This window comes from Paenibacillus sp. UNC451MF, assembly GCF_000686845.1.
Lineage (GTDB): Bacteria > Bacillota > Bacilli > Paenibacillales > NBRC-103111 > Paenibacillus_S.
The window spans coordinates 257,947-315,617 of record NZ_KK366024.1 but is presented as its reverse complement, the minus strand read 5'-3'; the positions used below and the strand labels follow the sequence as shown (position 1 = coordinate 315,617).

The 57,671-nt window shown below is 43.4% G+C and carries 48 protein-coding genes and 3 pseudogenes (2 of these 51 only partly in view); 13 read left to right on the top strand and 38 right to left on the bottom strand.

Annotated features, from left to right (window positions below; all coding sequences use genetic code 11):
- Together BP97_RS0132440 and BP97_RS0132435 are read left to right on the top strand one after the other, a co-directional pair.
- Positions 1 to 120 carry the end of an SDR family NAD(P)-dependent oxidoreductase gene (locus BP97_RS0132440; RefSeq protein WP_028552793.1) on the top strand. 648 nt of this gene lie to the left of the window's left edge, so only the last 120 of its 768 coding nucleotides appear in the window; its start codon lies beyond the left edge, outside the window; its stop codon occupies positions 118 to 120.
- Positions 121 to 142: 22 nt separating this feature from the next.
- Positions 143 to 895, top strand: coding sequence for an SDR family NAD(P)-dependent oxidoreductase (locus BP97_RS0132435; RefSeq protein WP_028552792.1), 753 nt, complete (start codon positions 143 to 145; stop codon positions 893 to 895).
- A gap of 107 nt (positions 896 to 1,002) precedes the next feature.
- Here BP97_RS0132435 and BP97_RS0132430 read toward each other — a convergent pair whose 3' ends face one another.
- The 4 genes from BP97_RS0132430 to BP97_RS0132415 all read right to left on the bottom strand — a co-directional run bounded on the left by BP97_RS0132430 (position 1,003) and on the right by BP97_RS0132415 (position 6,340).
- On the bottom strand, positions 1,003 to 1,788 hold the full coding sequence (locus BP97_RS0132430; protein ID WP_028552791.1) for a class I SAM-dependent methyltransferase: 786 nt from the start codon (positions 1,786 to 1,788) through the stop codon (positions 1,003 to 1,005).
- Positions 1,789 to 1,965: 177 nt separating this feature from the next.
- A complete protein-coding gene (locus BP97_RS0132425; RefSeq protein WP_028552790.1) occupies positions 1,966 to 3,294 on the bottom strand; it encodes an ABC transporter substrate-binding protein in 1,329 nt (442 codons plus the stop codon).
- 260 nt (positions 3,295 to 3,554) lie between these two features.
- Positions 3,555 to 4,958 (bottom strand): M23 family metallopeptidase, encoded by a 1,404-nt coding sequence (locus BP97_RS0132420; protein ID WP_051621115.1) that lies wholly within the window; start codon positions 4,956 to 4,958, stop codon positions 3,555 to 3,557.
- 266 nt (positions 4,959 to 5,224) lie between these two features.
- The gene (locus BP97_RS0132415) at positions 5,225 to 6,340 is read right to left on the bottom strand and encodes a GerAB/ArcD/ProY family transporter (RefSeq protein WP_269321939.1); all 1,116 of its coding nucleotides are present in this window, start codon (positions 6,338 to 6,340) and stop codon (positions 5,225 to 5,227) included.
- A gap of 240 nt (positions 6,341 to 6,580) precedes the next feature.
- On the opposite strand from BP97_RS0132415, the gene BP97_RS0132410 reads away from it, so the two are divergent.
- Entirely contained in the window at positions 6,581 to 7,327 is a 747-nt protein-coding gene (locus BP97_RS0132410) for a YheC/YheD family protein (RefSeq protein WP_051621113.1), read from the top strand.
- 132 nt (positions 7,328 to 7,459) lie between these two features.
- Entirely contained in the window at positions 7,460 to 8,719 is a 1,260-nt protein-coding gene (locus tag BP97_RS0132405; protein WP_028552786.1) for a glycoside hydrolase family 18 protein, read from the top strand.
- 62 nt (positions 8,720 to 8,781) lie between these two features.
- On the opposite strand, the gene BP97_RS39285 is transcribed toward BP97_RS0132405, so the two are convergent.
- The 7 genes from BP97_RS39285 to BP97_RS0132365 all read right to left on the bottom strand — a co-directional run bounded on the left by BP97_RS39285 (position 8,782) and on the right by BP97_RS0132365 (position 14,907).
- On the bottom strand, positions 8,782 to 9,981 hold the full coding sequence (locus BP97_RS39285; RefSeq protein ID WP_051621111.1) for a hypothetical protein: 1,200 nt from the start codon (positions 9,979 to 9,981) through the stop codon (positions 8,782 to 8,784).
- Between the two features lie 255 nt (positions 9,982 to 10,236).
- On the bottom strand, positions 10,237 to 11,031 hold the full coding sequence (locus BP97_RS0132395) for a divergent polysaccharide deacetylase family protein (RefSeq protein ID WP_028552785.1): 795 nt from the start codon (positions 11,029 to 11,031) through the stop codon (positions 10,237 to 10,239).
- A gap of 81 nt (positions 11,032 to 11,112) precedes the next feature.
- Complete coding sequence (locus BP97_RS0132390) at positions 11,113 to 11,862, bottom strand: spermidine synthase (protein ID WP_028552784.1); 750 nt, start codon at positions 11,860 to 11,862, stop codon at positions 11,113 to 11,115.
- A 319-nt stretch (positions 11,863 to 12,181) separates the two neighbouring features.
- Positions 12,182 to 12,457, bottom strand: coding sequence for a DUF2277 domain-containing protein (locus BP97_RS0132380; protein WP_028552782.1), 276 nt, complete (start codon positions 12,455 to 12,457; stop codon positions 12,182 to 12,184).
- Positions 12,458 to 12,503: 46 nt separating this feature from the next.
- A complete protein-coding gene (locus tag BP97_RS0132375) occupies positions 12,504 to 12,917 on the bottom strand; it encodes a VOC family protein (protein ID WP_028552781.1) in 414 nt (137 codons plus the stop codon).
- Between the two features lie 201 nt (positions 12,918 to 13,118).
- Positions 13,119 to 13,904 (bottom strand): helix-turn-helix transcriptional regulator, encoded by a 786-nt coding sequence (locus BP97_RS0132370; RefSeq protein WP_028552780.1) that lies wholly within the window; start codon positions 13,902 to 13,904, stop codon positions 13,119 to 13,121.
- Between the two features lie 121 nt (positions 13,905 to 14,025).
- Positions 14,026 to 14,907, bottom strand: coding sequence for a LysR family transcriptional regulator (locus BP97_RS0132365; RefSeq protein ID WP_028552779.1), 882 nt, complete (start codon positions 14,905 to 14,907; stop codon positions 14,026 to 14,028).
- A gap of 123 nt (positions 14,908 to 15,030) precedes the next feature.
- On the opposite strand from BP97_RS0132365, the gene BP97_RS0132360 reads away from it, so the two are divergent.
- A complete protein-coding gene (locus tag BP97_RS0132360) occupies positions 15,031 to 15,771 on the top strand; it encodes an SDR family NAD(P)-dependent oxidoreductase (protein WP_028552778.1) in 741 nt (246 codons plus the stop codon).
- Positions 15,772 to 15,834: 63 nt separating this feature from the next.
- Here BP97_RS0132360 and BP97_RS0132355 read toward each other — a convergent pair whose 3' ends face one another.
- Together BP97_RS0132355 and BP97_RS40510 are read right to left on the bottom strand one after the other, a co-directional pair.
- The gene (locus BP97_RS0132355) at positions 15,835 to 17,223 is read right to left on the bottom strand and encodes a protoporphyrinogen oxidase (protein WP_028552777.1); all 1,389 of its coding nucleotides are present in this window, start codon (positions 17,221 to 17,223) and stop codon (positions 15,835 to 15,837) included.
- A 206-nt stretch (positions 17,224 to 17,429) separates the two neighbouring features.
- Entirely contained in the window at positions 17,430 to 17,570 is a 141-nt protein-coding gene (locus tag BP97_RS40510) for a hypothetical protein (protein WP_156043467.1), read from the bottom strand.
- Positions 17,571 to 17,780: 210 nt separating this feature from the next.
- Between BP97_RS40510 and BP97_RS0132345 the strand changes: the two genes are divergently transcribed.
- A complete protein-coding gene (locus tag BP97_RS0132345; protein ID WP_028552776.1) occupies positions 17,781 to 19,337 on the top strand; it encodes an ABC-F family ATP-binding cassette domain-containing protein in 1,557 nt (518 codons plus the stop codon).
- Positions 19,338 to 19,479: 142 nt separating this feature from the next.
- Here BP97_RS0132345 and BP97_RS0132340 read toward each other — a convergent pair whose 3' ends face one another.
- Positions 19,480 to 25,017 carry an SdrD B-like domain-containing protein gene (locus BP97_RS0132340; protein ID WP_028552775.1) on the bottom strand — a complete coding sequence of 1,846 codons (5,538 nt, stop codon included), beginning with the start codon at positions 25,015 to 25,017 and terminating at the stop codon, positions 19,480 to 19,482.
- A 15-nt stretch (positions 25,018 to 25,032) separates the two neighbouring features.
- The gene (locus BP97_RS0132335) at positions 25,033 to 25,626 is read right to left on the bottom strand and encodes a class D sortase (RefSeq protein WP_051621109.1); all 594 of its coding nucleotides are present in this window, start codon (positions 25,624 to 25,626) and stop codon (positions 25,033 to 25,035) included.
- Positions 25,627 to 26,025: 399 nt separating this feature from the next.
- Between BP97_RS0132335 and BP97_RS0132330 the strand changes: the two genes are divergently transcribed.
- Positions 26,026 to 27,246: an MFS transporter gene (locus tag BP97_RS0132330; RefSeq protein ID WP_028552773.1), complete on the top strand. Its 1,221-nt coding sequence runs from the start codon at positions 26,026 to 26,028 to the stop codon at positions 27,244 to 27,246.
- A 151-nt stretch (positions 27,247 to 27,397) separates the two neighbouring features.
- On the opposite strand, the gene BP97_RS0132325 is transcribed toward BP97_RS0132330, so the two are convergent.
- The 3 genes and pseudogenes from BP97_RS0132325 to BP97_RS38255 all read right to left on the bottom strand — a co-directional run bounded on the left by BP97_RS0132325 (position 27,398) and on the right by BP97_RS38255 (position 28,760).
- Positions 27,398 to 27,991 carry a GNAT family N-acetyltransferase gene (locus BP97_RS0132325; RefSeq protein WP_028552772.1) on the bottom strand — a complete coding sequence of 198 codons (594 nt, stop codon included), beginning with the start codon at positions 27,989 to 27,991 and terminating at the stop codon, positions 27,398 to 27,400.
- Positions 27,992 to 28,054: 63 nt separating this feature from the next.
- A pseudogene (locus tag BP97_RS41815) lies at positions 28,055 to 28,189 on the bottom strand (NUDIX domain-containing protein); the annotation flags it as partial.
- A gap of 6 nt (positions 28,190 to 28,195) precedes the next feature.
- Positions 28,196 to 28,760, bottom strand: a pseudogene (locus tag BP97_RS38255) (shikimate kinase).
- 228 nt (positions 28,761 to 28,988) lie between these two features.
- Between BP97_RS38255 and BP97_RS0132315 the strand changes: the two are divergent.
- Positions 28,989 to 29,249, top strand: coding sequence for a DUF2164 domain-containing protein (locus tag BP97_RS0132315; protein ID WP_028552771.1), 261 nt, complete (start codon positions 28,989 to 28,991; stop codon positions 29,247 to 29,249).
- Between the two features lie 114 nt (positions 29,250 to 29,363).
- Here the strand turns inward: BP97_RS0132315 and BP97_RS0132310 are convergent, their stop codons facing one another.
- From BP97_RS0132310 to BP97_RS38245, 7 genes are all read right to left on the bottom strand, one after another.
- Positions 29,364 to 31,688: a hypothetical protein gene (locus BP97_RS0132310; RefSeq protein WP_028552770.1), complete on the bottom strand. Its 2,325-nt coding sequence runs from the start codon at positions 31,686 to 31,688 to the stop codon at positions 29,364 to 29,366.
- 131 nt (positions 31,689 to 31,819) lie between these two features.
- Complete coding sequence (murQ, locus tag BP97_RS38250) at positions 31,820 to 32,731, bottom strand: N-acetylmuramic acid 6-phosphate etherase (RefSeq protein ID WP_036746925.1); 912 nt, start codon at positions 32,729 to 32,731, stop codon at positions 31,820 to 31,822.
- 22 nt (positions 32,732 to 32,753) lie between these two features.
- A complete protein-coding gene (locus BP97_RS0132295; protein ID WP_028552769.1) occupies positions 32,754 to 33,524 on the bottom strand; it encodes an HAD family hydrolase in 771 nt (256 codons plus the stop codon).
- Positions 33,521 to 34,342 carry a carbohydrate ABC transporter permease gene (locus BP97_RS0132290; protein ID WP_028552768.1) on the bottom strand — a complete coding sequence of 274 codons (822 nt, stop codon included), beginning with the start codon at positions 34,340 to 34,342 and terminating at the stop codon, positions 33,521 to 33,523. The genes BP97_RS0132295 and BP97_RS0132290 overlap by 4 nt, the downstream gene beginning before the upstream one ends.
- Positions 34,343 to 34,421: 79 nt before the next feature.
- Positions 34,422 to 35,387 (bottom strand): carbohydrate ABC transporter permease, encoded by a 966-nt coding sequence (locus tag BP97_RS0132285; protein WP_081824474.1) that lies wholly within the window; start codon positions 35,385 to 35,387, stop codon positions 34,422 to 34,424.
- Between the two features lie 93 nt (positions 35,388 to 35,480).
- Positions 35,481 to 36,788, bottom strand: a complete 1,308-nt coding sequence (locus BP97_RS0132280) for an ABC transporter substrate-binding protein (RefSeq protein WP_028552766.1) — start codon at positions 36,786 to 36,788, stop codon at positions 35,481 to 35,483.
- 294 nt (positions 36,789 to 37,082) lie between these two features.
- Positions 37,083 to 37,340, bottom strand: coding sequence for an HIT family protein (locus BP97_RS38245; RefSeq protein WP_051621107.1), 258 nt, complete (start codon positions 37,338 to 37,340; stop codon positions 37,083 to 37,085).
- 373 nt (positions 37,341 to 37,713) lie between these two features.
- Between BP97_RS38245 and BP97_RS0132270 the strand changes: the two genes are divergently transcribed.
- Positions 37,714 to 38,517: a helix-turn-helix domain-containing protein gene (locus BP97_RS0132270; protein ID WP_028552765.1), complete on the top strand. Its 804-nt coding sequence runs from the start codon at positions 37,714 to 37,716 to the stop codon at positions 38,515 to 38,517.
- Between the two features lie 8 nt (positions 38,518 to 38,525).
- Here the strand turns inward: BP97_RS0132270 and BP97_RS0132265 are convergent, their stop codons facing one another.
- The 3 genes from BP97_RS0132265 to BP97_RS0132255 all read right to left on the bottom strand — a co-directional run bounded on the left by BP97_RS0132265 (position 38,526) and on the right by BP97_RS0132255 (position 39,975).
- Positions 38,526 to 38,915 carry a VOC family protein gene (locus BP97_RS0132265; RefSeq protein WP_028552764.1) on the bottom strand — a complete coding sequence of 130 codons (390 nt, stop codon included), beginning with the start codon at positions 38,913 to 38,915 and terminating at the stop codon, positions 38,526 to 38,528.
- A 161-nt stretch (positions 38,916 to 39,076) separates the two neighbouring features.
- Positions 39,077 to 39,229 carry a hypothetical protein gene (locus BP97_RS40505; RefSeq protein ID WP_156043465.1) on the bottom strand — a complete coding sequence of 51 codons (153 nt, stop codon included), beginning with the start codon at positions 39,227 to 39,229 and terminating at the stop codon, positions 39,077 to 39,079.
- Positions 39,230 to 39,381: 152 nt separating this feature from the next.
- Positions 39,382 to 39,975, bottom strand: coding sequence for a TetR/AcrR family transcriptional regulator (locus tag BP97_RS0132255; RefSeq protein ID WP_028552763.1), 594 nt, complete (start codon positions 39,973 to 39,975; stop codon positions 39,382 to 39,384).
- A 216-nt stretch (positions 39,976 to 40,191) separates the two neighbouring features.
- Here BP97_RS0132255 and BP97_RS38240 point away from each other — a divergent pair.
- From BP97_RS38240 to BP97_RS40500, 3 genes and pseudogenes are all read left to right on the top strand, one after another.
- Positions 40,192 to 41,652 (top strand): annotated as a pseudogene (locus BP97_RS38240) (DHA2 family efflux MFS transporter permease subunit); the annotation flags it as partial.
- 361 nt (positions 41,653 to 42,013) lie between these two features.
- Complete coding sequence (locus BP97_RS0132245; protein ID WP_028552762.1) at positions 42,014 to 42,583, top strand: NAD(P)H-dependent oxidoreductase; 570 nt, start codon at positions 42,014 to 42,016, stop codon at positions 42,581 to 42,583.
- 573 nt (positions 42,584 to 43,156) lie between these two features.
- Positions 43,157 to 43,312: a hypothetical protein gene (locus tag BP97_RS40500; protein WP_156043464.1), complete on the top strand. Its 156-nt coding sequence runs from the start codon at positions 43,157 to 43,159 to the stop codon at positions 43,310 to 43,312.
- Positions 43,313 to 43,451: 139 nt separating this feature from the next.
- Here BP97_RS40500 and BP97_RS0132230 read toward each other — a convergent pair whose 3' ends face one another.
- From BP97_RS0132230 to BP97_RS0132210, 4 genes are all read right to left on the bottom strand, one after another.
- Positions 43,452 to 43,844, bottom strand: a complete 393-nt coding sequence (locus BP97_RS0132230) for a VOC family protein (protein WP_028552761.1) — start codon at positions 43,842 to 43,844, stop codon at positions 43,452 to 43,454.
- A 65-nt stretch (positions 43,845 to 43,909) separates the two neighbouring features.
- On the bottom strand, positions 43,910 to 45,271 hold the full coding sequence (locus BP97_RS0132225) for a sodium-dependent transporter (protein ID WP_028552760.1): 1,362 nt from the start codon (positions 45,269 to 45,271) through the stop codon (positions 43,910 to 43,912).
- A 222-nt stretch (positions 45,272 to 45,493) separates the two neighbouring features.
- Positions 45,494 to 46,666, bottom strand: a complete 1,173-nt coding sequence (locus tag BP97_RS0132215) for a MalY/PatB family protein (RefSeq protein WP_028552758.1) — start codon at positions 46,664 to 46,666, stop codon at positions 45,494 to 45,496.
- A 139-nt stretch (positions 46,667 to 46,805) separates the two neighbouring features.
- Positions 46,806 to 49,292 (bottom strand): trypsin-like peptidase domain-containing protein, encoded by a 2,487-nt coding sequence (locus BP97_RS0132210; RefSeq protein ID WP_028552757.1) that lies wholly within the window; start codon positions 49,290 to 49,292, stop codon positions 46,806 to 46,808.
- Between the two features lie 263 nt (positions 49,293 to 49,555).
- Here BP97_RS0132210 and BP97_RS0132205 point away from each other — a divergent pair, with 263 nt between their 5' ends.
- Positions 49,556 to 50,032 carry a hypothetical protein gene (locus BP97_RS0132205; RefSeq protein ID WP_028552756.1) on the top strand — a complete coding sequence of 159 codons (477 nt, stop codon included), beginning with the start codon at positions 49,556 to 49,558 and terminating at the stop codon, positions 50,030 to 50,032.
- A 497-nt stretch (positions 50,033 to 50,529) separates the two neighbouring features.
- Here BP97_RS0132205 and BP97_RS0132200 read toward each other — a convergent pair whose 3' ends face one another.
- From BP97_RS0132200 to BP97_RS0132175, 6 genes are all read right to left on the bottom strand, one after another.
- Positions 50,530 to 52,101 (bottom strand): ankyrin repeat domain-containing protein, encoded by a 1,572-nt coding sequence (locus BP97_RS0132200; protein ID WP_051621105.1) that lies wholly within the window; start codon positions 52,099 to 52,101, stop codon positions 50,530 to 50,532.
- Between the two features lie 83 nt (positions 52,102 to 52,184).
- A complete protein-coding gene (locus BP97_RS0132195; protein ID WP_028552754.1) occupies positions 52,185 to 53,948 on the bottom strand; it encodes a methyl-accepting chemotaxis protein in 1,764 nt (587 codons plus the stop codon).
- A 212-nt stretch (positions 53,949 to 54,160) separates the two neighbouring features.
- Positions 54,161 to 54,337: a hypothetical protein gene (locus BP97_RS40855; RefSeq protein WP_197035579.1), complete on the bottom strand. Its 177-nt coding sequence runs from the start codon at positions 54,335 to 54,337 to the stop codon at positions 54,161 to 54,163.
- Positions 54,338 to 54,468: 131 nt separating this feature from the next.
- Positions 54,469 to 54,960: a hypothetical protein gene (locus BP97_RS0132185; protein ID WP_028552753.1), complete on the bottom strand. Its 492-nt coding sequence runs from the start codon at positions 54,958 to 54,960 to the stop codon at positions 54,469 to 54,471.
- Between the two features lie 152 nt (positions 54,961 to 55,112).
- On the bottom strand, positions 55,113 to 56,570 hold the full coding sequence (gene katA, locus BP97_RS0132180) for a catalase KatA (RefSeq protein ID WP_028552752.1): 1,458 nt from the start codon (positions 56,568 to 56,570) through the stop codon (positions 55,113 to 55,115).
- Positions 56,571 to 56,764: 194 nt separating this feature from the next.
- Positions 56,765 to 57,671: the 3' portion of a D-2-hydroxyacid dehydrogenase gene (locus BP97_RS0132175; protein WP_028552751.1), read on the bottom strand. Its footprint extends 44 nt past the window's final position; 907 of the gene's 951 nt are visible here — the last part of the coding sequence; its start codon lies beyond the right edge, outside the window; the stop codon is at positions 56,765 to 56,767.

The following is a 57,671-nucleotide window of genomic DNA, read 5'->3' as shown; positions in this document are numbered from 1 at the left end:
TTGGGACGCTATGGCGAACCCCAAGAAGTAGCTGCCGTCATGAATTTCCTGTTATCGGAAGAAGCGTCTTTCGTTACCGCCTCTCTATATACGGTGGATGGCGGCATGATGGGTCAATAATACTAATAAGGAGTGAATCGGGATGAAACTAGAAAATAAAGTCATCATTGTCACGGGTGCCGGCAGCGGTATCGGTCGAGCCACTTCTCTTAAATTGGCTTCTGAAGGCGCGATCGTCGTATCCTCCGACTATAATGAAGTAACGGCAAAAGAAACAGCTGAAATGATTCAAAAAGCTGGCGGACAAGCCTCTTATGTTCGTGCAGACGTTTCTAAGCCTGAGGATATCCAGCACCTGATTGATAAGACAGTCGAAGTACACGGAACTTTGGACGGACTATTCAATAACGCAGGTGTAGGTGACGTCCGTTCCTTTGAAGAGCATACGCCCGATTATTACAACCATGTGGTCTCCGTTGATCAATTCGGTGTTTACCTTGGTATCTACTACGGTTCGAAGAAGATGAAGGAACTCGGTGTAAAAGGAATTATCATCAACACCGCATCAATCTTCGGCTATATGGCGGCTAAAGGCAGCTTCGCCTATCAAGCGGCTAAAGCTGCTGTAGTGATGATGACGAAATCAGCCGCTCTGGAGCTAGCAGATGATGGCATTCGAGTTATTGCCGTTGCACCAGGCTTCATCGATACTCCAATTATTAAAGATGGAGATGACTTTAAAAGCTTCCTTGCCGATCAGCATCTCAGCAAAAAGCTCATACAACCCGAGCAGATTGCCGACGTAGTCAGCTTCCTCTTCACCGGCGAAGCTTCGGCAATTAATGGACAAACCATCCCGGTCGACGACGGATTCCTGATCTTTAAACGTTCCTAAACTATATAAAACCGTTGCTTACAGGATGTAAAGTACCCACTCTACATTCACTAAAGCAGCGGTTTCTTTCTTTAATTCTATATGGTCATTCATTCCCCCTCTTCGAGCTACCGCTTTTGCGCTATCACAAGCTCATGTAAGTAGCATTTTATGACCTGTCCATCAAACTGTCCGTCTATAAGACTACCGATACAATTGTAGAGCCTATGGCGCTCTGAGTCCTCCATCATCAGATGATCCGAATAAGTAGATAACAAGTCCAAATACTGCTGTTTGTTATACGTCTCTTCTCTTATAAAAGATCTTCTTACAGGTTCATTGAATAATCCGCTGGCTTCCAGATCCGCCGAATCTGAAAGAATATTTTCCATATCGGGCAGACGGAAGTTCTTTGTCACTCCCGGCTTAAAGCGTTCATAGCAGTCCTGCACTAGGTCAAAGAAATCTAGATCTCCTCCAGCTACATGATGGTAACGAACAATAGCCAAATGACCTCCTGGTCGGAGCAGAGAAGCGATCTTCGTATACCGAACGCTCGGATCAAGCCAATGAAATGCCGTCGCTACAAGCACAAGATCATACTGCATGCCAATGGGCGGCTCCCACTCTTCAAAAGCACCAACCTGAACATCTACTTTATCAAACTTGGCGAGCTTATGGCGAGCTACTTGAGCCATGGCTTCACCTAATTCTACGGCGGTTACACTACAGCCTAGTTCAGCAATCGGAAGCGTGGCTATACCGGTTCCAGCCCCGATCTCTAGAACGTGAGATTCAGAATGACACCCGGACTGTTGGAACAGCTCATCAAACAGCTCCTGCGGATACTGGTTACGGGCGCGATCATAAAGCTCCGCTACCTCGTTAAATGTCTTCTTCAATTCATCAGCCATCTATGTTACCTCCTTATATAATGGATCCGAATCTTGCCATTTAACATTAGAAGCATTATGAATATTTTATTATAATACAAGGTTATTCCTATATTGGGGTAAATTTTTATTACAACTAAAAAAGCCCTATAATACAGGGCTTTTTTCAATGGTAGCGTTTACAATTGGCTTGCAGTTTTATTTCTCCAGCTTTATTTTGGATTGTACCAAGTTATTCATTTGTTCATCCGCAAGACGAAGCGCTGTATTAACATCCGCTTCCTTCTTCAGTACACTTTCATATGCATCGATAATAATTTTGTTCGTATCACTTCCGGTGTATACAGGAGGTTTGTTGACGGAAGGCTTAAGCTTTGGAATACTGCTCAGATTATACGTTTTACCTGCGAATTCCGGTATACCTTTACCGAACTCTTTTTTCACATTATCGTTGGAGAGCACTGACATTTTTCCGTTCTTGGCGAGATTAAGCTGTACTTCATCGGATACCAAAGTTTCAATGACGAGGAAGGCTGCATCTTTGTTCTTACTGCTTGAGGTGATGGAGAAGTTCGGGGTGTCTACGCCCGTGCTGTAGCCTAGCTTGTCTTTATGCTGAGGATAAGTTACGACGTCCCAGTTCACATCAGGTGCTTTGCGGAGTGCATTTAAAGTGCTGCTATATCCTGTTATCATAGCTAACTCACCTTTAATAAATGCCGTCTGATTATTCCCGAAATTAATCGTATTATAAGGCTCATCCGCATTTCCCGGATAATTGTAAATATTGTTCCACAAATCAAATGCCTTCTTCCAAGGCTCCGTGGTCAAAATCGATTTGTTGTCCTTGTCCATCTGGTAGAGGTTGATTTGAGCTGCCATCCGAGCAACGCCATCTGGGAAAAACCCGCGGTATTGGATACCGTCAAAATTTCTTGTTATTTTCTTGCCTAAATCTCCAACTTCTTCCCAAGTCATTCCATCCTTCGGATAAGGCACGGCAAACTTGTCAAATAACGTTTTATTATAAAATAAGGCGAATGCGTTATTGTATGCGGGCAATCCCCCTAAAAAATCGCTTCTTCCATTCACTTTAATGTATTCCAAAAACTCAGGGATAAAACGGTTCAGGTCGAGGTTGTACTTCTTGATGAGAGGATCCATGTTATACAGGAGGTTCAAATCTTTAAGCTGAGGAAGCGTGCTGCCATAGCCCATCACAATATCAGGAATATCGCCTGCAGTAATAAGCTCGTTTAAGCCGAAGCCTTTTTCTGACGTATTAATATACTGCACCGTAATGTTAGGGTATTTCTTAGCTAACGGGTCGGTTATGTAAAGCTTTAGTTCCTCATCTGTGAATAGCCCCCGGCTCCCAGCAAGCTTAATGGTGACTGGTTCTGTGCTAATCTTCGGTGGTACGGTACTATCCTCGGCTACTTTAGTCCCTCCGCTAGAACAGCCGGATAAGATAAGCACTGTAGATGCAAGTATGACACCAGATCGTTTCCACAAATCGCGTCTCATATTTTCAGACCTCCCTGAATTATGAATAAGTTATCCATAGGTATTATTTTACTATTGGAAATGTAAGCAAACTATGGATAAACACCATCTGCATATGGATAAAAGAAGTGAAATGTAGCGCTTACATTTTACTCTTTAATAAAAACTCACTATAAAAAATACGGCCAACCGTTAGCAGATCCATCGAACTAGCCCGAAGATTTTCACACAAAAAAGCAGGCTATCTATAAACAGATGCCCGCATTATTGTTTTTATTCCGTCACGAATTAGTTGTCGACTTTTCCAGCCATTGAAACGGTGTCTTCTCAAAAAACAGATTGGGATTCACAGGCACATTATTCGCCCAGAACGTAAAATGTAAATGAGGACCTGTTGAAAATCCCGTCGTTCCGACGAGCCCGATAATGTCCCCTCGCTTTACTCGGTCCCCCGTTTTCACTCGTAATTCGGACATATGAGCATATTGAGAAAATAAGCCCATTCCATGGTCGAGGTAAATCGAGTTACCCGTTAAATATAAATTGTCCGCAAGTGCAACGATCCCATCATTAGTCGCTTTTATGGGTGTCCCTTGCTTTGCAGCGAGGTCAAGCGCCAGATGAGAGCCGCTAAGTTTGCCGTTAACGTATCGCATATGGCCATATGGGGTTGTCAATATCCCTTCAATCGGTTTCAAGAAAGTAGATTGAAATAAAAATTGGGGCTCGGATTGGCTTCTTGCCGCATCGATCTTTACTTGATCGGCTTCTATCCGTTTCGTATCCTGTCTCATGCTTTCCAGCTGCTCAGAGACTTGGAGATATTGTTTAGGAAAGCTTGCACTAACTACTTTCAATGTTTTATTCCCTATCGGATAATCTCCTGGCGGCACATTGGTACCTACAGGTAAATAGGTGAAATAACCAGCGCCGAACGGCTGTAAGGTATAGGATTTGCCCTGCCATTCCAGCTTGTCCGGTTTATCATGACGTACAAGAACCACATCGCCTTGGTTCACGGTATTGGGGATTAACAGCCATTCTGACTGTAAAGCAAGCTTAGTCTGATCAAGAGAAGCATAGAATGCAGACTCTTCATTTCTCCGCTGGAGTAAGAGCTTCTCATCCTCTAAAGCTTGTCTTACTGCTCCTGTGACATCGGTCTGCCAGGTAGTTCCTCCATCCGTTGTCGATAAGAGCCTGCTGCCCGCTTCCCCATTATCATTGACAATAGCCCAGCCTATATGGTCCGTCATAAACTGTGACTGCTTAACTGAATACTCTTTGGATTGATAGTTTACTATGGAGATTGTCTTTGGTGCTTGAAGGAAACGCAGTTCCCCGTTCCCCAAGCTAGTCGGCTCAACGGCCGTAGGCACTGTATCTGATGTGGTCCATGATACTCCGCCATCAGAGGTTACCATAATCTGATCCGCGTATCGAATCCAACCATGATCAAAATCGGTCATTGCGAATTCGAGTGCCTCTTTATATTTAGGCGCTTCGGGTTGGGCTTGATTCATTGAATTTTGCAGCATCGCAAAAGGAATACTTTGCCCGTTCCATAATGAATACAGAACAGCTCCCGCGGCTGAAACAACAAAAACGCTCAACCATATCAGCTTTGACTTTGACCTTCTAGCTTTATGTGTAACTGCACGACTATTATTATTTTGCAATGCCATTATCCTGCTCCTATCCCTTATGGAGTCGACTCCTTTGAGGTCCATTGCCTTTCGACTTGAGTCCTTTTCCATTAAATGTTAGTTTGTAAATTCGTTTCCATACTACCCTCCCTGTAAACATACTTCACAGGTCTTCTATGCTTTTTCTTCATGAACTATTTCTATTCTCTCCATGGTATTTCCTGCCATAATAGATCAAAACCATTATCATCAAAAAAGTCCTGCCATGCCGTTGAGCATGGAACAGGACAACTCTGAGACAAACCTTATATTTGCTGCACACTTCTAACCTTATATTTCACTAAATGGATAACTAACAATAGAAGCGGTAAAACGAAAGTAAATATGAAATCGACCGGAACAATGATTTTGCTAAAATTACTCAACTCAACGATATTGGAGAACATCAGCAGCGAGAAGAGCAAGATAATCATCCCAAGAGGTATGATTACGACCTTTTCCTTTCTTAAACCCACCCATTGAGAGATGCCTAAAACGACAACATAATAGTACATGCCGATCTTTAGAAAAGCACCGAACACCCAGAGTCCAAGTACGAGAGCATCTATACGTTCTAGAAAGCTTCCTATAGAGATGCTTTCGACCATTTCAAGTGTCGGAAATTTTAACGAGGACACCATTTCCTGACCGAAAATACCTACGACCGTAACATTGATAATGAAGAAAAAAGCATTAACAAAAATAATCCCACCGAATATTGCCAGTTTAATCTCTTTTTTTTGTTCAATGAATGGATAGAGCATGGCAAGCCAGGCAAGCTCACTCCACCGCGTTGCCGTTGGGACCATTGTTTTAATCATCGTAATCAAATCGGTTTCAAAAGTGGGCTTAACATTGGACCAATCCGCTTCTGAGAAAGCAAAAATAGCAAGAAGCAGCATTCCCCCAAAAATAAATGGAACGAGGATATCTGCGAGGCGCGCTAAAACCTCTAATCCCATGTAAATTGCATACACCACGATGACCATAATGCCTATACCAATTACTTCTATCGGAGTCTGGATTAGAAATCTCGTCTTCAGAAATTCTCCAAAGACCCTTACAGTAAAGCACGCCTGAATAACAAAATAAACTATATACAGTAAGCCCACCACATTTCCTGGCCACCGTCCGAGTATGGACTTGCAATATTCAATAAGCGTCACATCGGGAAACTGCTTCCACAGAACGATAAATACGATAACATACAACAGTTGAATTAGGATGCCAAGTAACAAAGAAGGGATTATATCCTGCCTATTATGTAACTCATTAAAGAATGGATTAGATACAAGATTGAGAATAAATCTGCTGCACACGAATAACCAAAAAGCTTGTCGTAATTGAAACCTGGCTAATAGCAAGTTAGTCCCCCTTTCCACAAGTTCCCGTTCCTTCGCCTTAGTATTGCCTGCGTAGGGTTCCTTATTCTGGAACCTAAGCAGCTAAGCTGATCCTGGAAAATGTTGTTTTCTTCATCTTGATTCGGGTTATCTAGCCCTCTGTTCGGCTTATATAAACAAGCTCCTTCTTAAATTTCCCCTGAATACCGTCTATAGCCTGTTCCATGCATACACCTATACGCATATAGTACTACAGCGAACAACTAGGAGGCCGATAGGATGGGATTTTTCAATAAAGAGAAGTTCAAATTTGGAAAGCTGCACAAATATAATTTCATGAATAAAAGCAACTCCATTCGCTCCTATCTACCCGATACAAGACTTGCCACCAAAGCTAATATCAGCTCCATGCTGAGATCGTATCGCACGATCTTCTTGAAACCAGATGAAGGAGCCGGAGGTCAGGGCATATATAAATTAACGAAAATAGGTAACAAATATATTCTAATAAGCGGTACCGTCAGGAAGCAGTACAACTCTCTTGATGCACTATACAACCTTCACCACAGATGGTTTGTCAAATACAAATACGTCGCACAGAAAGGCATCGAGCTGCTGAAATATAATAAACGCCCCTTCGATATAAGAGTCATGGTGCAGAAGAATAAAAGCCGCCAACTGGAGGTTACGGGAATAATCGGTCGATTAGCTAAACAGGGTAGAATCGTAACCAATTATCACAGCGGCGGTACACCATTGCCCGTTGAGACCCTTCTTTCTCCCCATCTTAAAGGCACCCGAAGAACCGAATATATCCATAAGATGGAGCAGATCGGCAAACAGGCATGCATAGTACTTGAGCGTATTTATCGCAGTAGAAAAGCATTCGGAGCTGATATCGCTATTGACAGTAAAATGAGGCCATGGATACTGGAGGTTAATACCAAACCAGACACCAAAATATTTCGAGCATTGAAGGATAAAACGATGTACAAAAGAGTTATGCGGTATAAAAATTTATATTAAACGCACCCCTTTGCCTGTCGCCTCCTATCGAGCGATGGGCTTTTTACTATGTGAACGAAGGATGTATAAATATTTAAAAACGCACAGGAATAGACTAGATCATCAGTTTACTCATTAAAGGAGGCAAGATCCTTGTTCATCTACATCGTCCAACCAGGTGATTCCTTGTACACCATAAGCGTGAAGTACGACATCCCAATAGATCGGATTAGACTTGCTAACGGTTTAGTCAGAATCAACATAGTCCCAGGGCAAGCGCTCCTAATTCCGCTCAGTATTTACAAAGTCCAGCCTGGGGACAGTATTTATACCATTGCCCAAATGGCCTATGTCCCTCTTCAGGCTTTAATCAATGCCAACCCCTCCATTCGTCCTAACGCCTTGTATCCTGGCATGAAAATTACAATCCCTAATATTTCAGATTTTTATATTACTACATTAGGCTACTATGCACTGAGAAGTCCCGAACTGGACCGTGCTTTAGTGAATGACTTCGCTCCATATGCCACCTTCATCTCGCTATTTGAATTTCATTTCTCAGCGGATGGCTCTTTAAATGTTCTAGATGATACAGCAGCAATTCAAACGGCTTGGAGCCGACGTGTCAACCCTCTTGCTACCATTACGAATCTAACTCAAACGGGATTCAGCACCGATCTTACTCACCAGGTATTGAACAACCCTGATGCTAGAAACACTCTTATTGAAAATATATATACTATCGTCTCGACGAAAGGGTATGCAGGAGTCAATATTGATTTCGAGAGAGTTTCGGCTGAGGACAGAGACTTATTTTCCGGATTTTTGCGCAGACTGAAGGAACGGCTCCAACCGGAAGGCTACTGGTTGACCATCGCAGTTCCAGCCAAAACAAGCGATGATATCCCTTGGCTGTTGGGCTATGATTACGGGGCAATCGGCTCCGTAGTCGATTTGATGTTTATCATGACGTATGATTGGCATCATGGTACCAGCGAAGCCGGTCCAGTAGCGCCTATCAATGAAGTTAGACGGACTATCGATTATGCGCTTCAATATGTACGCAGGGATAAGCTGTTAATCGGCCTCCCTTTCTATGGATATAACTGGATTGTTCCTTATCAGCCAGGTTCCGTTGCTCAAGCGCTCTCGAACCAAAATGCAGTGGATCTTGCCATGAGGTATCAAGTACCTATTCAATATTCACAGCAGTATAAATCACCATTTTTTGAATATGTCGATGAGAATGGACTAAGGCATGTCGTCTGGTTTGAGGATTCAAGAAGCATCAGCGAGAAAATGCTTTTAATCCGCGAGTATTTATTAGAAGGACTGGGAGCATGGCAATTAACCTTAGGATTTCCGGAAGGTCCTTGGCTGTTAACCAAGTTTTTCAGAGTCAAAAGAGTATAAGTGCATGTTAAAAACCACGGTGCTTGAACTCCCGCATCGTGGTTTTATATTGACAGAATACTTTATCGAGCTCGCTTTTTGCTCTTAACCTTCTCATCAGCCTTCGTTTTCGGTTTCTTTAGATCATCTAACTTAATGTCACTCATCTGCCAAGGTGATTGAATGGTCTCTCGTCGGAAAGTAAATAAAAAAGCTCTGTTTTGTTTTTGAAGACCTTTCTTTTGCAAGGTAACCATCAATCGAATATCAGCATTTAAAGCTTCTGGAGCAGTATCATTTTTTGTTAATGCTTTTTTTCGCGACTGCTGTTCCTTATGTACTTGAATGGAGCTTAGATCCTTCATCTCCTGAAGCACAAGGTCCCGTGTTTCTCGACTCACACCCTCGGATGTAAGATCTATAATGTGCATATCCTGATGATCTAACCCCTCAATAAAGCTTTCTGCTAATATACGCGGGGACGCCGCAGCCATATACGAACGCAGCTCTCCTGCTGATTTATGGATCATAAGTTGATGAGCGAGGTCAGGATGATCGGAACGATGCGTCGTACTGTCAAGAAAATGGACGCAAAAATGCCCTGAGAAATCATTATCCGGAATACCATCGCCTCCATGAGGCATTCCGTTCATGGACGCAGCTACCCATTCATTGCCAGAGTGAACCCAAACCGCTTTTCGTTTCCAGCTCCATCCATCACTGTAAATTTGCTTCATAATGGCCGTATCTTTTTTTGTTATTGGTTGAACATCTGCATGGGCGCTCCCAGCTCTTCGTTGAACTCGAAAGGTAAGGCCGGTTACCATATCTGTAATGGAGAAAATACTTTTTCTAGGGAATACATGCTGTGCGTTATTCCACGCAATCAATTTGCCATAGTGCCGCCCTCGCAGCACTGCGGCATAACTACGCATCGCTTCTGCTGCTTTTGCCGGAAGAACAAATCGCTTCCCGAGTTCTTCATCCCATAAAGTTCCGGAAGCTTCGTATCGAAAATGCTTCTCCGGGGTTGTTCTCAAAATAATAAACGTATCCGTAGGCGCTGCAGATGAAGCTCCTTCCTCATAACGCCCTTTTTTAAAGGCTTGGACCATATCGGAGCTGGTGAGATCCAATCTGCTTTCTATTACGGAGTCCGGCACTGATTTTACGATGATGCTGACCACTGTTTTTAAGGAATCCTTTGTCGCCAAGGAATGATGAGCAAATAGCAAGGAAGCTATAAAAACGATAAGTGTAGCTGCAAAGAAACGTCTGTGCATGTACAGTGCCTCCCATCCATTTTGCCATAGAAATGCTACTCCTATATAATTTTCAACAAATGGCTGAGATATGTATGTGCATGTTCACGACTTTCTCATTGACCATTGCACAGGAAGAGGATGTTTTAATTGTAATGAGGGGTCCCTACACCGCATAAGATATTAGTGAGGACCTCCTCCTTGCAGTCAACGGGAACAGTCAAAAAATAGACCATCAATGGATTCATTCCATCGGTGGTCTATTTTTTGTGTCCTTCATTGTATTATCTGCGGTGTAAGATTTTTCAAGAGCTTGGATACCGGTACGAACTCCGCTTCCTTCGTCATATCTGGAATGGATGCTTTCAGAACGGAGGCTGTGTTCTTACCCGGCCGCCCAACATGTCCAATTGCAATGCATTGATCTTGATGCTTCAAATAATCACGAATGGCCTTTAGCTGCTTAGATATATGGGATTTACTTGAACGGTCATCCAGAAAAAGCTTATTTTCCAGTACCGGGACACCGAGCTGCTTTCCAATATCACCTACAACGCTCCAATAATTGGTTTTGCTATCGAGAAAAAACAAGCCTCTCTCCTTGCATATTTGTAAAATTATGTTCATGACTCGACTATCAGCTGTTGCCTTTGAACCCATATGATTGTTAATCCCGACTGCATAGGGGACATCATCAATAGCCTCAAGAACCCTTTTACGTATTTCTTTCTCAGAGAGCCTTGTCGTAATAACGCCAGGTCCCAATGCTTCATTATTCGCCTTTAATGGTTCCATCGGCAAATGAACCAATACTTCATGCCCCACTTGATGGGCACGCTCCGCGTCTTGTTTGGTCGTAGGTAGAAAAGGCATGACAGCAACCGTAAGCGGGATCGGCATATTTAAGATTTCTTCGGTTCCTTCCATATCGTTGCCTAGATCATCAATCACGATGGCTATTTGTTTATTTGTTGCTCTACTCTCCGGTTGATCCATTCCAGCATGAACTTTATACATTGGATTTACGGCCAATAAAGTCATGCAAATCAATCCGACGAGAATCCGATTCATTCCACCCCTCCTCCTTTCTTCAGAAAATCCAATATTTTATTAACATGTCTCAAACCTAACCGTTTTATTAAGTGATGTTATTTATGTGTTCACACGATCCCAGATAACATGGCCTTCCCCTAACTCGATCTCTTGAAATCCTGCCATATCGTACTGCCTGAATTCGACTGTTCTATTGCTCCCGATAAGAATAATATTCCTAACATCGGTTTCATCTCCCCCTGGGAGTGCAAAAGCTAGAACTACAGAGACTGTTTCTTTAAGGGTCGTATGTACGGCGTTGATAAGCCTGTCGTTTTTTATTGTACCCGTTAAATTTAAGATAACCATGCCTTGTGAAGTCAGCTTCGACATAACCATGATGAAAAAATCCTTAGTCACTAAATGAATCGGAGTTCCTTTTGGAGTAAATGCATCAAGTACGACATAATCCAACGCGTTTGCTGGTTGAATGCTAAGGGTATGCCTCCCATCTCCGATAATTACATTATCGTATGGATATCCAAAATAACGCTTGCTAAGCTCTACAACCTGGTTATCCATTTCTGCTATGGTAAACAGCTTTTCAGGATAATTACCTGCAATGGTTCCGATTCCATGGCCGATCATAAATACCTTATTAAATGAGTTATTGTTAATCTCCATTAAGTGTATGATTGCTCTCGGGTATTCCAGTAGGATACGGCTTGGTTTTTTCATATCCATAGCGCCCTGAATGGCATGATCTGAAAACTGCAGGTAACGATATTTTCCAATCTTCCCGTATAGCTGTGTAGTTTCATAAACGCTAATTTCATTAAACATACTCGTTTCTTTAGCCAGTAAATGCAAACCAATAACCTCTTTCCGAATTCAATGATCTAATGCCCATGGCCATGTGCTGCTTCAGACATGTAATGGAGGATCGCAAAAGCAATGAGCAGTATTGACATGAGTAGGACTGTATAACCCATCCATTGTAATCTTAAAGAAGACGCAGATGATTTCGGTGACACAGCAAAACGTGCGCCTACACCAATAATTAAAAATAAGACTATGCCATACATTGCAAGATCTAACATACAATACACTCCTTTCGACCGAGTCTTCCTTTGAAACATAATAAGAGAGATAGATACGAAAGATCTATCTCCCTTATTATGAATCAACTTTAATCCGATGTCCCGAACCTCTTCGCGGATCTTGCACGAGCTCGTTCGATTTCTACCTCACGATTGCGCGGCTCGGCATTGGTTACAAGAGAATCCAGCAGGTTGCGTGCGACAACAGCGACTTCTTGAACAGCAAGGTTAAATGCTTCCTCGTTCACCTTGGATGGTGCTGTAAATCCGGACAGCTTTCTAACGAATTGAAGCGATGCCGCTTCAACTTCATCTTCGGTAGCCGGAGGTTCGAAATTAAAGAGTGTCTTAATATTACGGCACATAACTGTCCACTATCTCCTTTGTGTGACTTCTTATGATGCCATTGTACTATTTTTGAACTGCATTTTCATCCATATAAATGAATTCCCATAGATGACCATCTATATCCTGAAAGCTCCAACTATACATAAACACATGATCAACTGGATCGTTTAATTTCTTTCCCCCAGCCGCTATAGCTTTGTTTACGATCTCATCTACACTTTCCTTACTATTAGCTGACAAGGCTACAATAACTTCTGCACTTGTCGAAGTATCTGAAATTTGTTTATTACTGAATGATTGGAAGAAATCTTCCACTAAGAGCATGACAAATATATTCTCGCTTACGACCATGCAGGTTGCATTATGATCCGTAAATTGAGCATTAAATTCAAATCCGATCTCAGTAAAAAAATCGATCGATTTATTCAAATCTTTAACCGGTAAATTAACAAAAATTTTATCTGCTGTTGCTGCCATGTAATTCCCACCTTATTATTATTTTTGCATAACATGCATACGTTATAGCCGTTCCCTTGAAATTCCACCTGTAGCGATTCGAAGCCTCCATTCTGTCACAATGAACCTTATTCGATGCAGCTTAATCTTCCAACTGACGCCTATTGTAACACGAGACTTTTAAGACGAATTCTTATGAATTGCTATGTTTCATCATAATTCCTATTTGACTACTCTATTAAGAAAATTATTCATCAGCAGGGGCAGAGAAATCAATATGGGGGGATCGTCTTGCCGAGCGGCATGCAGCATCACATGTTGATAAGGAATTTCTGCATTGGGTCTTACTATGATAGGTTTCTTCGATCGAGTGCGTAATGTTGAATGAGGCAGAAGAAAATCGATGGCACTCATTTCCCATGAAACCGAAGTTGCCATGAGATAATAGACCCCCGGTGTGACATTCGTAAAACAGAATTCGCCTGTTGACGGGACCAGTGTTCCATAAAGCGGCAAACCTTCAGGAATTGGCTTGGCAAATAATCCAACCAGAACCACTCCCTCAAAGGGCACTGTCGCTTGAATAGAGCCTTGTATCGTTCCATATGGGCTCGGTATCGGGTGATCCTTTCGCCAGTGACGGAGTCTCTGCAGTGCTTGTAAATGATGATCTGCCGTGATAGCGGAGTTGCGAAATTCTGAAGGCGTTACCCCTACTCGTTCGGTGAATCGGGTTGTGAAGGTTCCCAAGCTTTGCTGGCCGATCTCCAATCCTATATCACGTACACACATATTAGAGTGAAGCAATAGATCCTTTGCTTTTTGTAAGCGTAAGGAAGACGCATAATACAGTGGGGAGAGACCTACTTTCTCTTTAAAAATACGGGTAAAATGATACGGGCTATACCCTGCATATGCAGCTAAATGAGATAACGGAAGGGGTTCATAAAGATTTTTGTGAATATAAGAAACCACTTCATCTATTTCGATATAACGCTCAGTGGTCATTCTTCCAATCACTCCATTCTCACACTTTACCTAGTTTCAACATCCTTCCCGCAGTTTTTCACGGAACGCCAGTTCTCATTTACAATACCATATTTTTCTTTCTAATGGAAATACTTACGATTCATGCGTTCAACTCACTCTTGAGAAAATGATACAGCTTATAGCTAGCCGATGTCATGGGATCCTGGGGAGCTTTGGTAAGAATCCCAAAAGTCATGTCGATAAGACTACCACTCATTGATCTAACGGTTGTACCTTCAGGTGCCGGATTCAAAGCAATCTTAGGTACTAGCGCAATACCAATCCCTCTTTCGACATAATACTGTAGAGCGGTCATACTACCAATCTCCATTGTATCAATGGGCAAGCATCCTGATTCCTGCAGCACCATCTCCAGTTTTTTACGATAAGGACAAGTTGCAGCTGTAATGAGAAGACGATACTCTTGGATATCCTCGGGAGTTATAACCGCTTTTTGTGCTAAAGGATGATCCTTCGGCATTAGTAAGACAAACGATTCTTTAAATAATGGTTCAAAATAAAGCTCCGAGCCAAGGTCAGGCGACGAGCAAAGAGCTAGATCAAGCTCCCCTTTAAGAAGTCTTTCACTAAGTGCCGGTGTGCTGGCAAAGTCCACTGAGATACGAATTTTCGGGTGCTGAGACATAAATTTTTCGATCGTATCAGGCAAACGATAGCTGCCCGTAGGTTCCGTTACCCCTAAACGGATACTCCCCGCTTCGCCAAGCAGCAAATCGGATAAGCTCATTTGTAATTGCTCCATATTTTTAACAATTTGCAGGCTCTGCTCATAGAACAGTCTTCCTGCCTCTGTTAATCGGATTTTTTTACCACGCTCTATTAACTGAACGCCTAAATCAGACTCCAGCTTTTGGATTTGCATTGTCACCGTCGATTGCACATAATTCATCTCTTCCGCAGCGCGGTTAAAGCTGCCATGCTTCACGATCATCTGAAACGTCTTCAAGGCTTTCATATCCATATCGATACTCCCTAACCTAAAATTCATTTTTTTTGAATAATTGATTCATTTAATTCAATTATACAAATATACGATCCAGTTATACAATAACGGTTAAGGAGAGATTCAAAGGAGATGGCTAAGATGAAAATATCCAATAAAGTAGCACTTATAACAGGTGGCGGGACAGGTATTGGTAGAGCTGCGAGCATAAAGCTTGCTGAACGCGGGGCTATCGTTGCCGTTAATTATTCCCGTTCTCAAGCTGATGCTGAGGACATCGTTCAACACATTTGCAAAAATGGAGGTAAAGCTATTGCTATCAAAGCCGATGTGTCTCAAGATCAAGAAGTCAATGAAATGGTCGATACCATAGCGCAACAGTTGGGTGGCATTGATTTACTTGTCAATAATGCCAGCATTACACGACATATTCCATTTGATGACTTAGACGCGGCTTCGGAAGAAGTATGGGATGAACTATATGATGTCAATGTGAAAGGCATGTTTTATTGTGCTCGGGCCGCTTCCCGATGGATGCTGAAAAACAAACAAGGAGCCATAGTGAATATTGGCAGTATTGCGGGACAAACCGGCTTAGGCTCTTCCCTTCCCTATGCAGTCTCTAAGGCCGCGGTTCATGGACTTACGAAATCGTTGGCTCGTGCATTAGCTCCTTATGTTAGAGTCAATTGTGTAGTTCCTGGTGCGGTAGCCACAAGGTGGTGGGCTGGTAGGGAAGAACAAATGAACCGGTTAGCTCCAAATCTTTTGCTGCAGCGTATTTCAACTCCAGAAGATATCGCTCAGCTTGTATGCGCTAGTCTGGAGCAAGAAGCTATGACAGGACAAATCATTACTATAGATAGTGGCCAAACTTTATAGAACTTTTGAAGTAACAGAAAGAGGATACCTATGGAGGTATCCTCTTTGCTTCTCAATTACGCGTTACGATAAACGTTCCACAATCCGATTCGCTGTTGCTTCCCCGTTTGCAATGCAATCAGGAATCCCTACTCCATAATAAGAGCATCCGGCCAAAATGACGTTCGGGTAACTCGTTTCCAGCTTCGATTCCAACGATTTAACAATTTCATTATGTTTGATATGATAATTCGGCATCGTTTCGTGCCATTTGGTGACTTCATAAGTTATCGGCTTGGACGAAATTCCAAGGCTATTTTGAATATCTTTTAAAGCGACTTCCAACAGCTCCTCTTCCGAGAGCTTTCGCAGTGTCGAATAAATAGGCTTCAAGCTCTTATAGAAGAGTCTCACTAATAGATGTCTATTTAGGGAGGTATGCTCCCACTTCCTGCTCGTCCATGTGCAGGCGTCGCAGACCAAGCTGCTTTCTTCAGCTACAATGAAGCCTGTTCCATCCTGCGGGAGCTGTTCGTCGGGAATATCAAATCCGATATATACACTTATTAGTGAGCTGTTCTTAAACTGATCGAAATCTTGATTCAGTTCTTCGGAACGTAAAAGCTTTTGGGCTGTTGTGTGCAAGGTGCTAAGGACAACGAAATCTGCCTCTACGACATTTTGGTCATCACAAGTGATTCGATACCGTTCTTGATCTTTTTCGATGGCTTCTGCTTTAACACCTTTTAGAATATCAACGTCAGAGAGCTGGCTCTCTAACGCATCGATTAACGTAGACATTCCATTTTTAAAGGAGAGAAATTTGCTCTTGCCTGTTCCTTGAAACTTCTGTTTGTTCTCTGAAAGCCCCTTGATAATGCTCCCATATTCGTTCTTATAGTCCAACAGGTACGGCATTGTGGAGGCAATCGTTAAGTCATTAATCCTGCCGGAATAAACTCCGGATAAGACAGGCGATATTTGTCTCTCAACAATTTCCTTACCTAGAAAACTCTCTAAAAACAACCCTACGGAATCGTTCTTGGTGAAGGTTTCGTTCTTCGTATAAAAGTCCTTGAGCGCCTCCACTTTCCCTTCCGCAGATATTAAGTTGCTTTTAGCTAACGATTCAATACTCATTGGAATTCCAAAAATGCAGTCATCGGGAATGCGCTTCAGCTCACCGTCAATATACAAAAAAGAGATTCCTGTCGCGTTATATACGACTTCCTCTTGTAAATTCAATTCTTCTATAAAAGGTGCAACATTTGCCTTTCGGGTTACGATGGAATCCGCTCCGGTTTCCATAATAAATTCACTTTCATGGTGGGTGTTTATTTTCCCGCCTAATTTATGGTTAGCTTCGATCAATATGACTTTAAGATCGAGGTTGTTTGCTTTATTTTTTTGGGTCAGATAGTACGCGGCAGATAGACCGGTAATACCTCCACCTATGATAGCAACTGTTTTCAAAGTCATTACCCCTCACTAGACAACATTAAATATTTCGTTTGACCAAAGTATACCATAAACAAGGTATTTCAAAACAAACCGCTTTTTGTTATGTATGTGAACTTTTCGCTTTACCGCCAACGGGTCGAGAACTTTGCCCCAGAAACAAAAGGACCGCGCTGAGCGCGGGTCGTCTATGCTGTATGTTATATGAAGTTTCCTTTTTATTAACCGTAGAAAGGGTGCTCGTTGCCCATCAAATAATTGATTATGAAGTAAGCTAGCGGACAAAGAATAACAAGGCTGAAAATTATGATAATAAAGCCTAGACCATCAAATTGATTTTGTGTATTTTTTACTGTTTCCATACTGTCATCCCCCACTCTAATATTATTTCTACACCCCTGATTATAAGGATGGAGGGGGTTAAAGTAAGTGACGAAGATCACAGTTGCAACCGGTATTGAACTTCGAATTATTGAAAGATTGTAAGTTTTTAAGCTTCCGCATTGAGTTCTTTGCTGCATACCGTATATAATATAACGAGAAATTAAGTTTATATAGAAAAGGTGTCATACATGAGTATATTAAATGTAGAAAGACTAAGTCATGGCTTTGGAGATCGCGCTATTTTCAATGATGTTTCCTTCCGTCTTCTCAAGGGCGAACACATCGGGCTAATTGGAGCCAACGGCGAAGGCAAATCCACATTCATGAACATTATTACTGGGAAGCTTCAGCCGGACGACGGGAAAGTCGAATGGTCCAAACGGATGCGCGTCGGTTATTTGGACCAGCATGCCGTACTGAGCAAAGGAATGACGATTCGCGATGTCCTTAAAGGGGCCTTCCAATACTTGTTCGATATGGAACAAGAGATGAATGATATGTACGGTAGAATGGGCGAGGTTTCTCCAGAAGAGCTGGAACGCCTGCTCGAAGATGTAGGAACGATTCAAGATACTTTAACGAATCAAGACTTTTACATGATCGATGCCAAGGTCGAAGAAACGGCACGAGGTCTGGGACTTACCGACATTGGGCTGGATAAAGACGTTAACGACCTTAGCGGTGGACAACGTACCAAAGTTTTGCTTGCTAAGCTTTTGCTTGAAAAGCCGGATATTTTGCTGCTCGATGAGCCGACGAACTATCTCGATGAACAGCACATCGATTGGTTAAAACGCTACCTACAAGAATACGAGAATGCCTTCATTCTGATTTCACATGACATTCCGTTCCTGAACAGTGTTATTAACCTGATCTATCATATGGAAAACCAAGAGCTGAACCGCTATGTTGGCGACTACGACCATTTCCAACAGGTTTACGAAATGAAAAAGCAGCAGCTTGAGTCTGCTTACAAACGCCAACAGCAGGAAATTGCCGATCTGAAGGATTTCGTTGCGCGGAACAAAGCCAGTGTTGCCACTCGTAACATGGCGATGTCCAGACAGAAGAAGCTCGACAAGATGGATGTTATCGAACTGGCGAAGGAGAAACCAAAACCGCAGTTCAACTTCAAGGAAGCGAGAACATCCGGCAAGATGATCTTCGAAACCGAGAACCTGGTTATCGGTTATGATTCACCATTATCCAAACCGCTCACGCTGCGTATGGAACGCGGGCAAAAGATTGCTCTCGTAGGTGCCAACGGTATCGGTAAAACGACCTTGATGCGGAGCATTTTGGGCGAGATTAAGCCTGTTTCAGGCTCCGTACAACTCGGTGATCTCTTGAATATCGGTTATTTCGAGCAGGAATCGAAGGATGCCAACTACAACACTTGTATTGAGGAAGTGTGGAACGAATTCTCTTCCTTTACTCAATTTGAAGTACGTGCGGCCTTGGCCAAATGTGGACTAACAACAAAGCATATCGAAAGTAAGATTGCCGTACTGAGTGGAGGCGAGAAAGCCAAAGTACGCCTGTGCAAGCTGATCAATCGTGAAACGAATCTACTCGTACTCGATGAGCCGACTAACCATTTGGATGTCGATGCTAAGGAAGAACTGAAACGTGCTCTCAAAGCCTATAAAGGCAGCATCCTTCTCATCTCTCACGAACCTGAGTTTTATCGTGATGTCGTTACAGATATCTGGAACTGCGAATCCTGGACTACAAAAGTATTTTAATGAACTCAAGCCTGTCTAACTGTTAGTGGTTAGGCAGGTTTTTTTGAATTCTGTGAGCTATACAAAAAAGCCGCGCTGAGCGCGGCTCTAAGTTTAATATATCTTGATAGCTGAAAACGCATCTCTATACCCATTAGGGTGTTCAATTCGATTTCTTGGCTTTCTTCCCTCTGTAATAGAGAAAAGCGGCTGCAATACACAACATCAATCCAACGAACGGTGTGGCAGGTAACGATTCTCCGGTTAAAGGCAATTGCTTACCGCCTTTATGTTGATCAGGAGTTTTCTTATCGGTCGGAGTAACATCGGGTTGAGTCTGCCCTTGTTCTTGTTTGGTTGGCTCAGTTGGCTTCTCGCTCGGCAGCTCGTTACCCGGCTGGTTGCCATCCGGGTTATTACCGTCAGGCTGCTTATCCGGCGGCTGTACTCCTCCATGTGTAGTACCTGGTTGTGTACCGCCAGAATTATTATCAGGCTGATTGCCAGTAGGCTGACCACCAGAACCGCCGCTCCCCGGCTGACCACCACCGCCCCCAGGTGAAGGATCGCTAGGAGAGCTGCCTCCCGAATCGCCTGGATCGGATGGACCGGGATCGGTAGACTTCATTCGCAATCCAGCATCGATCGTAAGGTTTCTATCTCCTGCCGCTAGAATGATTACGTCTGTTGCTCCATCACCTTTGGCATCGGAATCAACTGCACTGTCCGTACCCTTCCCTTTTGGTGTGAACTCATAGCCTGTTGGAGGATCGAATTTCACCACGTACCTGCCCGGCTGGAGGTTCCCGAATGTATAATAACCAGGTTTGTCATACACATTTCCTGTGACAGTAGACGTAAGCTGAATTCCCGTTTCTGAATACAATCTAACGATGATCCCATTCATTCCAGTCTCTTCGTTATTTTGTATGCCATCCCCATTCGTATCCAGCCATACATAGTCTCCTATTGCTGCGTCTGGGTTTTCCGGACCCGTACCAGGATTGCCGCCATCATCGACTTTAACCAATCCTGCGTCTACAGTTAAGTTCGTTTGCCCGTCAGCAAGCGTGAGTACATCTGTACTTCCGTCTCCCTTAGCATCGGAATCAAGAGCTCTGTCCGTACCATTCCCCTTACGTGTGAACTCTAAGCCGGATGGAAGGTCAAACTTCACGAAGTACTTACCTTCCTGGAGATGATCGAAGGAATAGGTACCTGATTGACCATATACAGTTCCAGTAACAGTAGAAGTCAGAAGACGCCCAGACTCGTCGTATAAGTTCACGAAGAGGCCATTTACACCTGGCTCTCCTGCATCTTGTAAACCATTTCCGTTCGAATCGATCCACACGAAATCTCCTATTTTACCCGCTTTAGGAGGAGTTACAGCTTGTTTTCTTAACCCAGCATCCACGGTTAAGTTCTTCTCACCTGCTGCAAGAGTGAATGTATCGGTAAAACCATCGGCAGAGACATCTGAATCCGCAGCTTTGTTCTCACCTGCTCCCTTTGAAGTAAAGTCGTAGCCCGCAGGGAGATCTACTTTAACTTTGTAGATTCCGGGCTGGAGAGCGTCAAATAGATAGGATCCGCTTCGTCCATAGACCGTTCCCGTTACTGTCGACTTGAGAAGCTGACCACTGTCATTGTACAGCTTCACAGTGACATCATTGAGCCCTAATTCTTTATCATTCTGTATACCGTCTTCATTATCGTCAATCCAGACAAAATCACCAACCGATCCTTTGATAGGTGGTTCTGTTGCCCGCTGCAATCCCGCATCCACGGTCAAGTTAATTTGCCCCGGCGCCAGCGAGATTAAATCTGTCATTCCGTCTGCATTAGCGTCCGAATCGAGGGTGTTGTCGTCACCGGCTCCTTTTGCCGAGAACGCATAACCGTTTGGCAATTCAAACTTGACTGCATAGCTACCTGCGAGCAAATTGTCGAAACGGTAGAAACCGTTACTCGCATAAACCGATCGGTACACCGAATTGTATACTGATGCAGTCACTGTTGAGCTCTGAAGAATCCCCGCATCGTCGAACAGTTTCACAACGATACCATTAACACCGGTATTTCCGTCATTTTGAATGCCATCGCCATTGCTGTCCAACCAAACCGTATCCCCAATACTTCCTCTTGCAGGCGGCTGTGTTACTCGCTTTAGCCCTGCATCGATCGTTGGATTCGATTCACCGAAACCAAGTGTAATCAAAGAGGTTTTGCCATCCGTCGGATTAGCGTTGGAATCGGTATCGGACTTAGCATCCGATCCTTGACTAGTGAATTCATAGGAGCTACCCGGAAGCAAAAACTGCACAATGTAGTTGCCCGCCCACAGATTATTAAACTCATAATAACCGTCACCATAGACAGCATCCTTCACCGTTGACGTCTTGCTTAGCAATTCACCATTTTCACTATATAACTGGACACTGACTCCATTCATTCCGGACTCGCCGGCGTCCTGCAAACCGTTCTTGTTTTCATCTAACCAGACACGGTTACCCAGGCTAGAATTCGGAACTAGCAAACCAGCATCAATAGTTGTATTGACTTCGTCCGGACCTAACGAGATAAGTCCTGATTTTCCTGTTAAATCCGCATCCGAATCCACTTCCCGTTTACTTCCGTCGCCTTTCTTCGTAAACGTATATCCACTAGGCAAAATGAATTCGACGACATACTCCCCAGATGTTAAATAATTGAACTCATACACTCCGTTTTCAGAGGTTACCGTAGTGCCTAACAAGTAACCGTTTTTGTCATACAAGTTCACGGTGACTCCATTGAGTCCAAGTTCACCAGCATCCTGCAAACCATCGCCGTTCTTGTCTATCCAAACCTTGTCGCCAATCTTAGCTTTAGGGGGAGTCAATCCGGCATCTATTGTATGTATCTTGTCACCAGCAGCAAGCCGTATGATTTCTGACCATCCATCTGCATTGGCATCAGAATCTAATGACCTATTATCTCCGACGAACGCTCTAACCCATCCGCTATAACCATCTGGTCGGATGAACTTCACTCTATAGCTGCCTTCATCCAGATTGGTGAACAAGTAATACCCTGGGTTACCACCATGATCGTTGCTCGTTATAGTCGTTTGAACAAGCTTGTCGGATGCATTATAGAGTTCGACCTGTACTCCATTCACACCCTGCTCTTTGGGCTCGTTTTGAATACCGTCTTCATTGTTATCAAGCCATACATAGTCTCCGATTTCTCCCTTAGCGTCTTCCTTAACGACAACGCCTACCTTGAGAGGCTCCGATGTTAATAACGATTTACCATTATCACTTCGTTTGGCCGTATAACCAAAGGAATTCCAGGCCACTTCATCTGTAGGGGCATTGACAGGCGCGCGCAAGACCCATCTCAATTCCTCCTGGGCTCCAGGAGCAATAACATGATCATCGGAGAATTCCAATTTGATTCCCGTAACCTTGGTAATATCAGCCGGAGGCTCCTTAGACCAGATGCCACCACTCATCGTTACGGATGTATCTGTAGTATAGTTCACTGTTATGTAACTCTGGGTGCTTAACTTACTTGTCAATACAGGACTCCATTTGCTGTCACGAGCCGAAATATCGACGACACCTCTGTCCCCTACTCGCGGTAAAGCATCAACAATTAACAGGCTTCTTACAGGAATATTGCCCACATTGGTCACTTGGAGCTTATATTCAACTTTTCCACCAGGTGTTGTTATTGCTTTATCAGGGTATTTCGTCCAGTTATCGCCGTCCAGATCCCCTTGGACCCATTTGACGGATTCAACCTTCACTACGGAATTCACGTAAAAGGCACCATTGTTATAAACATACCACTTGCCATTCATCTTTTTCATTTTGGCAAAATCGATGCTGTTCAAGTAAGGGTGTTTATCTGAGGTGACATCTGCTTCATTATCTACATAGCTTGCTATTGTGCCTGCTTTAATCTTGGCTTCATACTCTAGTTCAATCTTCTTATCACTCCCAAGAACAGCTGGAGTTCCATCATCCCACAACCATTTAAGCAAAGTTCGGCCATTAGCTGACACAATGGATTGCTCAAACTTGGGTGCAGGAAGACTCAAACCGCTATCGTTAACGACAACACCGCTGCCAGCCACATACTCCAATTCTGCCGGAAGCAGGTCCTCAATGATCGGATTGTTGAAATCGGAGCTGCTGTACTCGGTATTACGAACCGAAATCCGATATTTTACCGTATCACCAGGCGAGAAGCTTGAACCGTTTATTACTTTTTTAGTCACTTCGATTAGAGGTCGGTTCTGAACAACATAGATAGAAGCCGTGCGTTGTTCTTCCTTCCTAACGCCTTCGAAGCTGTAATTCAATTTTGCTAAATTAGTGATTTTATTGCTCTCATTGGGTTCGACTGGAGCAGCATAGGCTGGGTTTAGACGGTAGCGAATCTCGAGATTTCCATTCTGATAAAAGTCCACCGGAACCTCTCCGAAAACGAACCGAATACCCTTGACAGAAGCTCCAGTGATAGGTGCATCACTTGTTTTTAAAACAACGCTCTGATCGGCGCGAACCGTTCCCCAACTCATCCATGGGTCATCTGCATTATTTGAAAGCGTATATTCGACCGCATAGGTTGAGATTCCATTGAATGTAGGAGTAGTAATTTGCTGAAGCTCCAACCCCGAAGGCGTCATATCGGTAAAAACATAATTTTGCAGCTTCACATTGGCAGTACTATATAGATTCAAAATATTGAAATTGACCAACTGACCTGGAGAAATCTCCTTTTGTCGATCATTCACCATCTTAAAAAAACCGGGACTGCCATTGCCTGCTTCATTCGTAAAAGAATCTTTTCTCTCCGCTTTCAATGTGACTTTATCTTGATTTAATGGATTGAACGTTGCTTCTGCCTTATTCGTCACATCGCCACTCGCATCCAGGGGGTATTTCACTGTAACCCAGTATTCCTTGTAGCCTATATTCTCCCCAAACGTTCCCTCATTCCAGGTCACCGTATTTCCGGCAACACTAGCATTTGGACGCGACGATACATATTGAGCGCCTGGTGGCAGTGTATCTTGAACTACAACATTGCGAAGCTCAAGTCTGCCGAAATTTGATGTGTTTTTATTATAAAACGTAATTTTGTATTCCACTTCGCTTCCGGGCTTCGGATTCAAAGCAGTAATCGGTCTTGTTCTTTCTTTCTTGAATTCCCAGTCCGCAGATGCCGTAGCAGTTACTTGAACCGTGTTCGACATTAGCAAGCCTTGGCTGCTCTCAAACCTGCTCTGTACATTTGCCTTTGTGCCATTAGGTGTAACAAAATTTGGAAAATAAACATTAAGCTGTAACGTTCCTGTAGTGCCTGCTTTGATTGCATTATTAAATTTAAAAGTTACCGTGTGACTTGCTGCATCATACGAATATGCCGTATCGTTCGCATTCACAGCGGAATCAAATTTAAGTTCCTTTGGGAGCGGGACGACGATTTGAGCGTTCGTGTATTGCTGTGTCGTACTGGACAAGCTGTAATCAATTTCCAGCATGAATCTTTTTCCTGAAGCTATTTCCGATTCCGTACTTCGCATCGCGATTTGTATGCCGTTCTCAGGTCCATCAGCAGCCATTGCCGTTATGGGTACCAAAATGAGATTGATTATCATCAGAAGCACCCAGACCAAAGCTTGCCCTCTTATAAACCTTTTCATTTGCTACATTTCTCCTCACTCAATACTCCGTGTCTCCTTATCCAAAACAGCCTTTACAATAAGACGGTGAGTTGGATTGTATTTAGGTTCACACGTGATTAGAGTCATTTCGGCCTCGGCCTGGTCCTTTTTTTGTTCCAATACCGATAAGTCATCCGGTTCAACAAGAAATTTAGAAGTAACTGTATACTTATATGAATGCTTTGCCGTATCAACTACAATACGATCACCGGATTCCAGCTCATTCAGACGGCTGAATTGTTTGCCAAAGGTCCAGCTGCGGTGTCCTGCGACAACAAAATTCCCCGGCACACCTGGACTTCTATCAGATTCAACAATCCCTACTCCCGTTTTCAAAGCTTCGGGATCAGCGCCTTCTATTATCGGCTCCCTGAGGTCAAGCTTGTCGATCTCCATAGTCCCTCGTACTGCAAATCCATTGATGTAGATCGGCTCTTCTGGCTGCTCTGGACTTGATTCCTGCTTCGTTACCTCTTTATAAGATAAGGAAGAGGGCTGCAAAGGAAGCATTGTCGTTACAGGAACAGGTGACTGCGCTCGTAACGAATTCCATTGCTCCAGCATGGAGTTTCTCTGTCTCTCTTGCATATAACGATCCCACCACGGATACAGCATAAGGACTATTCCGCATCCGCACAGCAATACCACTGCGATGTTTCGCAGCTTTTTCAGATGAATGGGGCAGCACCTCCTACACCTTGAGAATGTAGATGTTGCAGGAGCATTCACTCCTTTCTCACCCAAACTTCATAGGAATCTAGTTTGAGTTCCTATTTGTGCTTTCCTTTCAGAATACGACCGCAGGTTCCTTAATATTCCAGCAATTTAATAGGGATCTATTTGATTTTTTCTGAAATCATTCACCTGCATTCGTCCAAACCTGCTATACTAACACAGGAGCCTACTGTACCTATCGATGGCCGGCAATATAGAAATGGTCACGAGTGTACCAAGATAATAAATGGATAAGGAGACTATATAACCGTTATGAGTTCGTCAAACAACCTAGAACCATCCTCACGCAAAAAGAGACTGTTCCCGCTTTCGCTCTTATGTCTTACCTTGGGAGCTTTCGCTATCGGGATGACCGAATTTATTATTATGGGTCTGCTGCCCAATGTGGCCGATGATCTTCATGTAACCATTCCTCAAGCTGGACAGCTCATTACAAGCTATGCTCTTGGCGTTGCAGTTGGAGCACCCATATTAACCGTTCTGACTCATCGGATTCCGCAAAAAAAGCTGCTTACATTGTTAATGTTCATCTTTATCATAGGTAACGCGCTTTCCATGATTGCGCCAGTATACTCTTTACTGATAGCTGCCCGGGTTATGACCGCCTTCGCTCATGGTACTTTCCTTGGCGTTGGTTCGCTGATCGCTACCCGATTAGTGCAGCCTGACAAGCGTGCAGGTGCCGTATCTGTCGTGCTGGCAGGGCTTACGATAGCTAATATTATCGGTGTCCCATTCGGTACGTTTATTGGTCAGCAACTAGGATGGCGTGCCTCCTTTGGCGCAATCACCATTCTAGGAATTATTTCGCTGATAGGCATCGTTCGTTTTATTCCCTTACTGCAGCAGGAGAAAATTTCCGACTTAGGGCAGCAATTTCGCAGTTTGATCAATCCTCAAGTGCTTCTAGTCTTACTGACAGGTGCCCTTGGCTGCGGCAGCCTCTTCGCCGTGTTCACTTATATTACGCCTATGCTGGAGACGATTACTGGATTTGCGGAGCATAGTGTGACTTGGATATTGGTATTGTTCGGATTTGGAGTGACTATCGGAAATATGGTCGGAGGGAAGTTAGCGGATTGGAAGCTTATGCCTTCACTAATGGCTAATTTTGCACTGCTGGTCGTTATTCTCGCTCTATTAACTGTGACCCTGCATAATCCTTATACAGCTATCATCACTGTCTTCTGTTGGGGTGTCGCGGCGTTCGGCATCATGCCTGGCATTCAGATTCGGATAATGAATTTGACTCGTGAAGCGCCGCTGCTTGCAGCAACCTCTAGTCACTCAGCACTCAATCTGGGTAATGCAGGCGGAGCTTATTTAGGTGGACTTGCCATAACCTTTACTGGCCTGCCCTCCGTGCCATGGTTGGCAGCTCTTCTTGCCGCACTTGCACTCATAGGAGCAATAGTCAGCTATCAAACGGGGAAAAGATCAAGTACTAGTACGTCTTTACCACAATCAGCGTAAATCAGTCATGTCAATTCATGCCACTGACCGGCAACGGCGGTGGTTTTTATTTTATTCTTGATAAACAAAAAGAGCTGAACAGCAGCCATCTTCGTGATGACCTCGGCTCAACCCGCTCGATAACCTTGGATTGTTTAGAAAATATTCATTGCTAAATGGGCAAATCAATTTTATTCAAAATGTAATAATGATATTGTTCATTGTTGATCTCTATTTGATCCTTATACAAAAATCCGCATTTTTGGATCACAGAATTTGATGGAATGTTTTCAACCAGAGCGATCGCATTCAGTACTTCGATGTCAGTATTCTCGAACAAATATCGAATGAGCCCTTGTGCAGCCTGTGTGGAGTAACCTTTATTACGATGATCTTTGGAGACAGCATACATGATCTCCCGGTTCGGGGCAGGCAGTTCGTCTTTCATACCTGTACAGCACCAGCCAATGAAGTCCCCTGTTTCTTTTAATACAATTCCTAAGCGAAGGCGAAGCTGCCCGATATTACCGCCTTCCGAGACCGCTTGTAAAAACTGTTTATTTTCTTTAATTTCATAATTGACCATCCAGTCTAACCTGCGTTCTTTGGATACATTCCATCCAGGCAAATATTGATGAATTTCAGGCTGATGAGTTAGCTCATAAAATGTATCCAGATCCTCCAGCAAGTATTCCCGGAGTACGATATCTTTGCATTCTATTGTAAAAATGCTGTTTTCTGTTTCGCGGCCATGCTCATTTTCCATCATCTTGCTCCTGACATTAGGTTGTACAATTTCTTCTGTTCCACCGACTATTTCTGCTCTAAGTGTGATAAAAAGCGCATGTTCTTGTTTCTTATCAAATATACATTCGTTTATTGCAGCAACCCCGAAAACTTCTACATCAAGTCCGGTTTCTTCTTTAGTTTCTCTAATGGCTGCTTGTTCTAGTGCTTTTGGGATTTTGATCTATAATTCAAAGCTTTCCTTAATGATTCTTGCCACTTCTTCCGGACTGATCTTGGTGTTATTGATCTTAATATAGTTCTCCTTAGTAATTTCTCCATCATAAGAGTTTAATCTATGTTTTTCCATTGACTTTATTAATTCCTGCTCAGACCATTCAACATTTCTTTTAGTAGGTTTATGCATTAATCTATGCGGACTTTTGTTACGTTCAAGTCTTTCATCTAATCCCGCTTCAAGTTCAGCAAAATAAACCACTCCACCCTTTGATTCAAAAATATGACTAATTTTATTGATATATTCCCAATCACCTTGCATATCAAGTGCCCATACATACAAAAGTAAAAATTAAACCAGCTAAATTACTCTTTGATACTTCTTCAAAGATTTCATGTCTAAATAAACTAACTAAACGCTTACCTGCCGGGGTACCATAGCTAAAAAAAGGAGAAACCAATTCAATAGTCATATGGTTATGAAAAAGTTTTAATTCCGTAATTTTTTCTAGCTCCTGCCCAACTGTCATTTTCCCGACTGCTTGTGGACCAAATATTATAATAAGTTTCATAATATTATCTCCTTTTTTGATCCTGTATTTTACAGATCCAGGTCTTGAAAGCTACTTAATGTCTCTCTGATATTACAATCTGGATCTCGATCACGATTCTCTCCTATTATGGATATCCCTTTCATTATATCAGCCTTTGTAAATATTGGTAATTAAAAACCTTTTACGTTATAGTAAACGTAAGAAGCATTTGAACCACAATACACTAACCTTTGGAGGACAACAGCAATGCTACCTTTAAAACTACCCAAAGAGCAAAAGCTGCAAATGATATCCAGCCTTCAAGACTATATGGATAATGAGTTTTCTATCCAAATGGGACAATTAGCAGGCGAAACCTTTCTAGATTTTATAACGAAAGAACTTTCACCCTATATTTACAATCAGGCCTTGTCCGATGCGCGTAAGCTCGTTGAGCAGAAAATGACTTCCATTGATGAGGAACTATATGCTCTGGAGCAACCCTTACCTTTAGCAAGAAGAAGTTAACGACTTCATTTCTTAACATAGTAAAAAAACGAAAAGCCTCGAATATGTACTCGAAGCTTTTTCGTTTTGCTCAATTATGTCTATATTGAGTTCAAGCTGGCTAGTCAAAGAAAGTTATGGTGTGTAGTGGACATACCATCTGGATATTGGACCCACATTGGTACGGTTCACTACATGAAAAACAGATAGCAGTGAGATCCGGTATAAGCCCGCTCCATGATTTAAACTTAAATCCTGACTGAATCGGCCTTGATGGAATGGCGCTTCCGCTTCTCCATCACTAACAAATGCTTCTCCATTCCAGAATTCAGCCTTAAGAGTCAAGCCGCTGCCTAATTCATGGTTCACTATTCCCTGGGCATGGATTGTTTTATTCTTAGTTTCCACATAGCCTTGCTGCGGCTTCTCTAATTCAATATCACTGTATTGAAACATGGGGTCATTCGGAGGGTGCTTTACGCTGAGCTTTGATTTTACATAATCTCCCGAGAGCTCCCAATTTTGCTGCCATAGAATACGTTCTCCGATTTTGAAAACAAGAGTCAACTGGTTTAGTCCCGGTTTGACTTTTCTTCCGATTTCATAGTCATATAATGCTGACTCATAGGTCAATTGAATAGGTTCTTTTCTATTGGATGCGGCATTAGCACCCTCGAAGTTTTCTTCCTGGTCTGTATCATATATAAAAAGCCCACTAAAAGGTATCGTTATGCCATTATTACCTGTCGTGAACAGGGTATCATACAGCAATGCGGACATCTTGAATTCGTCCCCATCCGAAGATTCCGGTATAACTGGCTGCTTAACATCATAGTCCATTTTACTGAGCTGAACATAACGTCCTTGCGGATCTTTGGACACATTAGCCCCTAGCATCGTACTCATATCATCTTCGCTGAGATACAGCTCGCCATTTAGTTCTTGAACCTCTGATCTTAACGGTACTGTTCTTCGGCTGCTCTCATTCCATAACGTTTGAGCCGTCTTCTCTCCGGAATGAACTTCAAAGGAATATCCTTTCCAATCCCTTAGTGTCACAATTCCATCTTTATTAGGCCCTTCAATTCGGTAACTAAGCCTGGAAGCGAGATAGTTAAGGCTGTAGTAATACTGATTATTCAAAGCGAACCCAACTTTTTTATCCCCTTCGTACAACTGATAGTCTTTAATATCTACCTGTGCATAATAGCCCTGCTGTCTTGCAACTTGCAAGTCGTTCTCGCGACCTTTTATAAGAATACGGTCCTTGTTGGGATCGATAGGGAACCATCCCTTACCCATAAAGGAATCAATCTGATACCAGCGTTGATGTGAACTAGGATCATCCCAGTACGCTAAGGCTTGAACGACTTGTGGAGCAATCACCGTTGAATCCAATGAAATATAACTACCTGGAAAACGAAATAACCGTGTTGCATCTGAGCCGAGTTTAACCGAATCCTCTGTAGATTTAGCATCTTCGGGATCTGCATATTTTTTGTTGATCCAGCCTTCATTATTTCCTTCTCGAACGTGGTACCAAACCCCTTCCATCCAATTCCCAAGCCCGGCCTCTGGTTCAATTTTCTCCAAAGGTGTTAGGATCTGCGGCTCCAACATCTTCAGTTCTTTATCCTGATAAGGCCACGGGGTGTCGAATAGCGGCGTCGGCAGCTTGAGCGGAACGGGCTCCGTATTTGGAATAACGGTTCTTCCACGGCTCATTGTCCATTTCGCCCCATGCTCTGTTTCCACCTTATATGAAGTCCCAGCCGGTGTTGCAAATTCACCGATTTCGTGAAGACTTGCATTCCCAGTGCTTGCCGGTGGATAAATAGCCGGATTGATTATGGGTGAATCATATAAAGCTGCGCCAAGATGATAGGAGTAACGGTCAACCTTCTGTATCGTGCCGATTTGCTCAAAAGGCAAATGAATCCATTGCTCACCGACCCAGCTGGTTTGGATCTTCAGCCATTTGGGGGATTCTGGGTATGAGTTTCTCAGAAACCACTGTGATTCGGCATAAGTCACCTTGACATCTTGGGGAGAGAGGACCGCCGTAGGCGTTGTCGTTTCATCGGGCTTCGAGTAAATAGGTGTATTACTTAGCAGAGTTACGGTCTCTGGAGGATTAACATCGATTCCACTAGGATAAGTGTATATCCAACGTTCACCGAGCCAGGTATTGATCTTAAACCAATTGGCATTTGTCATCCACCCCGGTTCACCCTCTACGACCTCTACGGTCTGAGGAGTAAGCACTCCATCTGGTTTATGAGAAAGCGTGTCCGGGTCACTATAGAAAGGCGTTTCCTGCAGAAGTATTAGCTTAGACGGAACATGATGGGCCTCAGGCTTCTCAGTAATGACATTTACAGCAGCTCCGGCTGAGCTGTAGCAAGCTATAGACGTCGGCACACCTATTGCCACAGCTAACACAATTTGTTTCCATACCATACGATCACTCCTTCTTGAAAAAAACGAGCTTTTTCCCATTGTCTGCCTTTCATTAGACGCTGTTTTTCAGGAGAAAGTTTCGCCAGACAGAAAAAGACTGCCATCTTCATAGCAGCCTCTTTCAAGTAAAATTATTTAAGTTTCCTTAATAAGTTGCAAGCATGTCCGAAATGTCCTTTTGTTTCCTTCAGTGCTTGCATCGCTTCTTCATAACTGATCTCATATTGGAGCATCAGGATCGCCGCTCTTGCATCACCCTTAGCTTGCTGCGAGGCGCTTGCCGCGATTTCTTCACTTGCCCCGGTCGCTTCCTTGATGATCCTAACCACGCGATCTCTCAGCTTTTCATTGGTTGCTTGCACATTGACCATGAGATTACCGTATACCTTGCCAAGCTTAATCATAACGGCGGTTGTAATCATGTTAAGGACCATCTTGGTTGCAGTTCCTGCTTTTAAACGTGTAGAGCCTGTTACAATCTCCGGACCAACCGGTACTTCAATTGAATACTGAGCCTCGGCACTTATTGGAGTGTTCTGGTTGCAGCTTAACGCTACGGTTAAAGCTCCAATTCGTTTGGCTTCTCTCAAAGCCCCTATCACGTAAGGAGTTGTCCCGCTCGCTGCAATGCCAACCACCACATCTTTGCTGGTTATTTTCTTGGCCAGATCGTTCCTTCCCGCTTGCTCATCATCTTCTGCATTTTCAATTGATCGAGTAATCGCTCGTTCCCCACCTGCAATCACCCCAACGACAAGCTCCGGCTCAACACCAAACGTAGGAGGACATTCCGAGGCATCCAATACCCCTAGCCTTCCGCTTGTACCTGCCCCAATATAATAGAGCTTCCCTCCGTCAGTCATGATGTGAGCAATGGCTTCAATCGCATTTGTAATTTGTGGCAGAGCAGCGTGAACGCACTCCGACACAGTATAGTCCTCTTTATTCATAAGCTCGACTATTTCACGAACCGATAAAGTATCTAAATGTAACGATTTATCATTTCTTTGTTCGGTTATTAATAATCCCGCTTGTGTCTTCACCTGAAGTTCCTCCTTGACGTTATCATACACACTCCAACAGTTCTTCCATTCGGTACAGCACATATGAAGGAACATATTCGGAAGGATACGGATTCATATCCACATGTGAATTTTCCGCCTTCAGCTTCTTCTCGCAAATTCCCATAAATTCAGTCGTTTCAGCACGTTCCTTCGGACGATAAGCCTTCAAGGATTCAGGCAGCTTATGGTATATGAGCACCGATGGTATTCCTGATTTATTGGACAAGTAGACATCGTGATCAAGACGATCACCCACATGAGCCACGATCTGCCCACTGCGCTGGAGCTCCCGAAGTATATTGACATCCGGTTTACCGCAGCCGGCTTTTTCAGGAGTAATAATTTCATCAAACCACTCACTTAGCCCGAGCTGCTGCATAACCGGATATTGGTATTTGTAAAATCCATTCGTTACAGTGGCCAGTGAATACCCTTTTTCCTTAAGCTGCTTTAAAACAGAAGTAACATTTTCCTCCAGCAAAAATATTTTGGGCGTTACCGAATGATCTAACACCAGTTGTTCCACATTGATATCCAATTCGAGCTGAAGCTCCTTCAGCAGCTGCTGAACCATGTCATCCCAATCGTAGGCCTCCACGGTCCGGTTCTGCTGCATCCGCAGTTCATGCTCTCGTACTAATGCTTCTGTTGATTTGAAGGGTTGTTGCAATTGTTTTGAAATTCTTTCTTCAATCGCCGGAAACACCCATTTGCCAAACGGATTTTGCATTAAGGTGCCATCCAGGTCAAACGTAATCCATTTTTTCATCATTTAACCGCTCCTGTCGTCATTCCCTCAATAAATTGTCTGGAGGCAAATAAAAATGCAACGATTAACGGCAGCGATGATAAGGTCAAGCCGCAGAATAACAAGTTCCAGTCCGTATCGTATTCTCCAAACAAGGTCAGCATGCCGAGAGGAATTGTTCCCAATTCCGTACTTTTAATAAAGATGAGGGGGTAAAAAAAGTCATTCCAAATTCCAATAGAGTCTACAATACTAACGGTCGCCAACGCCGGTCTCATCAGCGGCAAAACAATTTTATAATAAACCTGAAAATCATTACATCCGTCAATCCGCGCGCTTTGATCCAAGTCTTTAGGCAGCGTACGGAAAAATCCATAAAACACAAACACCGCAAACGAGATGTGACCGGCTACATAGACGATAATTAGTGCGCCATGTGTATCCAAAAGCTGTAGCTTCAGCATCATCATATAAAGTGGCGAAATGGCCAGCTTCATTGGAAGCATCAGACCAAGCATAAAGAAGAACAAGACGAAGCCGTTCCAACGAAACGTATACCTGGCCATGTAAAAAGCCGCCATAGAAGATACCAGTAATACTAATAGGACAGAAGCTGCCGTAATAAATAAGCTGTTTAAGAAATATTCTGAGAAATGAACCTTTTCCCACACCGTTACGTAATTTTCGAAAGAAAATCCGCTCGGCAGGCCCAATGGGTGCGTTATGATTTCCTGCTTTGTTTTAAAGGATGAAGTGATCATTAAGAAAACAGGATAGATCGCAATGAATGAAAATAAAGCCAATATGAAATATTTTACACTTTGCTGCAGTCGAAGTGCCATGGGTTACCTCCGATGTATTTTTACCACAATCCTAAGTTGAAGTTCGCGTAAGCGGTAAGGTTTGGCTCCACGCACCGTTTTAATGCTCGACTTCTTTCCGTTTAAAGAAGAACATTGAGATGGCAGTTGCTCCTGAGATCAGCAGCAGTAAGATGACAGCTAGTGCGGAGCCTAAGCCTATGGACTCTCCCCCGCCCACCGAGCCGAATGCCAAACGGTAAAAGTAGAGACCGAGCACATCCGTTGAGAAATAAGGTCCCCCGGATGATCCCTGCATGGCAAAAATAAGTTCAAATGTTTCAAAGGCGCCGATAAACGTTAAGATCGACATGATCATAATAGATGGCATAGCTAATGGGATCGTAATTTTCCACACCATCTCGAAGCCTGTTGCTCCATCGATCTTCGCCGCTTCATAGATTTCAGGAGATATAGCCTGAAGTCCGACTAGAAAGATAAGAATGGCAAAGCCGAAGCCATACCAGCTGTTCACAAGGATAATGGTGTAGAGAGCCGTATTCGGATCTCCTAGCCACGGCTTAGCAAGCTCTTCAAGTCCAATGGAGTTCAAAAACGTGTTGAGCGCCCCATACGTTGGATTTAATACTAGACTGAACAGAAAGCCTACCACGATGACCGAGAGCAGCTTGGGGATAAAAAATAATGTTTTAAATAGCTCTTTTCCCCGTATTTTGCTGTTGATCAGCAGGGCCAGGATAAAAGCTACGACAAGCTTCGTCAACATGGTCCCTACAAAAAAGACTACGTTATGCCCAAGCGCTCGGGTAAAGGTTTCTTTAAAGGGAGATTCCGTGAATAGTCGGACAAAATTTTGCAGACCGATAAAGTCCCCCCGCACAAGACCTTTCCATGAGAAAAAGCTATTTAGGAGCGCTTGAAATATGGGATAAATCATAAAGCCTAAATAAAATATTAATGCCGGGAGTAAAAACAGGTGAACCAAATGCTTTTTGTAATGCCTGTTTTTCTTGACGGGCGACTTCAATGAGGTGATTTCCTCTGTATGTTCGACACTTGTAGCCATAGTCAGCTCCTTTTTCATAAAAAGGCTTCATCGGTGAATGAACTGTCCCTGTGGGAAGAAAATGAAGCGTGAAAGCAAACACCGTTTACACCATTATTTTTGAGGCTTAAACCATTTATCTGCAGATGCTTGTGTATCCTCAGCTACTTTCTCCGGTGTCAGCTTGCCAATGTACATGCCTTGCAAAGAATCTTCAAAAGTCGTCTTCGTCGTCGGCGTACCTTGGCTGAAGCTGGTCAAGAGCAAGTATGGCGTGCTGTTTTTCTCACTAAAAGCGGCCATTTTCTTGAGCTGCGGATGCTTAGGCTCGACTCCTTTAACTGGGCTTACACGGGTAAGCTCATCGCTAAACATTTGACCAAACTTCTTAGAAGCCAAAAATTCAATGAATTTGGTTGCTTGTTCTTGATGCTTGGAGCTCTTGGCAATACCGTAGGATCCATCTACCCAAGTTGCAATCTGAGCAGGCTCTCCTTTTTTAGCGGCAAGTCCTGGAATGAACTCTACAGGAAACGCAACTTTATTAGCTTCAAAGGTTTCCAGTCGTTGGCTACCGTTTATGTACATGGCAGCTTTCCCTGTATAGAACAAGCCTTGTGCATCTTTGTCCTCAATCGCTATGAAATCTTTAGGGAAAAATGCTTCAAGCTGCTTCATACGTTTAATCGATTCAAGGAATTTAGGATCTTTGAAATTGGTGCTTCCTTTAAGCAAGGCTTGTAAGTATTCAGTTCCACCGTAAGCACTAGGTCCGATTACCGTATGGGTCGTGGAAAGTAAGTATGCAGCTTTACCCGACTGAGCGATTGGTGTTATATTCTTCGCTTTCAGGGCCTCACACGTTTTTACGAATTCATCCCAAGTTTCCGGAACCTGCAGCCCATTGTCGTCAAAAAGCTTCTTGTTATAGAAAATAACAGCATTATTTAACATTAATGGAATACCGTATACCTTCTTATCCGAGCCTCTTGCCGCATCCAAATAGCTGTCAGTGAAATTCTCAATTCCCTTTACCTTATCCAGTGGTGTCAAATAGTTAGCATCCGCTAGTGCCTTGGCGCCGTCATAAGGACGAAGCTGTAAAATATCCACTCCGGTTCCCGACTGTAGTGAGTTAGCAAGAATTGTGTTGTATTCTGTCGCTTTATAAGGCTTAAATTCAATCTTAATGTCCGGGTTATCCTTCTCGAACTCGGCAATGAATTTGGCATAGCCATCTTTATCCTCCGGTCTCCAGCTGTACATAACCAGCTTTACAGGATCCCCTTTTGGTTTGGCTACTTCACCATTTGCGGCAGGTTTGGGGTCAGCTGGCTTGGTAGCGCTTCCACCACTACATGCACTAAGAATAGAGCTTAATAGAATCAACATGGAACTAAAGACCAGAGTATTTCTTTTCATGTTATCGTGCTCCCTTTTTATATATTTACAATTTCTTAACAGAATTATATAAAACATTGTGTCATAATGTAAACCTTTTTTTGAAATTTTATTTCACGAATAATTTATTCATGTAATTGTTGGGTTAAACCCAGTGTCCGAAGAACATAAAGTTATAGACTGGATTTGTTGGTCCTCACAATGAGTTGAGAGAAAAAGGACCGCTTTGAAGAAGTATTCCCCCAAGGTTTCGATCCAACTAAAATTTCAATTTAATAAAGCGAAAAGACAACTAATGATGGTTGTCCTTTCGCTCTATAAGTCAACAGTATGATCGATAACTTTGTCCTGCCCGTTGCCGTCTTGACTCACTCTAATACCATCAGGCTTATACACGCTTTTTAAGACAGTTGAGATCATTTTAGTGGCGTCCATGATACTGTAAGCAGTTTCTTGGTCGATTTCATCAATATCCAAGTAGTGTTTTTTAGGAAGGATTAGCATATGCCCTTCATTAAATGGAGCAATATCTAGTACACAAGTAATAAGTTCGTTCTCAAATATAATATTCAAATTAGTTCAATTCCATTTGCAATCCTACATCCTAAGCATTCCATATAGTAGTGACACCCCCCGCTTTAAAAGAAGATTTTGTTGTTATTTAAGTATGATTATTCGACTACTCTAAAAAACTCTCCTGCCTATTAACATAACGAGGCCACCGTCCATGCCGGTAACCTCGTGTTGGTTGTTTAATATGCTATCGTTCTCCTTAGCTCAATGATTTGTGTACGGTTCACCACGAATGGCGGCAAGTTATTGACACGTGAAAGACCGCCATCAAAAAAAATAGTGGAGGGTTCATTTCCAAAATTATAACGCCTGACTGTTATGTTATAATATTCACAACAATCCCCTAAACTGTTTTATCCTGGAGAGATTATTGATGCAATCGAAACTCGGCAAACCCATCGGACTGTTAAATGTAAATAAGGAAACCCCCAAATTTTCTGTCTCCCTTCACTCGCCCTCTGCCGATCTAACCCATTTTATCGAACATTACTGGGTTGTCTGCTGGGATCTTCGGGGGCAAGAACCGCACCTACAGGAAAACTTGCCTCATCCCTCCGTTCATCTTGTGTTTGAAAAAGACAACTCCCGAATTGTGGGAGTCGTGAAAGGGAGATTTTCCGTTCTTCTCCGAGAACAAGGTGCAGTCTTCGGCGTCAAATTCCGACCCGGGGCCTATTATCCTTTTCTGAAAAAAAACGTTTCAGAAATTACAAACCGTATGGTACCTTTCCGAGCAGCTTTCGGAATGAGCAGTAATGCATTGGAACAACAGCTTTTTGCACAGGAAACCGCGGAACAGATGATTCCTCTAGCAGAATTTTTCATTCGGGAACGGCTCCCTGAACCGGATATCCATATCGATTTTATCAATACTATCATCCAAGGTGTCATTTCCGACAGAAGCATCGTCAAAGTTGACGATATTGTAAACCGATTCTCCATTCCAATGAGACAACTTCAATTGTTATTCCGTCAATATGTGGGGATCAGTCCCAAATGGATCATTCAACGCTACCGACTTCACGAAGCGGTAGAAAAAATGACCAACGGGGATATTCCCGATTGGTCAAAACTTGCTTTGGATCTTGGTTATTACGATCAAGCCCATTTCATTAAAGATTTCAAATCCATTATTGGAAAATCTCCAGAAGAATACACCAAGCTGCAGGGTGAATAATTCCAGACTTATAACGGATGCTTGTATAGTTCAATCACGTTGCCATCGGGATCCCGTAAATGGGCGACTCTGGCATTCCAATTCTTTTGATCATGAGGCTCGTTGAGGAATAATGCTCCTTTATTCTTCAAACCGAAGCAAACCTCATCGACTTGATCCACCGCAAAACTGAGTAAGAATTTCGATTGTAAATCCATGTCAGTTGGAAGGTTTTTTTCGCCAATCACTTCGGATATCTGATGACGGGAAAAGATTTCGATTTTAGTTTCGCCGGTATTAAACGATGCGAACTGCATCCCCTCAGCATATGTTCCTAGTGGTAACTCCATCACATCTCTGTAAAACGATACACTCTTGTGAAAATCATTGGTTATCAATCTGATTTGCGATAGCTTCATTGTTTCACTACCTCTCTCTACAGAATGGGAGTAAACCGATATTATAAGGTTTTCCTATGCCCAATGTAACAAAATCATGAAATTCTGTATTGTAAAAACACGAAAAACTTGTCTTGACATGTAGGAGGGTTCAGCATATCCAATTAAACTCACCTACCTGTTTAGTATAACGCGGCTGCCGAAATTGTACCGGCAGCCGCGTCGTAGTTGTATATTAAGCTATAGTTTCCCGTCACTTCCACTAACTCATTTGCAAGCGATAGTCCTCTGAACTCATCCAATATATGTACTACTAATTTCAGCTTCATCTTCATTTATCAATAAGTCCATCCATGTTACCCTCTAGTGACCATAAAGTGTGGTGAAGCATCAACAACCAGACCGTGATAGAATTTCGATTTTTCAATGTATTTTTTGAGTACAGATCCTCATAATATCAACATCCCTTGGTTTCCCGCTCGCCCTGCTAATCGTTATTGCGGTTACGAGGTGACAGCAGAGAGAACTGCTCGGTAAGAAAAAGCGGCGTATACGGCATGTCGTTGCGAAGCCATCCAACAATCGTACCAATCATGGCAGAAGAATAATACCCTACGGCAATGTCCATAGGTATGCCGGTTTTCGAAATATAGGAGTCGCTCCCTATTTTTCCTAGTCTTTCAGCAATCGAACCTGTTAGAAGCTTTAGCAGACGTTCGGTAAAGATAGGAATTTTTCTTGATCCGAGAACAATTTTATAAAACTTAGCATGTTCAGCAATGTGCTCGAGCAAATTTACCATCATGGACGAATCTACTTCTTCTAAGGAATTCATGTTCTCAGGTGTTTTGTTTAAGATCGAACGAATGTCCTCCATCATTTCCGCCGCCATCTTGTCCAACATATCCGGAATGTCACGATAATGCAAATAAAAGGTAACTCGATTAATAGTTGCTTCTTCCGCCAGGCGATTTATCGTTATTTTCTCAATATCCATTTCCTGAAGCAACTGAATAAGGGCATCTTTAAGCAGTTGACGTGTACGAAGTATGCGGGGATCTAGAAGCTTGTTATTATCCATCATTCTTTCCTTTCCTTATGCCGTATAAGATACAATTTCAGTATTTTGTCTATTATCATCAACAAGATACAACTACATAATCCGTACTTACGTGAACAAATTTACATTATCCATAATGTGTTACTTGTCAGCACATTTTATCAAAACTATAATCTAATTTATACAATGTAAATTATACAACACAATGTAAATTAAATAAATGATTTACTTGGGAGGATGATCAGCTTGAAAAACAACAATTCATCGGTCCAAAGCAGCATTAAGAAGGGGCCGATTTTATTCGTAATGATTCTGGGTGCCTTTCTCGCCACGCTGAATCAAACCGTCATGACCGTCGCTATTCCGGAATTAATCGGGGAATTCAATATTTCGGCGGCAACGGCCCAGTGGCTAACGACAGGCTATATGTTGGTTAACGGTGTACTAATTCCGATCACAGCATACCTAATGCAACGGTTTTCCACACGTCAGCTGTTCCAAGCTTCAATGTGGATCTTTCTTGCCGGCACGATCGTTTCCGCGATAGCCTCAGACTTTCCTACCCTTTTAACAGGGCGAATGATCCAAGCAGCCGGTGCTGGCATTATTATGCCGCTGCTCACGAATGTCATTTTGACGATCTTCCCTCCCGCGAAGCGGGGCGCCGCGATGGGTATGGTAGGGTTAGCCATCATTTTCGCCCCTGCGATTGGACCGGTGATTGCCGGTTACATTCTTGAAAGCTACGCTTGGGAAACGATGTTTTATGTCATGATTCCGTTAGCTATTATTGTCATCGTCTGCGGTTTGATCTACTTGAAAAATGTTTCAGAAAGGATCATTACCAAATTCGACCTTCTTAGCATCGTTTTTTCTACCGTCGGGTTCGGAGCATTGTTGTATGGCTTCAGCCGAGCAGGCAGTGAAGGGTGGTCGAGCCCCGAGGTAATCACGACGATGGTTGCTGGGCTAGTGGCACTCGCCCTGTTTACCTGGCGGCAGCTCACTTCGAAGAATCCGCTACTGGATCTCAGGGCATTCAAATATAACATGTTCACCTTAACGACCGTAATTAATATCGCGGTTACCATGGTTATGTATGCAGATATGATGCTGCTTCCTTTGTACTTACAGAATGCTCGTGGCTACAGCGCCCTGGAATCGGGTTTGTTAATGCTTCCCGGCGCCATCGTGATGGGCATTCTAATGCCGATCACTGGAAAACTGTTCGATCGTTTTGGAGCAAAATGGCTGGCCATTATCGGATTGATCATTACGATCGTCACCTCCATTGGTTTTATCAACTTGACGGATTCGACCAGCTTTTCCTATCTGATACTAATGTCGACTGGACGGCGCATTGGTATGGCCTTGCTTCTGATGCCCGTGCAGACCGCTGGACTTAATCAGTTGCCGTCCAGACTGAATGCGCACGGAACGGCGATCTCCAATACGATTCGGCAAGTTGCCGGGGCCGTGGGTACCTCTCTGCTTGTAACGATTATGACTAGCCGTACGCAATCGCATCTTACGGATCTGATGCCCGTAGGGGGAACGCACAGCATGACGAAAGAGCAGATGATGATGGAAGCTTCCATCCAAGGGATCAATGATTCGTATGTTGTAATTATCGGGTTCGCCGTGATAGCTCTACTGCTTTCGTTCTTTATCAAGCGTGTTAAAGAAAATTCCGAAGAAGACCTTTCTCAACAAGAGAGGGAAGTGGCGCCCAAATACAGAAAAATAGAGCGATCTGGAGATATTGACCCTGCGGATCAGCAAAGTGCTGACGATGAATTTCGTAATGCAATTAAAGGATTTTTAAGTAAATCTCAATTCTCGAAAGACGATGAGCATTTTAACGATAAAGAATATAGGATGGCTCTTCGTAGGTTGAAGGGGAATGTTAAGGAAGCGAATAACGAGGAAGTAATTGACGATAAAGGATATCGAGAGGCTCTTAAGAAACTTCAAAAAAGATCGAATTTCTAACTTTAAAAACGATGGGATATTTCAGAATTAACATTTAATCTACAAATATATTGAAGGAGGGTAAACGATGAAAATTTATATCGTTTATGATAGTGAGGTTGGTCATACGGAAAAGCTTGCTAGATCCATAGCTAAAGGCGCTAACAGTGTTGAAGGGACAGAGGTTTTTATCAATCACGTCAATAATGCAAATATTAGGGATCTTGCAGAGATGGATGCCATCATCTGGGGATGTCCTGGACACTTTGGCTCCATTAGTTCCGGCTTAAAAGCATGGATCGATAAGCTCGGTTTTTTATGGGCACATGGGAAATTAGTTGATAAAATCGGTTCAGTATTCTGTACAACAGCAACCGTCCATGGCGGTATCGAAGCAACTTTGCTTAACTTGATTACGCCGATGTTGCATCAAGGCATGATGGTTGTCGGGTTACCGGCTAATATTCCGGAGAATGCTTTTTACGGCAGCTATTATGGAATAGGGATTACATCTCCTGATGAAGATAGCGACGATGAGCTCAGTCATTCATTATATGAGAAGGGTCTCACACTTGGCGAAGCCCTAGGGAAACGTGTGGCCAATATGACAAAAACTTTAGCGACAGGGAAGAAACTTCTTTCTAGCAATCAAATTTGAACTGTCCCGTCAAGTAGACAAGTAATAAAATAAAATTGTTTAAGCTGCCTTAGTCCTAAATTCAACTGGACTGGGGCTGTTTAATTTAGCTATTATAATCGGTCGTGGTTGAAGAAATCATTGTCTTTCTTAAGCAATGTTGGAATTTCATGATTATTTGTTTCCCATCGTTCAAAAAAAACGGAAGCATCCAGCAGATGACATTATCTCTGACTTGACTAAAGCTTAACTAGAGGGGAACAATTAACAGATGAAGAAAGTGGTCATGTCAGCACTTGGACTGCTCGGTGCGGGAAATGAAACGACAACGAAACTCATTTCCAATATCTTTTATTGCATGCTGTTGACAAGCCGGGCATTTATCAGGAGTTGAGAACCTATGTATCATTAGTTCCCAATCTGATTGAAGAGTTGCTGCACTTCAGCATGCCGCCCCCCTTAATGAAACAAAACTGCTTTAGAATTCCTGTAAAATGAAAATTTGGTATTTGAACAAAAACGAGCGCCTCAGTACGATGGGGTTACGCACGAGGTCAAAAGCCTCAAAAAGCCCATCTAGGAGGTCGCTCTAACATGAAGTTTAAGACACAAGACAAACAAAATCAACCCATAGAAAACATTACCGCTCATCATCTGGTCGTTGGCGTAGACATCGCTCAAGAAGTCCATGTCGCGCGCGCTTTATTTTCTTATAACACCCAGGGATCTTTTCTTCCACAGTCAGGTTGAAGAAGGGGCACTGCATAGGCCTTTAGAGATGCCAGTACCTTAGTCAGTCATAAAAAGAAAAATAAAAAAAGAAGCTTGCTCAAGGCAAGCTCCTACTGTATTGCTCTTCATTAGCTGGTATTCCAGTTCGTAACAGAAATTACATCTGACCCAATTGAATGAGGTTGCCACAGGTATCATTGAAAACAGCTACGGTCACAGGCCCCATCGCTGTGGGCTCCATAGTAAATACTACTCCTAGCTTTTTCAATCGTTCGTACTCTTTATGAATATCCTCCACGGCAAACGACGTCGCTGCTATCCCCTGCTCAAAAATTGCCTTTTGATACGTTTGGGCAGTTGGATTGTTGTTTGGCTCTAAGAGCAGCTGAATATCTTCGGGTCCTTCGGGTCCCTCCGGTGAGACAACAGTTAACCATCTGAATTCACCTGCCGGCATATCCATTTTCTTCACAAAGCCAAGTACCTCCGTATAAAACTTTAAGGCCTTTTCCTGATCGTCAACAAATACGCTAGTCAGATGAATTTTCATGTCGTACCTCCATTGTCTTAAGTTAGAGGATGCAAAAATACTGCAGGAACGCCTCTATTGTCCATTTAATCAAAGGATATGATCCCGATGGAATACAGGAAAATCAACAATATAAGGATTGGATTCACTATACGCAATAAGAACATCCATATTTTGTACCATGCTCCGGTCAATCCTGCTTCTTCCCCGGCTCGCTTCCAAGCGTATCCAGTAAATAAGGTAATGATAAGACCACCCAACGGCATTAAAATATACGAAGTTGTAAAATCAACAACATCAAAAATCGTTTTTGTCCCCACCTGATACGGGTTCAATATACCTGAAACCGAGAGTGCGGATGGAACGCCAAATATAAAGCAGAGGATCGAAGTATATAAGGTCGCTTTTTTACGATCCAGATTCCATCTATGCATCACAAACGATACCGGAACCTCCAATATCGATACAGCTGAGGTTAATGCCGCAATGGCAAGCAGAAGAAAGAACAAACCGCCGAAGAAAAAGCCGAAAGGCATTTGCGAAAAGGCTACTGGCAGTGCCATAAACGCCAGCCCAACGCCTTCTCCCGGCTTCAGTCCGTATGAGAATACAGTCGGGAATATAACAAGACCGCCGATGAATGCATAAATTAAATCTCCTAGGCCAATGGCTAGAGTAGCTGTTCCTAGGGACTGCTTCTTATCGACGTACGAGCCGTAAGTAAGCATACATCCAAACCCGATAGATAGAGAAAAAAACGCGTGACCTAAGGCCACAAGAGCCGCTTCTGAATCTAGCTTAGAAAAGTCCGGCTTCAAGAAAAAGCTTATCCCTTCTTCCGCACCTGGGAGTGTCACTGATCGAAACATAAGTATAATTAAAATGATCAAAAATCCTGGAATTAGTACTTTATTGAATTTCTCAATCCCGCCGGAAATCCCCCTCGCTACAATCCAACCGGTTAGAATCACGACAAGCCCCTGCCATACGATAGGCAAATAACCACCGGCGAAAGAGACAAACTTCTCTTTATAGTCAATACCCGACTGAAACAGCATTCCGGTGAATGATTCCAGCGCATAATGAACGGTCCAACCAGCAACAACCGCATAGTACGACATGGTCAGAAAGGCGCATAGGATCGGAAGCAGTCCGAGTACGCTCCAATATTTTTTTCCACTTAAATTAAATAATGAGCTCGATGCATTGCCCCTACCACCACGGCCAATCGTCATCTCCGCAAGCAGAATCGGCAAGCCGACAATTAGCAAACAAATAATAAATAATAGGAAAAACGCGGCACCGCCATGCTTTCCTGTAATATACGGGAATTTCCACATATTACCTAACCCAACAGAGCTGCCTATCGCCGCAATAATAAACCCTGAAGTGGTAAAACGGTCTTTCGTCCCCTTCTTAAGAGATGTCTCCGATGCCTTATTACTCATGCTGTTATCTCCAATCCTTTCACTTTCACAAAAATAATAAAAACGTTCACTTCAGCAATTATTGTTAAGTTTTCCTTATTATGCTCATCTTTCGCTTCATTAAATCCCTCCAGTCTAGATTTAACTCCTAAAGCATCATGAAGAGACGGTTCAATGGAATTGAACCGTCTACGCAACCATATGAAACGAAGCCTTGCTTGTCCCACTTGTTAAATCTGCATCTTATTTTGCGTTGGCTGCATCACAAAATTGGCGCAGTGCTTGCTCCAATATGGATCTCGGACACGCAAGATTCATTCTGAGCCATCCTTCGCCCTCTGTTCCGAATACGGAGCCTTCGTTAAAGGCTACTTTGGCTCGACGATACATTAAGTCCTTCAATCCTTTAATATCCAGACCAAGCTCACGGCAATCGATCCATAACAAATAGGTGCCTTCCGGTCTTAACGGCTTGACCTGCGGCAAATGCTTAGCTAAATAATCTATCGCGTAATCAAGATTCTCTTTTACATAGACCATCATTTCATCAAGCCACTCTGCTCCTTCACGATAAGCAGCTTCAACCGCATCCTGGGCAAAGTGTTGTGCCATATGCAAGCTGAGTGTTTTGAGTCTATGTTCAATTTTCCGCCTTAGATTAGCATTGGAGGCAACGATAAATGAGGTATGGAGCCCGGGCAAATTAAATGTTTTTGTAGCTGCCAGGCAAGTTACGGTAATGTTAGCAAGCTCTGGTGACAATGAAGCGAATGGAGTGTGAGTATGACCAGGGAAAGTTAAGTCACAATGAATCTCATCAGAAATAACTGTAACCTGATATTTCAAGCAGAGCTCTCCCAATCGAAGCAGCTCATCCTTCTCCCATACGCGTCCACCCGGATTGTGGGGACTGCAGAAGAGCAATAGCTTGGCACCGTCTTTGAATAAAGACTCCAGATGTTCATAATCCATCTCGAAGCGCCCGTTACGTAGTAAAAGCGAGTTTTTGGCCACTTTACGCCCATTGCTTTCAATGACGTCATAGAATGGATAGTAAACAGGAGTTTGAATAACAACCGAAGCCCCCGGCTCGCTGAAAACTTCAACTGCCAGGCTTAAGGACGTCACAATACTTGGCGAGTCCGTAATCCAGCCCTGTTGAATATCCCAATGATGGCGTTCACGGAACCAGCTGACGATGGAGTCGAAGTAACTATCAGTACGGATGGCATAACCGTAAAGCCCCAGCTCTGCGCGTTTCTTCAAAGCTTCTTTGACAGCGGGCGGGCTTGGAAAATCCATATCGGCAACCCATAACGGGAGTATATCCGTTTCTCCGAACAGCTTCTCGCTTTGGTCCCACTTGTAAGAACGAGTGTTTCTACGGTCGATCAAATGATCAAACGAATGACTCAAGACATACCACCTCATGTTCATTATGTAATATTTCAATAGATAGAATTGTACCTAATGTAGTACTTAATGGACGGTTTGTCAATTAATAAAGAAAGGGTCCCCTCTTCGGAAACCCTCTCTTTTGATTGTTCAACCCTACTTATTTCGTCGAAAAAGTAACGGAGTGTAGCGCATCGTTCAATCGTTGCCATTGTTTGTCCGTCTTCACAGCGTCATTGATCCGTAATCGAATCGTATATACGATTCCGTTTTTGGCTAGTACATATTCGTTAAGAGTATAGGGAACATTTTTGCTCTTGTACTGCACCGCAAATTTCTTAACATCGATGTCGAACATGGATTCATCCGTCTCAGTGTACTTGTAGTTCGCGTCATTCTCCGCGTTTTTCTTATACTCCTGTTCAGTACGATTGAGGACTTCCTCCAGACTAGAACGATCGTCTGCCGATACGCTCAAGCTGCCGCCTTCAAATGCGAAGAACTTGCTTGCCGTGTCTGAGCTCCCTTCAATCCCACCATCAAACCACAGTTCAGGCAGCTGTACGGAATATCCGTACTTATTATTCGTAAACGTAACTTTCCGTTCAGGATCAATCAAATCATCTTCATCCTGAATGATGCTTAATGAACGGTTCATTGCTTCTTTAGGGAACTGTATCGAATTAGACCAATCTGCTATCTGCTTCTCAATAGTCTCAATACTGGACGCTTTTGGATAGGTCATACTAAGTTCGTATTTATATTTGTCCTTTATAATATAAATCACGTAGGCTTGCTTCCACTTGTCTCCCATTGTCCAGCTATAAAGATTTTGAATGGCAGGTGCTCCGCCAATCGTCATTTCCTTAGTTCCCTGAATTTCACGATATTCATCCACATATGTATTCTTAAACTCTTCTTCTTGTCGTGCAGCCCAATCAACAAGAGTATCACCGGAAGCAGCGGAGCTTACTTGTACAGAAATCGTTTGGTCACCATCCTTGTTTTCGTAGTCATTGCTGCCGAAATACTCTCTTTTACTCCATTCCTGCGGTAACTCAAAGGTCAGACCATACTCTGTTGATACCGTATTTTTATCCTGATAAACGGAGATGTCCTTTAACGAACTGTTCTTTTCATCGTACTGAAGAGAGAATGAATCCAGTACATCGGCAATACTATTGCGCTGAGCTGCGCTATTCTTACTATCACTGGTGTTCACGAATAGTATTGCATAATAGATTTTATCACCTTTCAAAAATGCCCGAGATTGATAATACATCCCGCTTGAATTCTCTCCGACTACTTTGGCATACGGCTGTGTGCCAGGACCTTCATTGACATATCGCTTCTCCAATATCGTATCCAGCATGGATTGGGTATCAAGCTTTCTTAGCAGCCCTAAGGGAGACAAGTCCTTACTTTGCTTCTCTTGGATACGAATATTGATGGCATAATCGCCTTTGGCATCCTCGAACAAAATGTTGTCACCTGTGGCTGATTGGTTTGTTTTAACAAGACCCGAAGGATACTTCATCGACCAGCCGAAATGGCTGTCACCAATCATCGTCTTCCCTTGATCTGCATCAATGTAGGAGCCATCGGAATCTTGTACAACATTGGAGCTTCCTGAGGTGTCTTCTCCAAGCACAAGATCAAGGCTTTTGGTATCAGTGCCGGATTGCAGCTTCAGCTGTACTTTATCCCCAGGCAAATATTTCTTCAATGCTTCATTATACTCAACCATATTATGTATTTGTGCGGAATTAATGGACAGAAGCGTATCCCCTTGCTTAATGCCAGCCTTGGCCGCTGTTGAGTCCGGTTCTACGTAGGTTACCTCAAGACCACTGCTGTTCGGAAGTCCGACTACGGCTTCCCAGCTTTCTGCAAGCTCCAAACTTAATGTAGGGCGCTTCACTTTACCGTATTTAAAAAATTGATCAAGAACATATTGCACGGTATCCACAGGAATCGCAAAGCCCAGGCTATCTACGCCGTATTCAACATACTTCATGGTGTTAATGCCGATGACCTCACCCTTCATATTAACAAGTGCTCCGCCGCTATTGCCAGGATTAATGGCCGCATCGGTTTGTATCAGTCTGTATTTTGACTGCACAGACCGTTCCATCCCACTAATAATTCCAGAGGTTACCGAATTTCGAAGTGCAAAGGATAAAGGGGTCCCGATAGCCATGACCGACTCGCCAACATGAATCTCGGAGGATGAAGCGAAACTTGCTGGAGTAAGTCCGTTTGCCTCGATTTTAACGAGCGCCAAATCACTTTCTTCATCGAAATGAGTAGTCTTGCCAGAGTATGACCTGCCGTCAGAAGTCACAATCGTCAAGTTGCGCATGTTCTTCACAACGTGAGCATTGGTTACTATATAGCCATCAGCGCGAACGATGACCCCCGTTCCATGTGCTAGTTGGTATCTGTCAGACTTTGATATTTTCTTGTCATCACTCGGTCTGCCAATAATGGCAACGACAGAGGATGTCGTCTTCTCTACCAGTGTCGGAATTGCTGCTCCGCTAGGCAATGCATCTGCATAAACTGGAGTAACCAGCATTGTTGCGGCAACCATTACTGCAACGGAACCTTTCATGACTTCCTTACTCAAACGCTTCATTCTCTTCATTCACCCAAGTCTCCCTATCAGCTGTTAGTTACTATATATCCTAAATCTTACCTACTCTTATGTGATTCCGCAAGAAAAATTAGTAAATACTAGTTTTATAGGGTTCCTCTTCCTAAATAATACAAAAAAACATCCACAGCAGCGCTGAATGCGTCACTGTGGATGTTACTAGAGTTCGGAAAAAAGCTGCTCTTTTAATGTCTGAGCTCTACCATTAGCTGCTTGATCCGCTTGAACGCGAGCTGCTAGAGGAGCTGCTGCCTATGCCGCCCTTGGAAGCCGATGTCCCGCTTGATATGCTGCTGGACGACTTGCTGCTCGAAGATCCCGTACTTCCCGAGGAAATGGAAGTCCCCTTTGAACCTGAGGAGCTCGAAGTGCTTGTCGAACCAGAAGAGCTGGATGAACCGGAGCTGGTCGCATTGGAGCCTGTTGTGCCGGTATTGCTTTTAGGAGCTGTAGTTGCATTACTCTCTTTGGTCGTACTACTGGTATTCGATGACGACGTAAAGGAGCCAGATCGTGATGATGTCGAAGGAGTCGGAGCAGGTGTAGCCGTTGGAGTGCTCTTCGCCGCTGGCGGAGCATTCCTTACATCCGTTCCTGTATTTGTATTCGGTCTGGTGTTGGTAACTGGCTGCTGCCCAGATCTTCCTAAGCTGCCTGCCGCTGCGCCTATAACCGCACCCGCCAAAGCGCCTGTAAGGAGCCCAGAGGAGATGGACGATTCTCTTCCATAATACGTATTACCATTATGTGTATAGGCATAATCCTTGTCATACGTATCACCTGAATCATCACATTTATTGTCGTTGTTATCATCTTGACAATAGTCATTTTGTGTTCCGCCATAAGGAGGTGCACTGGGATCACCCGGTTGTTGGGTTGGACTAGGAGTGGCTGCTACCTGCTGCCCGGTCGATGCCACCGGCGTTTTGGGTGGTTCTTGACCGCATCCTACCAAGGCTGTCGCCATAAATAAGGACACCATCAAAGCAGATTTGTTAAGCGTTTTTCCCTTTTCATTACTTTCATTGGTTTGTTGTTTCTGTAACAACGAATTCACCTCATTTTGAACGTCTGACGCTGTCGTCGAACTTCTTTCAGTGCTTCAAATACTTGTAAATGTAACTTTCAAAAATGAAAATTACTATTATTTTACTATAAATATACAAATTAGTCTCGATTAGTCGCAAAATGACACATTTTCGACTTGCATGCGCATTTACGCAAACCATTACAAAGAGGCTAACAAGGTTTGTATTTCAGTATGTCCCCTGCTTGTTGCCCAAGCAAACGGAGTTGCCCAAGACACCTCCTCTGGAAGCCTTGGGTTTGCCCCCTTCTCCAGTAGAAACCGTACCATTTCCATTTGACCGTATTTTGCTGCCCAGCCCAGCGGAGTCGATTGATATTCTTTATCCACTACATCTAATCGTGCACCATTATCAATAAGCAATTGAGCATATGTGATATTCCCCATCCATGCTGCCTTATGCAAATAGGTAATCCCTTGCCAGTTTGCGTTGTTAGGATCCGCTCCAGCTTCTAACAATAATCGAACCATCTCGGGTCCAGTGTCAACAGCGTAACCAACAAAGTTATTGGTATCCCAGGGAGCATTAAGATCCGCTCCGCTGCGGATAAGCATTTTAACGATATCGGTATGGCCATAACCTGCCGCCATGCATAACGGACCGTAGTCTCCGCCGGAATTCACGAGAGCAGGACTGGCTTTAATAAGTTCGGCTACAATATCAATTCTCCCTAAGCAGCAAGCTGAGTCGAGGTTACCTGCGGCCCCATAGGAGTACAGCAATTTTACCAATGTGTCATGGCCTTCGTGCATTGCAATAAATAAAGAGTTCCCCCCTGCTTCCACTCCTGCGTTGGGATCCGCTCCATGCTCCAGCAATAATTTGGCACATTCCTCATGGTTGCCCTTTACAGCTGACCACAGTGCGCTTCCCTTCTCTGCGCCACTTTCACTTGCATTTGGCTCTGCTCCATGCTGGAGCAAAAACTTAAGTAAATTGATGTGGCCATATGCAGCCGCGTAGCTTATGGGTCTTTTTCCAATACTATTTGGCTTGTTGACGAGAGACGGGTCATCTTCGATGAGAATAGCTGCATGCTCTGTATCCCCAACGACAGAAGCTATCCAAATATCATACGGCGCTCCGCGAGCTACTAAATATCCAGCAAGAAACCATTGGTTACGCAGTGCCTCGACATTCAAATCACGACGGGCACGATACCAGTAATCTCCGTCTACGGCAAGCTGAATCGGAGTTGCTCCATCGGCACGTTTCACTTGCAGATCAGCCCCGCGGCGCAGCAACTCGTCAATAAGCCACAATTGCCGGGTCAGGACAGCCCAATGCATCGGAGTATTTCCCCGTTCGTCCCCATAATGAATCGATTCCGGGTAAGAGTCCAGTTCACGAAGAATGTCTTCTTTCTGCCTGCTTCTGATAATACCGGCGATCCAGCTTCCTTCAGGTTTGCTTTGATAATGATTCCTCAAATGTTGATCTAACAGCTCAGCAATTTCGTCAAAACCCCTGTCCTTGGCTTTTGTCAAAGGGGAGTCCTGCCATTCCAAATTCTTCTCTGCTGCATTCGCTCCATGTTCGAGCAGCAGTTGAACCGAAGATAAATGTCCTGATCTAACGGCAAAATGTAATGGAGTAAAATAACCTCGGGAGCAATTAACGAGCTCAGGGTCCTGCAGCAATAGATTCTTCATTGCTGCAGTATCTCCCTCGATTGCAAACGTTATCATTTTTTGAACAGCATCGATGACCATAATCCTCCATCCTCTCATACGGTTCTCAAAAAGATAGCGAGGGACACTTTCCCTCGCTTTTGTTCCATTATAGCATGGATTTGCTATACTTTGATTTGTTTGATAGCTTCTCGCATATCCTGTGTAATTTCATTCAAAGCAATTGCGGAGTCAGCCATTTGCTTAACAACGTCCAGTTGAATATCTGTTAATTCACGTATTTGTCGAGTTTGGTCCGAGGATGCTTTGGCAATATCCGCTATTCCGATGACGGATGCAGCAACTTCCTCCGAGCCTGCCGATATTTGCTCGGTTGCAGCCGAAATATCATGAATCTGATCGGCTACAAAGCGGAATTTCTCTACTATCAGCGTTAAATATTCTTCAGCCTTCTCTGATAATACCGTACCTGTCTGTACTTCTTCCGAACCTTTGTTCATAGCTTCACTGATGCGCTGCGACTCGTTTTGCACATTATGCAGCAGCTCTCCGATCCGTAGTGCAGAGCCTGAGGCATTCTCAGCAAGCTTTCGTATTTCACCTGCCACAACCGCAAAACCCGCTCCGTGCTCACCGGCTCTAGCAGCCTCAATAGAAGCATTGAGCGCCAGAAGCTTCGTTTGATTTGCTATTTCCGCAATTCCGCTCAATGCACTCTCAATCTCTTGCGAATACCCCTGAAGGACACCGACCCTTTGAACTGCCTCTCCAGCCGCGGAGGAAATCGTGTGGATTTGCAAATTCATTTGGTGAATAGCCAACTTGCCCGATTCAGCATTCTCCAGTGCTTTTTGGGATGCATCCGCAGCTGTTAGTGAGGCTTCCGAGATTCGTTGAATCGCCGTCGTAATTTCTTCCATGGAACGGCTGCTCTCATCCGAACTCATGCTCTGTGCTTGAGCTCCTTCAGCTACTTGCCCGACCGCCCGGTTAGCTTTCGTATTGATTTCAAGCACGTGCTGAGCATCCGAAGCGAATTGATCAGAGGAATTGACAAGCTGCTCTGATGTTTGCGCTACATTGGAGACGATGCGCCCAATGATCGTATTCAAGCTAACGGACATTTTTACCATTGTTTGGTATACTGCTCCGATCTCATCTGAAGACCTGACGGGATGAGCCATTAGTAAGCGGTTCGCATCAGCCAATTCACCAACGGCAATTTGTTCTGACGCCCCCGCAATCCACTTGAGCGGCCTGAACGAACGGATAAGAACCCATGTAATACAAACCAGGCTTAAAATTGTTATAACCGCCATCATTAAATAAAAAGGAATACTCTGACGAATCATATCTCCGGCAATCGAGTCGGTTACGGCTGCATCCGTATCAATACCTAAAACTCCGATCATCGTGCCATCCGCTCTTCTAATAGGTGCATAAGAGGATATGTACTTGCCGTATTGAGGATTATCTATGATGGGTGAGCTAGCCGTCCCTCCTGTTAACAGAGCTTGGACCGCGTCTTCTGGAATATCCGTTACCTCATTAATAGGGGAAGCCGATTCCGATCCTTTAGGTTGACCGTCGATGACGATAAGAGGCCTTTGGCTTTCATCAATTCTGACAATATAAACATACAATGCGCCGATTTGCTCACGGAACAGATTGAGCTCTTGACGAATGCTCCAATACTTGTCATTTTCCTGCGGATTTTTCAGGAACGGTTCTAATTGGGCCGTATCCAGTTTTTTGGAATAGCTATCAGCCATTCGGATTCCATAGCTTGTAATTACTCCCTTAGCTGCTGTCTTAACATTGCTGACTTGCAAAAAGACATACCCGGCGGATAACAAAACAATAACAACCATCACAACAGCAGAAATCCGCAACGCCAGGCGATTTTGAATCCATTTGAAACCTTTCATATTTATCGAACCCCTTTAACAATATGACACTACACTTCACTTCGACATACATATTCTCTTTTCGACATTTATTTCCTTTTCCCTTCTCAACTGAGCATTTTTTCCTATAAAAATAAAAAAGCGCTCTGTTAAGCTACAGATGCGCTTTTTTGCGATATTTTTAAAGCTAGCTGCATTTATAATAACGAATGATACCAGTTCTTTTGAACTACCTACGGTTTCATTTTCTTCATAATAAATTCGGCAATACCTGTCAGCATGATCGTTATGGATAGTACTCCAAGCGCATAGGGAACCACCAGAGGAACGACTCTGTAATCGCTAATTTTGATCCAGTGTAAAAATAGCGGGTACAGTAACAGCAGTGCAAAGAACATAATCATCTTCATTCTTTCAGATCCCTTCATGCAGTTTCAAGACCCAGTTTACATGAGACCTTGGCTCATTTCAAACAAAAAACATCACTTGAGCTTACATGAAAGGTCTGAACCCCTCTGACACTACTCAACCAACACCATCATTATCTGAATTCGACTTCACACCGAGTACCAATTGGGATCATTTCGCTAATATAGTTAGTAATAAGCCCTCGTTCCATGTGATTCACTGGATGATCTGAAAGAAATTCAAATCGCAGCGTACCCGCAACAGAATCATAATCCGTAAAAGTCAGCCTGCCATAAGGAAAAACCTGGTTCATATAATCCATAATTTCATCCTGATCGAGAATTCTGCTCATTGCCTTTTTCTTGAGACCGTCCGGAAGCTCCTGCACTTGTGGTACTCGATCCGTTTGTACCATCTGGTAGGCCTTTACCTTGAAACAAACATAAGGATGCAAGTAATCAGATGCATATTGCTTCAAGCTGCGCACATCCTTATCCTGCAGTTGCAAATCCTCGTTCCAAGCATAAACCGTCACTTTATTTGGGCCCTCTGTATGAATCCTTACATAACGAATATGCGGAAACCGTTTCTTTATCATTTGCTCGGATAAGATACGAGTTCTCATAGTATTCACCTCTTTTATTAAACAATATTTGTGTTTCAGCATACTATGCTAACGCTTACAAGAACGGTGCGAAGTTCAGATCTATACTCCCTATTTTCATAAAAAGAAAGGCAGCGGTCCTCCACGATGTAAAGGGCAGCTGCCGCCTTCGATTAGTTTTCTTCCGTTACCCTTAGCCCCAGTCCCTCAGCAACACGTTGTCCATAATCCGGATCCGCTTTGTAAAAGTGTCCGATTTGTCTAAGCTTTATCTCATCACTCTCAACTGGACTCATAGCGCCAACAATAGTTTGAACCAGACGCGTACGTTCCTCTTCGCTTAACAAACGATACAAGTCTCCAGCTTGAGTAAAGTGATCATGATGATCGTAGGCTACACTATCCGCTTCACCGGACACTTCAAACGCCGCCGGCTTATTCTCCCTAGTCTCAGAAGGTCCTCCAAAGCTGTTGGGCTCGTAGTAAACGGAGCCTCCTCCGTTACTATCAAACCGCATTTGTCCGTCCCGCTGATAGTTGTTCACTTCATTGCGAGCTCGGTTAATTGGCAATGATTGATGGTTAGCTCCGACACGATAGCGATGTGCATCATGGTAAGCGAACAAGCGGCCTTGCAGCATTTTATCGGGCGAGACATCAATCCCTGGGACCAAGGTTCCTGGCGAGAACGTCGCCTGTTCAACTTCAGCGAAGTAATTTTCCGGATTTCGATCCAGTACCATGCGCCCTACTTCAATTAATGGATAGTCCTTTTGGGACCATACTTTGGTAACATCAAATGGGTCGAAACGATATGTATTTGCATCCTCCAGCGGCATGATCTGCACACAGAGCTTCCATGATGGGAATTCTCCCTTATCTATTGCGTTAAACAGATCCTCTGTATGGTAGTCCGGATTGTCTGCTGCAAGCTTGGCTGCAAGCTCAGGTGCTAAATTTTGCACACCCTGCTCTGTTTTAAAATGATATTTCACCCATACTCCCTCTCCTTGAGCATTCACCCATTTAAAAGTATGACTGCCGAAGCCGTGCATATGCCGGAATGTTGCGGGAATACCGCGATCCGACATCAGGATCGTCACTTGATGTAGGGATTCAGGGGATAACGACCAGAAATCCCATACTGCATTCGGGTTTTTTAAATGGGTTTGCGGATGCCTTTTTTGCGTATGGATAAAGTCAGGGAACTTAATGGCATCACGGATGAAAAACACAGGAGTGTTATTGCCTACCAGGTCATAGTTCCCTTCATCCGTATAAAATTTTACGGCAAAACCTCTTGGGTCCCGCACGGTATCCGAGGAACCATTTTCCCCCGCAACCGTAGAGAAACGGATGAATAACGGTGTTCTTTTTCCAACCTCCGCTAGAAAACTCGCTTTCGTATAGTTTGTCAAATCATTGGTCACTTCGAAATAACCATGCGCTCCTGCGCCTTTAGCATGAACGACCCTTTCTGGCACCCGTTCCCGGTTGAAATGCGCCAGTTTTTCTAGTAAATGTACATCTTGAATGAGAGTCGGCCCCCGTGAGCCTGCCGTAATGGAGTTCTGGTTGTCCCCTACGGGAGCGCCCCAGCTCGTAGTAAGCTTGTTCTTGTTCTGACTCATCCTTTATCACCTCATAAAAGTATTTGAAGTAGTCCCCTTAAGCAGTCCCTAGAATGTCGTTTGAGGAGTTGTCTACTTTCTATGCTTGATCTATATGTATTCATTTTGATTGCAGTTCATTCTTACTCTGTATTAACCAAAAATCCCCCCGGTCACTTCATAAGTGATCCAGGGGGATTCATTTTTTTTTACCACTAGTATCCTCTTTGCCGATTAACCGTCCCTATTAACTCGGCTCCTTGCTCGAATAACCGAAGATTGTCGACGAAAAAACGTCCTACCTCTTCGAAGTTACTTTGACCCGACAAATGTGGAGTAACATATACGTTTGGCAGCGACCATAAGGGATGGCTTGGATCGAGCGGTTCATTCTCAAATACATCTAAAACAGCTGCATGCAGCAGCCCTTCTTCCATGATGGCTACCAGGTCTTCCTCCGAAACAAGCTGACCTCGTCCAACATTCACAATACTTGCATTAGGCTTCATAACGCTCATAATCTCTTTATTAATAACATGATGCGTTGCAGGAGTTAATGGTAAGGTCAGAATCAAATAATCCAACTCACGAACGAAGGATTCCCAATTGGTTGCATCGTAATGTTGATCTACAAGATCCGCTTTGGTTCCGCTGAAGCTCAATCCATATACCGTCATATCAAAAGCACGAGCTTTTCTAACAATCTCCGAACCTATCGACCCCAGTCCTGCAACACCAATGACTTTTCCTTTTAATGTACCGACCTTAAATGGCTCCCAGCGGCTCTGAGCCTGTGCTTCCCGCATTCTAGGAAGTTCTTTTGTAATGTATAAAAGATAAGCAAACACATACTCCGAGATTAAACCTCCGAATTGATCCAGAATCCGCGTTATCTTTATATTGCTAGGAATGTTCGAATCCGTCACTAAGTCGTCGATACCTGCTCCTGTAGATTGAATCCATCGAACTTTTGCAGCTTCAGGACCCGTCAACAGGTCAGTAGGGAATCTCCAGCTTAAAATAACATCGGTTTCTTTCAAATACAGAAGTGCTTCCTCTCTGGTTGAAGCGGTTTGAATAGATGTATAGCCATGCTCTCGCAGAACGTTCGCGTATTTATCC

Excerpts from the sequence above, each read along its gene's own strand:
- BP97_RS0132435 (WP_028552792.1), top strand. The coding sequence starts at position 143 with ATGAAACTAGAAAATAAAGTCATCATTGTCACGGGTGCCGGCAGCGGT.
- BP97_RS0132430 (WP_028552791.1), bottom strand. The coding sequence starts at position 1,788 with ATGGCTGATGAATTGAAGAAGACATTTAACGAGGTAGCGGAGCTTTAT.
- BP97_RS0132425 (WP_028552790.1), bottom strand. The coding sequence starts at position 3,294 with ATGAGACGCGATTTGTGGAAACGATCTGGTGTCATACTTGCATCTACA.
- BP97_RS0132420 (WP_051621115.1), bottom strand. The coding sequence starts at position 4,958 with ATGGCATTGCAAAATAATAATAGTCGTGCAGTTACACATAAAGCTAGA.
- BP97_RS0132410 (WP_051621113.1), top strand. The coding sequence starts at position 6,581 with ATGGGATTTTTCAATAAAGAGAAGTTCAAATTTGGAAAGCTGCACAAA.
- BP97_RS39285 (WP_051621111.1), bottom strand. The coding sequence starts at position 9,981 with ATGCACAGACGTTTCTTTGCAGCTACACTTATCGTTTTTATAGCTTCC.
- BP97_RS0132395 (WP_028552785.1), bottom strand. The coding sequence starts at position 11,031 with ATGAATCGGATTCTCGTCGGATTGATTTGCATGACTTTATTGGCCGTA.
- BP97_RS0132380 (WP_028552782.1), bottom strand. The coding sequence starts at position 12,457 with ATGTGCCGTAATATTAAGACACTCTTTAATTTCGAACCTCCGGCTACC.
- BP97_RS0132375 (WP_028552781.1), bottom strand. The coding sequence starts at position 12,917 with ATGGCAGCAACAGCAGATAAAATTTTTGTTAATTTACCGGTTAAAGAT.
- BP97_RS0132370 (WP_028552780.1), bottom strand. The coding sequence starts at position 13,904 with ATGACCACTGAGCGTTATATCGAAATAGATGAAGTGGTTTCTTATATT.
- BP97_RS0132365 (WP_028552779.1), bottom strand. The coding sequence starts at position 14,907 with ATGGATATGAAAGCCTTGAAGACGTTTCAGATGATCGTGAAGCATGGC.
- BP97_RS0132360 (WP_028552778.1), top strand. The coding sequence starts at position 15,031 with ATGAAAATATCCAATAAAGTAGCACTTATAACAGGTGGCGGGACAGGT.
- BP97_RS40510 (WP_156043467.1), bottom strand. The coding sequence starts at position 17,570 with ATGGAAACAGTAAAAAATACACAAAATCAATTTGATGGTCTAGGCTTT.
- BP97_RS0132345 (WP_028552776.1), top strand. The coding sequence starts at position 17,781 with ATGAGTATATTAAATGTAGAAAGACTAAGTCATGGCTTTGGAGATCGC.
- BP97_RS0132340 (WP_028552775.1), bottom strand. The coding sequence starts at position 25,017 with ATGAAAAGGTTTATAAGAGGGCAAGCTTTGGTCTGGGTGCTTCTGATG.
- BP97_RS0132335 (WP_051621109.1), bottom strand. The coding sequence starts at position 25,626 with ATGCAAGAGAGACAGAGAAACTCCATGCTGGAGCAATGGAATTCGTTA.
- BP97_RS0132330 (WP_028552773.1), top strand. The coding sequence starts at position 26,026 with ATGAGTTCGTCAAACAACCTAGAACCATCCTCACGCAAAAAGAGACTG.
- BP97_RS0132325 (WP_028552772.1), bottom strand. The coding sequence starts at position 27,991 with ATGGAAAATGAGCATGGCCGCGAAACAGAAAACAGCATTTTTACAATA.
- BP97_RS0132315 (WP_028552771.1), top strand. The coding sequence starts at position 28,989 with ATGCTACCTTTAAAACTACCCAAAGAGCAAAAGCTGCAAATGATATCC.
- BP97_RS0132310 (WP_028552770.1), bottom strand. The coding sequence starts at position 31,688 with ATGGTATGGAAACAAATTGTGTTAGCTGTGGCAATAGGTGTGCCGACG.
- BP97_RS0132295 (WP_028552769.1), bottom strand. The coding sequence starts at position 33,524 with ATGATGAAAAAATGGATTACGTTTGACCTGGATGGCACCTTAATGCAA.
- BP97_RS0132290 (WP_028552768.1), bottom strand. The coding sequence starts at position 34,342 with ATGGCACTTCGACTGCAGCAAAGTGTAAAATATTTCATATTGGCTTTA.
- BP97_RS0132285 (WP_081824474.1), bottom strand. The coding sequence starts at position 35,387 with ATGGCTACAAGTGTCGAACATACAGAGGAAATCACCTCATTGAAGTCG.
- BP97_RS0132280 (WP_028552766.1), bottom strand. The coding sequence starts at position 36,788 with ATGAAAAGAAATACTCTGGTCTTTAGTTCCATGTTGATTCTATTAAGC.
- BP97_RS0132270 (WP_028552765.1), top strand. The coding sequence starts at position 37,714 with ATGCAATCGAAACTCGGCAAACCCATCGGACTGTTAAATGTAAATAAG.
- BP97_RS0132265 (WP_028552764.1), bottom strand. The coding sequence starts at position 38,915 with ATGAAGCTATCGCAAATCAGATTGATAACCAATGATTTTCACAAGAGT.
- BP97_RS40505 (WP_156043465.1), bottom strand. The coding sequence starts at position 39,229 with ATGAAGATGAAGCTGAAATTAGTAGTACATATATTGGATGAGTTCAGA.
- BP97_RS0132255 (WP_028552763.1), bottom strand. The coding sequence starts at position 39,975 with ATGGATAATAACAAGCTTCTAGATCCCCGCATACTTCGTACACGTCAA.
- BP97_RS0132245 (WP_028552762.1), top strand. The coding sequence starts at position 42,014 with ATGAAAATTTATATCGTTTATGATAGTGAGGTTGGTCATACGGAAAAG.
- BP97_RS40500 (WP_156043464.1), top strand. The coding sequence starts at position 43,157 with ATGAAGTTTAAGACACAAGACAAACAAAATCAACCCATAGAAAACATT.
- BP97_RS0132230 (WP_028552761.1), bottom strand. The coding sequence starts at position 43,844 with ATGAAAATTCATCTGACTAGCGTATTTGTTGACGATCAGGAAAAGGCC.
- BP97_RS0132225 (WP_028552760.1), bottom strand. The coding sequence starts at position 45,271 with ATGAGTAATAAGGCATCGGAGACATCTCTTAAGAAGGGGACGAAAGAC.
- BP97_RS0132210 (WP_028552757.1), bottom strand. The coding sequence starts at position 49,292 with ATGAAGAGAATGAAGCGTTTGAGTAAGGAAGTCATGAAAGGTTCCGTT.
- BP97_RS0132205 (WP_028552756.1), top strand. The coding sequence starts at position 49,556 with ATGCCGCCCTTGGAAGCCGATGTCCCGCTTGATATGCTGCTGGACGAC.
- BP97_RS0132200 (WP_051621105.1), bottom strand. The coding sequence starts at position 52,101 with ATGGTCATCGATGCTGTTCAAAAAATGATAACGTTTGCAATCGAGGGA.
- BP97_RS0132195 (WP_028552754.1), bottom strand. The coding sequence starts at position 53,948 with ATGAAAGGTTTCAAATGGATTCAAAATCGCCTGGCGTTGCGGATTTCT.
- BP97_RS40855 (WP_197035579.1), bottom strand. The coding sequence starts at position 54,337 with ATGAAGATGATTATGTTCTTTGCACTGCTGTTACTGTACCCGCTATTT.
- BP97_RS0132185 (WP_028552753.1), bottom strand. The coding sequence starts at position 54,960 with ATGAGAACTCGTATCTTATCCGAGCAAATGATAAAGAAACGGTTTCCG.
- katA (WP_028552752.1), bottom strand. The coding sequence starts at position 56,570 with ATGAGTCAGAACAAGAACAAGCTTACTACGAGCTGGGGCGCTCCCGTA.